The following is a 50,454-nucleotide window of genomic DNA, read 5'->3' as shown; positions in this document are numbered from 1 at the left end:
AAGACTCGCTACACTGTGCGATCTAAACACCTTAAATGATAGGTGTTGGCTCATTGAGCAGGCTTTTTTCGTTTTAGATCATAGGAAATAGGATCAGAACCAAGGTGGGGTTCGCCTGATGTTCAAAATAAGATCTTCACTGCCACATTGAAGAAAGCCGTAGCACTCTCGTAATAGAGGGGGCTACGGCTTTTTTGCATTTTGGTATATGCGTCATTCCCTAGAGTGACGAAGGAGCGAGTCGGGAATCTCTCGTTGTTCTAAACATCCCGTATAGAGAAAGGATTGACTCAATAAGCCAGCCGAAAATCTGTTTACTTCACATCACACGTGATGTTCTTGATTGGCGTCTCTGAAGTAACAAAGCAAACATACGCTTCAACAGGGTTATTTCGACCAATTCGAATGTAACCCGCCTGTATTTCATCTTCGTTAAACGTCACCGAGTGAGAGTTACTCGTTTGGCCATCGTAAAAGCTCGCTTCAAATTTTCTATTCATTTGGCTCGCGATACGGTTGCGTGTCGTCGATGTAATGAACGTAATATTGGCACAGCGCATCGGTGGCTTCTCAGTGATCAGAAACTGGCCGCTTTCTTTATCTAACACACCGCCTTTTGTATCCGGTTGAATGTCTATCGCCTGAAACTGTTCGATGGTACAAGTTTCTTTAGCCGTCACTACCGTAGGCGTGAGGATCGCTAGGGCTAAAGGTAAAGCAAAGAGTACTAGTTTCATGAGAACAACACCGTATATAAAAAGAGCGAAAGATAATAACACCGTTATGGTGCGATTAAGTGTAATGATTCAGTTATTAAGTAATGGTTATATTATGAGAAGGTCATGGTATCGAATTTAGTTAGTTGTCGTCACTAGTCTCAAATTGACACCGGGCCTGTTGGCTTTGTGATTGTTGAGTGACATTGAAACCTTTCTCTTCTAACAACTGCAATAAGTTACCTTCTCCTATTAGGTGCAAGGCGCCAACCACAATTAAGTAGCTCTCTTTCGAGTCAAGTTTCCAATTATTGGCGGATAGTTTGTTTGCCCAGTCTATATTGCGATCGGTTAAAAATGCTTTCTCTAGTTCAGGTGACATCTCAGACAGCTCTGCGAAAGCTTCTAGCTTCGCTAAATCACCCGCTTTCCAGCTTTCGATTAAGCAATGAACCACACGATCAGTTTGGTCAAACTCTTCAAGGCTACTGACTAACCACTCCTTACCGTCGTCCTTTTGTTTTGTCATCAGGTCTATTTGGAATTGAAGCGGCTCTAAGCTGATAACGGGAACATCTTGGATAGTCGCTTTGTAAGCTAGCGTCGCATCAACGCCGCCGGCGGAGCCATAACCGAGTTTTTTTAACTGCTGCATCTGTATAGAAAGAGATGTCGCCCAAGGCGGTGAGCTAAGCAGTTGTTGCGTCGGCATGTCCAATGATTTTGAGATGTCGGTTAATAATCGCAGCTGTTCTTCATTGAGTACATCGGCTGTAGTGAATTTGTTGCGGGGATATACAACGTCATCAGACTTTCTGATATCCGTTTCGATAACTAAGCCATCACTGTTTTTTAGCGCGTCGGTGATTGCCGAAGGAAGTGGGTACATACTCTCATCCCCAACGTGCACAGAACCTAAGATAGTAAGCGTCAGATCATCCTTTTTGGCTTGCCAATAAAGAGGCTCGGCCACAGCATGTTTGGCTGAAAATGCGAGAACGAATAAAGTTACGTACCAAAATGTGCGCAAGGAAAGCTCCTATTAAAAGATATGAACTCGTTAAAATTGATTTTGACGGCGTTTTTTAACGGTTTTTTTGAGAACAATGTCACGTTGTTTGTACGAAAAGTATAACAACACGAACAAACTCTTAAACCTTTCTCCCTATCAACAACACGATTTTATGAAATCCTTTAAAAAGATTGTGATTCAATTCTCAAATATTACGTCAAAATAAAACTGACGGAACTGTCGATGTTGGTAACTTTATGATTTAAAACAGGTTAATTTTATCAATATTTTTGAGATTTGAAGCTGATCACTTTATTAACTTGATTTAATTCACGGTAAAAAATAAGCCCATATAGTTTATCTAACTTTCGAAGCGCTCCACTTTGCTTCTGACTCAATTTTAAATTTATGGGTGAATACGATGTTGAAGAGAAACTTACTATCTGTAGCGGTACTGGCTGGTTTGACGGGTTGTGCTGTAACGCAAGCACCTGAGCAACAGGTGGTTAATGCACTGGCTGATAACCTTGATGTGCAATATGAAATTCTAACCAATCACGGTGCGAATGAAGGCATGGCTTGTCAGGACCTAGGTGCTGAGTGGGCGTCATGTAATAAAGTGAACATGACCCTGACCAATGACGGTGAAGCGATTGATTCGAAAGATTGGACTATCTACTTCCATAGTATTCGCCTTATTTTAGATGTTGATAACGAACAATTTAAAATCACTCGTGTAACGGGTGACCTACACAAACTAGAACCAACAGATAAGTTCGATGGTTTTGCCGCTGGTGAAGAAGTGATTCTTCCGTTAACGAGTGAGTACTGGCAACTGTTTGAAACTGACTTTATGCCGGGTGCATTCGTAACTGCGCCAAACGCAGAACCTAAGATGATTGCTTCATTGAATACTGAAGATGTCGCGTCGTTCGTAACAGGTTTGGAAGGAAACAACCTTAAGCGTACACCTGATGACAACAATGTCATGGCGACTGCTGTTACGCGTTTCGAAAAGAATGCGGATCTAGCAACGCAAGACGTTTCAACAACGCTTTTACCAACCCCAATGTCGGTAGAAGCGGGTGAAGGTTCAGTGAGCATTGCTGGTGGTATTGCATTACCGAAAGAGGCATTCGATGCTGAGCAGTTCGCTGCAATTGAAGAACGTGCAGATGTGGTAAACGTAGATGTGAGTGGCGACCTACCTGTTAGTGTTGCCGTTGTTCCTACTCAGTTTACGGGTGATTTAGCAAAATCTGGCGCTTATGAACTAAGCATCTCGGAAGAGGGGATTGCGATTAAAGCGTTTGATAAAACAGGTGCTTTCTACGCAGTTCAGTCTATTTTTGGCCTAATAGACAGTCAGAACGCTGAATCACTACCACAACTGTCGATCAAAGATGCACCACGCTTTGATTACCGTGGTGTGATGGTGGATGTTGCTCGAAACTTTCACTCAAAAGATGCCATCCTAGCGACGCTAGATCAAATGGCTGCATACAAGATGAATAAACTTCACCTTCACTTAACTGATGATGAAGGTTGGCGTTTAGAAATCCCAGGTTTACCAGAGCTAACGGATGTAGGGTCTAATCGTTGTTTTGATTTGGAAGAGCAAAGCTGTTTACTGCCTCAGCTAGGTTCAGGTCCAACAACAGACAACTTTGGCTCTGGTTTCTTTAGTAAAGCGGATTACGTCGAGATCTTAAGCTACGCAAAAGCGCGCAGCATCGAAGTAATTCCAGAAATTGATATGCCAGCACACGCTCGTTCTGCTGTGGTATCAATGGAAGCGCGTTACACTCGCCTAATGGCGGAAGGCAAAGAAGCTGAAGCAAGTGAATATCGCTTGATGGATCCACAAGATACTTCAAACGTGACGACTATTCAGTTCTACGATAAGCACAGCTTCATCAACCCATGTATGGAATCATCGACTCGCTTTGTTGATAAAGTGATTACTGAAATTGCAGCAATGCACAATGAAGCGGGTATGCCGCTAACGACTTGGCACTTTGGTGGTGATGAAGCGAAAAACATCAAGCTAGGCGCAGGCTTTCAAGATGTTGATGCTCAAGACAAAGTGGCATGGAAAGGTAACATTGAGCTAGACAAGCAAGACAAGCCATTCCAACAGTCTCCACAATGTCAGTCTTTGATTGCTGATGGTTCAGTGAGTGATTTTGGTCACCTGCCTGGCTACTTTGCAAAAGAAGTATCAAAAATTGTTGCAGACAAAGGCATTCCTCACTTCCAAGCTTGGCAAGATGGCTTGAAGTATGTGGAAGAGGGTGAATCTGGCTTCGCTACTGAAACTACTCGCGTTAACTTCTGGGACGTTCTTTACTGGGGCGGCACTTCATCAGTGTACGACTGGTCAGCGAAAGGTTATGACGTGATTGTCTCTAACCCAGATTACGTATACATGGATATGCCATACGAAGTTGACGCAGCAGAGCGCGGTTACTACTGGGCAATGGCTTCACTGGTAAAGGCGAGATTGAAGCAAAACCTTTCTACGGCTTGTCTGCACAGCTTTGGTCTGAAACAGTACGTACCGACGAGCAGTATGAATACATGGTGTTCCCTCGCGTACTTGCAGCAGCAGAGCGCGCATGGCACAGAGCTGATTGGGAAAACGACTACAAAGTGGGCGTTGAATACTCTCAAGATACCGACCTAGTAAATAAGCAGTCTTTAAACAACGACTTTAATCGCTTCGCGAATATTGTTGGTCAACGTGAACTGGCTAAGCTTGAGAAAGCGGGTATTGATTACCGACTACCAGTTCCGGGGGCAAAAGTTATTGATGGCAAGCTAGCGATGAACGTTCAATTCCCTGGCGTAGAGCTTCAATACTCAGCGGATGGTGAAAACTGGTTAACGTACGATGAGCAACAACGTCCTTCGGTTTCAGGCGAAACTTACATCCGCTCTATCTCTGAAAGTGGCGAGAAAGTAAGTCGAGTGACTTCGGTGAAATAATCGATAAGCAACATTAATAGATGAGCTCCCTAACTATTATCTTACTCAGATAAAAGTGGGAGCTTTTTTTTCGTCCAAACTAAGTTCGGTACATTCGTTAAACTGAAACATATAGAAATAACCTTTGTTTATAACGTCAACAATGCACATAAGGTGAGCTTCATCGCAAAAGTGACGCACTTCTCATTCTTCTCTTCAAAAAATAAGTCCGCCATAAAAAACTATAAATCAGGTGTGATTGAAACAACTGAATCTAATTTTATGCCGTGAAATAACGTGATCTTGATCCGTTTTGATTATTGGGTTTCTTTTTTTATCTATTTTTATGTTTTTAAGTTATTGATTTATTTAAGTTAAATAACTTTCCCTTTTTTGATGGTGAGAGAGATCACTCTGCTTGCCCTTTTATTTTGAAACGTAAATTAATTCGAGCAACATAGATTTCATGCCAGGGAGGCGACCAACTACTCAAGCGGTGAAGGTGAATGATGTACCGAAGATATGCCGCTGAAAAAATCAAACTAAGGCAGTTTACTATGAAAAAAATTATCGCTCTAAGTGCTCTTTCTCTTGCTTTCGCTTCTAGTGCTTTTGCTGGTTCTTCTTACGTAACAGGTAACATCCAAATTCACGATGACGGTCGTATCCACGGTTCTGATATGACTTCTACGCTAGAAGCCGGTCACACGTTTGACAACTCTTTAGGCGGCTTCACGGTTTACTCTGAGTTTGATGGCATCCAACTGGGTAAACTTGAATCTGAAAATGGCGGTGCAGGTAATACTACTCCTGGCATCACTGTCGGTGGTGAGCAATCTTTCAACATTACTGACAACCTATGGGTTGCTGCTGGTTACCAACACCTATTCTCTGCGGGTGAGAGCATTCAGTTCCGTCCACTAGTTAAGATTGGTTACAACTTCGATAACGGTATCTCTATTAGTAACCGTACTCGTGCACACATCGATGATACTTCTGCTGATGCTGACACAGACTACCGCATGGATAACCGCATTGCTTACACAGTGAATGCTGACCTAGCGCTTAGCTACAACAACGTATACATGATTGACGCTGAAGCGATGGACCACGAGTTACGTGCAACATGGACTCGTCAAGGCGTTCAACCTTACTTTGAGTTCCGTAGCCAAGCTAACGGTGTAGATTTCGCCAACGGTGACTCTAAGCAGAACAACGCATTCGTATTCGGTGCTTCTTACGGCTTCTAAGCTGATTCGCTTGGTTGCTTAGTCGATTAGATTATTAGCCGAGTGAACTTCTTTGTTAAATAGCTTTGTTGTTGAATAACTTCTTAGCTAAATTAGCGAAGGGAACATAGCGGTACTAACAACCCGGTTGGTGCCGCGACAAGATTTGCTTTACTGTCCAAAAGCAAAGAGCCTAGTAAGTAAACCACAGTCTTGGGTTTACTGAATGCTAGGCTCTATTTTTCGTTTTAGGCGCTGAAGTATTTAGTACTAACAAGCGTCAAATAACAAGATAGTTAGTTTCCTTTGTAGTGACGGTATTCAAACACCTGACCTTTATCATTAAACGCGTACACAGAGTACTCGTCTTTCTTATCGCCATACTCCATGCCCGGCGAGCCCATTGGCATGCCTGGAACCGCCAAGCCAATCGCATTGCGTGGTGGGTTTTCTAAAAAGGCTTTCACGTCCTCTGCTGGAATGTGTCCTTCAAATACGTAACCGTCGATCTCTGCGGTGTGGCAAGAAGCCAGCTCTTGTGTTACGCCTAACTTTTGCTTGATAGGGTTCATATCATCGTGGAGCTTCTCTGTTACATCGAACCCGGAATCACGCATATGCTCCGTCCATTCAGTGCAGCAGCCGCAATATGGAGATTTATGGTTTAGCACATCAGTAGCCAAAGCCTGTCCTGAGATTGCAGCGAGTGCAGTAAGAGTCATAATTTTACGAATCATGGTTAACCTCATGAATATGGTTTTTATTAATATTAGAATGAGTTGGTTTGAACAATCTCAGCCTGTTGGCATTGCTTACTACCGTAATTGACGACATCGCCATCGCTGCCCCTGCAACTACTGGACTAAGCAGAAATCCGAAAAATGGGTAAAGCACACCGGCTGCGATAGGAATACCAAGCGAGTTGTAGATGAAGGCACCAAATAGGTTTTGCTTCATATTTCTCACGGTCGCTTGAGATAGCTCGATCGCGTTGCTTACTGATAATGGCGATGAGTTGAGTAGTGTCATTTGCGCACTTTCAATCGCGACATCACTGCCACTGCCCATTGCGATTCCTATATCCGCTTGAGCAAGAGCGGGTGCATCGTTAATACCGTCTCCGACCATGGCAACACTCTTATATTGCTGTTGCAGCTGAACAATGTGTTGAGCTTTCTGCTCCGGAAGCACTTCTGAAATCACTTCGTCGATACCGACGTTTTTACCTATCGCTTGAGCCACAGAGTCGTTGTCGCCCGTTAATAGCACAGTGTGAATTCCGGCGGATTTTAGTTGAGCTATCGCCTGTTTGCTATCTATTTTTAACGCGTCTGAAATGCCTAATATTCCTTCCAGTTTTTGGTCAATCACAATGAAAATAGGCGTCCACGCTTGCGAGCGGCAAAGCTCGATGAAATCCGCGCCAATCTCTGTATTGATACCTAATTGGGTAAGGTACTTAAGCGAGCCAACTTGCACGTTTTTGCCGTTAATTGTTGCTTGAACCCCAAGCCCTCGTTGGTTTTCAAATTCGCTGTGTGGGAGTACTGAAACTTTCAAGCTCTCTGCATATTGGCAAACGGCTTTGGCAAGCGGGTGCTCAGATCCCACTTCTACTGAATAAGCGTAAGCCAGTAATTCTTGCTCCGTTAGATTAGCGTAAAAGGCCTGTTGAACGGTTGGTTTGCCTTGGGTCAATGTCCCGGTTTTGTCAAACACAACAGCATCGATCTTGCTGGCAGACTGTAATACATCCGCATCTTTAATAAGAACGCCAAACTCAGCCGCTTTACCTACGCCAACAGTAATCGAAAGCGGTGTCGCGAGACCTAATGCACATGGACAAGCGATGATCAGCACTGTGGTTGATACCACTAACATGTAACTGGCGCTTGGTTGTGGACCTACAAAAAACCAAATTAGGGCGGCGGCAGCTGCGATTGCGACCACAACCGGAACGAAAACGGCAGAGATAGAGTCGGCAAGCTTCGCAATCGCAGGCTTGCTGCTTTGTGCTTGGCGAACCATCTGAATGATTCTAGCCAACATGGTGCTTGAGCCAATCCCAGTCGCTTCAATAATTAAACTACCATCCCCATTAATAGTGCCCGCAGAAACGCCATCATTTATTGTTTTGACGTTGGGCAGTGGTTCACCGGTCAGCATCGACTCATCGATATAAGATTCACCTGAGACTACAACGCCATCAACTGGGACTTTCTCACCGGGTTTTACTCGTATTTGCATGCCTACCTGAATGGCTTCTACTGCGATGGCTTGTTCTTTGCCATCGACGATAACTACCGCTTTTTGAGGCTGTAAATTAATCAGAGCCTGCAAAGATTTAGTGGTACGCGCTTTGGCTTTGGCTTCAATGTAGTGCCCCAAAGAGATCAGGCCGACAATCATCGCACTGGCTTCGAAGTAGACATGGCGCGATGGTTCTGGGAACCATGATGGAATCAGCACAACCAGCATTGAATAGAACCATGCTGCGCCCGTACCTAGAGCGACTAAGGTATCCATGGTCGCACGCTTATGCATAAGCGACTGCCAAGCATTCGTGAAGAAGCTACGACCTGAGGTTGCAAGCAGTATCAAACAAACGACACCAACCAAGCCCCAAGCCAGTTGATCGTTAAATGTAGCAATGGTCATGCTGCCACCGAACACGCCCCATGCCATCAGCGGAGCACCGATCACCAATGCACTTACTGAGTTTCTAAGGAAGGCTTGTTGAGTACGAAGTTGCTGTTCTTGTTGTTTTTGCTGTTGAGTCGCTGCATCGTCGACAAACTCAGCGCCATAACCAGCAGCTTTCACCGATTCTATTAGAGCGTTTTCAATGATGTCTCTTGTTTGAGAGGTGAAAACCAAGGCTGTCTGTTCAGCGAGGTTGATCTGCGCTTGGTCGACAAACTCATTCTTTTTCAGTGCCTTCTCTACCGAAGAAACACAACTCGCACATGTCATACCTTCAAGAACAAGGTGATAGGTATATTGGCTAGCTGTGGTTTTATTTTCAGTATCTTCAATCTTTTTATCTGCTTGTTCGTTTTTTGAATCTGAACTAGATAAAAGGTTATTGGCTGCAGAGTAGGGAGCTGCGTGATAACCCACACTTTCAACCAGCTCAATAAGTTCTGATTCTTCAAGTAGAGTAACCAACGACAATTCATCTTTGGTGACTTCTAGATTTGAGGCTTGCTCGGTTTGTTGAAGCGCTTGAGTCAGTTTGTTCACGCACTTACCACAGCTGAGCCCTGATAATGAAAGATGCAGCGAATTACCCATGGAATAACCAAGAGTTGCTAACTGTTCGTTGAGTTCAACATAACTAAAAGGCGTCGAAATATCGATGTACGTCGGCGATATATCATTGATCGTCGTATTGTCGAGATCATCAAACAGTGTGCGAACTTTCTTCGCACACCCCATGCAATTTAGGCCGTTGAGCACAGCTGTGTAATGGTTCATATCGATACTCCAATTTTCATCTAGCCCTAACATAAACCTTCCCGTAAGGGTAAGGTCAAACATAAATTCAAGAATTTGATATTTGCTGGAATATTGAGTGATGGAATAGATGAGGTTTATCGCGAGCGTGGCGAGAATTTGTCGTTTTAGAGCATTTGACATGTGCTTGAGCTATTGGTTTTCTCCTTCTACGATAGCTTTCGTACAAGATCAGCGCATTAATCATTCACTACTGATTGTAGATTTAAGCGGTGGTGATAAAATAGCGCCCAAAATTTAGTGATATTTTTCTGTTGCAGGCTTTGTAATGGCAATCACTAAAAGAATCACCTACATAATCAAGGTATTTAAATGACGGTTAAAACTCGTTTTGCTCCTAGCCCAACTGGCTATCTTCACGTTGGTGGTGCACGTACTGCACTTTACTCTTGGCTATTCGCTAAGAACCAAGGTGGTGAATTCGTTCTACGTATCGAAGACACGGACCTTGAGCGTAACTCTCAAGAAGCGGTTGATGCAATTCTAGAAGGCATGCAATGGATGGGTATGGAATGGGATGAAGGTCCTTACTACCAATCTAAGCGTTTTGACCGTTACAACGAAATGGTTGATAAGCTACTTGCTGAAGACAAAGCTTTCAAATGCTATGCGTCTAAAGAGCTGCTTGACGAAATTCGTGCAGAGCAAGAAGAAAACAAAGAAATGGCTCGTTACGATGCGAACCACCCTAAAATTGTTGCAGCAAACGAAGCAGCAAAAGAAGGTGATGCATGCGTTATCCGTTTCCGTAACCCTAAAGAAGGCAGTGTAGTCTTTGATGACCAAATCCGTGGTCGCATCGAAATCTCTAACAGCCAACTTGATGACCTAATCATTCGTCGTACAGACGGTGCACCAACATACAACTTCGTTGTTGTAGTGGATGACTGGGACATGGGAATTACACACGTTGTACGTGGTGAAGACCACATCAACAACACACCTCGTCAAATCAACATCTATGAAGCACTAGGCGCGCCAGTTCCAACTTTCGCTCACTGTGCAATGATTCTTGGTGATGACGGTGCGAAACTTTCTAAGCGTCACGGTGCTGTTTCTGTAATGCAATACCGCGACGAAGGTTACCTACCAAATGCACTAAACAACTACCTAGTTCGTTTAGGTTGGTCTCACGGTGACCAAGAGATCTTCTCTCAAGAAGAGATGATTGAATTCTTCAGCCTGAACGCAATCAGCAAGTCTGCTTCTGCATTCAACACTGATAAGCTACTTTGGTTGAACAACCACTACATCAAGACTTCTGAGCCTGAGTACGTTGCTAAATACCTGCAATGGCACCTAGATGCACAAAAGATCGACACAACAAATGGCCCGGCTATCACTGAAGTGATCACGCTAGTTGGCGAGCGTTGTAATACGCTTATCGAACTTGCTGAACAGTCTCGTTACTTCTACGAAGATTTCTCTGAGTTTGAAGCTGGCGCAGCGAAGAAGCACCTACGTGGTGTTGCTAAAGGCCCATTAGAGCTTGCTCTTGCTAAGGTTGAAGCGCTTGAAGATTTCACTACTACAAACATCAAAGATGGTGTGATTGCAGCAGTATGTGAAGAGCTAGAGGTAGGCATGGGTAAAATCGGTATGCCACTTCGCGTAGCAGTAACAGGTGGCGGCCAGTCTCCTTCTGTTGATGCAGTGATGGAGCTTGTTGGTAAAGAGCGCGTAATCGCTCGCATCAAGATGGCTCTTGAGTTCATCGCTGAGCGTGAAGCTAACGCTTAATTGAGCTTTTGCTAGATTGAAAAAAGGGTCAGTAACTTGGTTACTGACCCTTTTTATTTGTTTTGAGTTTTATCTAGCTAAGCTCAGATTTTCTTGAAGATGATTGAAGTGTTGATTCCGCCAAAGGCAAAGTTATTACTCATTACATACTCAACATTCAATTCGCGACCAGAACCTGTGATGTAATCGAGTTTACCGCAGCGTTCGTCGATGTTTTCAAGGTTCAATGTTGGGCTGAACCAGCCAGAATGCATCATCTCTAGGCTCAACCAAGCTTCAATCGCACCACACGCACCAAGCGTATGGCCAAAGTAGCTTTTCAATGAGCTGATTGGCACTTCACCAAAAATGTTCGCGGTCGCATTACTTTCTGCAATATCGCCTTTATCTGTTGCCGTTCCGTGCGCCGAAACGTAACCAATTTTTTCAGCAGGAAGCTGTGCATCTTTCAGCGCTTTCTCCATACAGATTTGCATGGTTTCCATTTGAGGTTGGGTCACATGGGCGGCATCGCAGTTGCTGGCAAAACCGATGATTTCCGCGTAGATCTTTGCACCGCGAGCAACCGCATGTTCATACTCTTCAAGAACAAGCGTACCAGCACCTTCACCGATAACCAGGCCATCGCGCTCACTGTCGTAAGGGCTAGGGGATTTTTCTGGCGTGTCGTTTTTTAAACTGGTAGCAAAAAGGGTATCAAAAACGGCAGATTCGGTTGGGCATAGCTCTTCACCACCACCGGCAACCATCACGGTTTGGTAACCGTGTTTGATCGCTTCATAGGCGTAGCCAATCGCTTGGCTACCTGAAGTACAGGCACTGCTGGTGGGAATCACACGTCCACGTAAGCCAAAGAATAGCCCGACGTTGACCGCTGCGGTGTGTGGCATCATCTGAACGTAAGTCGTTGCGGTGATAGCTCGTGTCGATTTCTCGTTAAGCATCACGCCAAATGCACCAACAGCGTCAGTACTGCCGGTTGAAGAACCATAGGCAATGCCTGTTTCGCCATTAGTCAAAACGTCGTGGCCAATCAGCCCTGCTTGCTCTAACGCGTTTTCAGTAGCAACGGTTGCTAGGCGCGACACACGGCCCATACCACGTACTTGTTTACGCTTATAGTGCTTAGGTAGTTGGAAGTCATCGATTGGAGCTGCAAGCTTAGTGTTTAGACCATCATACTGCTCAAAGCTTGGCATATACTGGGTCGCATTTTCACACGCTTTTAGTTTTGGCTCGATGTGCTGCCAATCGTTGCCAAAAGCGGTAACGCCTGACATGCCAGTTACAACAACGCGGCGGGTCATACTAAGCCTCCATTAACTGAAATTACTTGGCGAGTTACGTAGCCGGCAATATCCGACATTAGGTAGCTGACTAGGCCTGCTACTTCTTCTGGTTCACCCATGCGGCGCAGTGGAACTTGAGGCAGCGCATGCTCTTTTACATGCTCATCAACCATGCCAGTATCGATTAAACCCGGAGCCACACAGTTTACTGTGATCTTGCGTTTTGCTAGTTCTAGAGCAAGTGACTTAGTAGCGCCAATCACGCCCGCTTTTGCTGCGGCATAGTTGGTTTGACCGCGGTTTCCCATGATGCCGGATACAGAAGCCAGAGTAACGATTCGACCGCCTTTACGCTTTTGAACCATTGGCATTACGCACGGGTGCAGTACATTGTAGAAACTGTCGAGGTTGGTGTGAATCACGCCATCCCACTCTTCTTCCGTCATGGCAGGGAAGGCTGTGTCGCGTGTAATGCCCGCATTGTTCACCACACCATAGTAAGCGCCATGCTCGGCAATATCTGACTCAAGCGTTTCGCGACATTCGCTGCGATTGCTGATATCAAATTGGATCAGACGTCCAGCGCCACCCAGTCCGGTGATCGACCTTAACGTGTCTTCAGCACCTTGCTTGTCACCCATGTAATGAACGGCGATTTCAAAACCGTCTTTCGCGAGTTGAATAGCGATCGCTTTACCAATGCCTTTACTGGCACCAGTGACTAAAACCTGACGGGTCATGATGGGCTCCTAGTTTTCATTTCTTGTAATTTTTGTTCGGTCGGCACGTAGACGTTGAGTTGGCATTGAGCCACTAACTCGCCTTGGTCTTCGACTCGGGCGGTAAACACGGCCATGCCACTGTCTTCCATGAGTTGTTCAGCATAGATATCAAGGATTTGACCTTGAGTAAATTCATCACACAGTGACTTGTAGCGACGAGAACCGAGTAAGAAGCCGATTGGAGGAGTGGTGCCGTTTTTCAGCGCATGGTATCCAGACCAAGCTGCAACAGACTGCGCCATAAACTCGATGCCAACATAAGCTGGGACCGTTTGAGATTCGACGTCAAAGAATAGGTTGTGCGCGCCAATATCGACCTGGCAGTGAATCGACAATGCCTCAACGTTGATAGCTCGATCGATTAATATCATCGGATCATCGTGTGGGAGAAGTTGGTCTACAGAAGGGATATCAGTCATTTACTACACCAAAAATCAGGCTAATGTTGTTGCCACCAAAAGCGAACGAGTTGCTTAAGATGTTCTTTACTTTAAGTTTCTGGGAACAGTTTACCAAATCAATCTCAATATCTTCAGCTTTATACTGACATTTTTGTAAGGGGAGTGGTAAGTCATATTTTAGAATATGCCACGCAATTGCAGCCTCTATCGCACTTGCCGCTCCAAGAGTATGTCCTGTTAGAGGCTTGGTTGAACTGACGGGAACCTTGTTTGCAAAAATACGATGGATGGCTTTGCTTTCCATTGAATCATTGAGTGGGGTTGCGGTGCCATGGGCATTAATATAACCGATGTCTTTTGCTCGTAACTGTGCAGAATCTAACGCCTTTCTCATTGCTTGTTCTGCACCGTTCCCTTCTGGATGGGGCGCGGAAATATGGTGTGCGTCGGAGCTGTCGCCATAGCCTAATAGGGCTATATTCGAAGTGCTTTGAGTTGTATTGGTAGCGGTTGGTTTTGTCTTGCTAAGCAACATAAATGCCGCAGCTTCTCCGATGTTGATGCCATCACGAGAGGCGCTAAAGGGCTTACAATGTGTGGTTGATAGCGCTTCAAGACCATGAAAGCCATTGAGCGTCAGTTTACATAGTGTATCGACACCTCCAACCAACACAGCATCAGCCATTCCTGAATCTAACAAACGTTGGGCAGTAACAAATACACGGCCACTTGATGAGCAAGCGGTCGATATCGCATAGCTTGGCCCGGTTAATGCACAATGTTGGCTAACAAACTCAGAGGTGTTGCTTAGCTCTTGTTTTGAATAGTGGAAATCTTCGGGGAAAGAGCCATGTTCTAGTTTGTGTTTAAACGCAGTTTCACCATCAGAAATTCCCGAGGTGCTTGTGCCGATAACTACAGCAATTCTATCGGCACCAAATTGTGATTTTGCTTGCTCGATAGAGTCTTTGATTTGATTAACAGCCGATAACGCCAGTTGATTGTTGCGAGTGGCGTATTCCGCTTGTTCTGATGGGATTTCTGGTAATTCGCCAGCCACCTTACCAACGACCGTCGGCTTACCGTCGTTTAGCATGTCGCTCACTTCAACCATGTTTGATTCATGCTCGCCTTTGAGGCAGCCATGAATGTCAGCAACGCTTGAGCCTAATGCGGAGTGGAAACCACAGTCTTGGATATAAATAGGCATAATGTTTAGCTCTTACTTGGGTTGTCGACAATCGTTGAGTTCAACGTTTGAATGGTGATGGTGTAGCCTTGAATCAAATGCTTGAAAACAATATTGCCTGCCGTTTTATGTGCTCCGGGCTCTGCTTGGTAATCAATTTCAATGATTGGCTGTTGGTTTTCATCAAAGACGGTGCGGCTGTTTTCTGTATCGACCAAATACCAACCGATGTCTTGTAAAGGTTGAGCCCATGCTTCAACTGGCCATAGAGTTAGCATTAAATTAAATAGTACTTGCTCGGGTTGCGGCAGGGTTGCGCCAAGACCAGATAGAACTTGAGTATCAATCGTTTGGTTTTGGTATTGCAGCGATAGAATGCGAGTACCCCAAGAGGAGAAACCCGCCAACACGACTTTGTCTGATGTGACTTCGACTTGAACCGGTAGTTGCTGCGTATCATTTTCCCACGTAGCGCTGATCAGCTGGCTCGCCGTAAATGAGTATCCCAGTTCAGCAGGCAGCGGCAAGGCGAGCTCTGTGTCTTTATCGATTGCGACACTTGCGCCTGTAGGCTGTTGAGACACCATCGAACAAGCGCTGAGTAGTAAGCCCAATCCAACGACGAGCGCTATCTTGATTGTTTTGTTCATCTAAAAGCCTCTCGAGAGTTTGATTTTTCCGCTGCTTGTTGGTTGTTGATTGCAAGTGGCGAAAGCAACCACGCGACGAAAATACCAGTTAGGACGGTAACACCGAAACTATGAATGGCATGAGTTTGACTCAACGATAATAAGCCAAACGAGAGTAACGTCGTGAGGCCTGACAAAGTAATCGCCAATAAGGTGCTTAGTGATTTCTTCTGCTCAGCAAAGAACAGGGTATAGTCGATACCAATCCCTAAAATTAGAATCAGTCCAAGCAGGTTAAACAGATTCAGTGTCGAGCCTAAAATGCCCGTGACCGCTAAACCAGCGACTCCGGCAATTAATGAAGGCAACAGCATTAATAGGCTTTGCTTCACACCGTAGCGCCAACCTAACACCATCCCAATAGCGGCCAAAGCTATCAATAATAGCTCGGTGATCTTGACTCTATATTCCGCAAAGAGAGCAGAGATTTCATCGGCTTTATTGAGGTATTTAACACCTTGCTGCTGAGCAAAGCTTGAATCAAGCCATTGAGAGAACAGTTCTGAATTTGTGACGTCTTTGATCAAAATGACTGACGCTGCTTGTCCGTCTATCGGCTTTAACCAAAGTGGTCGAACAGGTTCTGACACTGGTGATTCTAAAAATCCAGATACCGTGATTGCTTCGAACTTAGGTAATTTTGGAAAGCTAGGCCAACCAAGTGTGTTCTGTAAGATATGGCTTTGCTGGTCATAGAGTTGCTCAACCAATTGATAGTTATCATGCTGGTCTTGTTTACTTAACAATTGCTGATTGATGCTGCGATATCCTGAGATACCTTGGCTATCGACCAAAGAATCTAAGCTCGTAGTGATCTCAGCCAGTTTTTTTAGCAGTTTTTGATCGCTGTTGGCAGTCACCAGCAGCATATTTTGACCACTGCCTAATTCTGATATCTCAGTAATGGCTTGCTCTTGCTGTTTGAGTTGCTCTGGCATCGCCTGAAGTTGTCGAATATCGTCATCGTAGCGAATTTGACTGAGTGATATCAAACTAACGACAGTCACTATTAATGGTAAGCCAATTCTAAACTTTTGGTTGTTCCAGAGGCTTAACCAAGTATGCCAAAGCTTCGACAAGGGAAGACGGCGTTCTTGGCTTGGTTTTGCCGCTAAAACGGGGTACCAACACACCACGCTGGCGTAAGCGGCAATAAGTCCAATTGACGAGAACAGAGCAAGTTGCTGCAAGCCAGGGAAAGGTGCCACCAACAGACCTAGGTAGCCAATCAAGCTGGTGATCAGACCCAAGGTTATCGCAACGAGAATGTGCTTCAAGCCTTTTTCACTTTGCCATTTACTCCCAGCTGCTAAGCGGTCAGTCAGGTAGTGAAAGGAGTAATCGATGGATACGCCAATTAAGCTGGCACCGAACACCAAACTAAACAGGTGAACTTTACCGAAGATAGCGACGGTGCTTGCCAGTGCGACCAATAATCCGGTACTGATTGAAAGCAAAGACAAGGCAAGAGGTAGGGCACTACGAAACGTCAGCCACACCAATAAAATCACACCTGCCAATGAGCCTAAACCAATGGTACTGATTTCTGATTTCGCGCTTTCGGTACCGTAATTGGCGTAGAACACCACACCGGTATGCTGCACTTTGACACCAAACTGCTTTTCGATCTCGCGCTCAATTGAACCAAGAGCGGGAAGTTGCTCTTGAATCGACAAGCTATAAGGTGAGCCTGCCAGAGTCGCCGTCACCAAAATATGAGTTTGCTCATTAGATTGAGCGGTGAGGTAGCCCTCTTTCACAACAAAGTTACTTGATTGAACGCTAACAGCACTGATGTAGTCGCGAAATAACAAGAATGGGTCGAGAGATAGCTCTGCTGCGGTGACGCCTGAGAACGGATTGTACAAAGACTGAATGACATATTGAGCTCGCGAATCCGGCGAGTGTGTCAGCGTCTCTTTTTGTTGTTGAGTTAGAAGTTGAGCTCGGTGACGAAAATAGAAATCGCTCCATTGGCTTTGCGTGCTGGCGTTGATCTTGCCTTGAACTTGCTTAAACAGAGTTGGCTGATTTGAGAAAGATCTTTGGTTGAGGGCTTTTTCAAAAGCGTCAGTCGCTGTCATGGCTTGTTCGACGTCGGAGGCACTTATGATAAACACCACTTGCTCGCTCATCGAGCTGGATATTTGCTGAAAGGCTTGCTCTACCATGGGATCTTGCTGGTTTTCTGGCAGCAATTTCATGATGTTGCTTTCAATGGGTACCGACGAAGAAAAAGCGAATTGTTTGATCAACAATCCGCTAAACAGTATTACGACAACAAGCCAAGCAAGGGCTAGGCTAGAATTGGAATTGTTGCGCTTCAGCATCTGATAATACTTCCGGTAGATGGCTTAACTGGCTAAATTCGATCACAGTGCTGTCCCCACGAACTTCTCTAAGTTCGATACGTTCAATGTCACCTTTTCCTTGCAGTGTGATGGCTTCAAACACCGCGTTCATTGGCGCATTCTTTGGCTTTAGAGTGAGTGTCCATCGTGTGTCTTCTGAACTTGAGTTTGCACTTTCATCAGAATTTTTCTCAGTCGCTGGTTCAAATGACAGTGAGAATTGCTCTTGAAGTTTTTGCGTGTCCCCGTGAAACACCGACAGGAATATATGGCTGAAATAAAATGCCATTGGGTTTTCTGTATCGGTAATGATCTTAGCGGGTTGTTCGGCAAATCTTTGGCTCAGTTTGTTATCGGTTAGCACCAAGCTCACAGGAAAGGGGGTCGCTTGTGTCCAAAGCAAACCATTCGACTTGTCTAACAGGAAAGTACCTTGTGATGTTAGAGGTTGGGCGAACATTTCCATGTTACGTGTTTGAGTAAACTCACCACGAACGATACTATTTTCGCTTAACACGGTTTGTAGTTCTGTAATAGAGCCGACAGCATTCGTGTTCTCGCTAGCGCCAGCAAAGTGGCTCGCCATCATTGAAGCAAGCCCTAGCAGTGCGATACTGATTTGCTTACGCCCGTGTTTAAACAGACTCATGTTTCACCTGCTGCTGTGTGTTAGGTACTTGCGGTTGCTCTGATTGGTGATCGTTTGATTGCTGCTCAGTTGATTGGGGTAAGCAGCCAAATTGATGCCAGTGTTCGATTTTATCGGTAAACACTTTCGGCGAAGCAAAACACATCTCTTGCTCTTCAATGGTTACTGCAACCTGCATGGTGTGAGCGCGTGTCATACGAGCACCGGTGTTGGCATCGTGAATTTCGTAGTCAACACGCAAGCGGTTTTCCCATTCAGTTAACTTAGCGGATACCGTGATCTGATGATTAAACGGTATTGCTTTGATGTACTTTACGCGCGTGTCGATGATCGGCCACATGTAGCCCGAATCCTTCATCTCATGGTAGTTGTACTCAATCTTATCCATCATGATGCGCCTAACTTCTTCAAAAAATCGGAAGTAGTTGCCATGGTAGATCACGCCCATTGGGTCGGCATCTTGGAATGAGGTTACTAAAGTAACCTCTGATTTTAATGGATGAAGGATTTCAGACATAAATCGCTCTCAACAATATTGCGTAAAGGGTTAGCTACTCTAGGAGTAAAGTGACCAGTGTTGACTTTGAATACGAGCAATGAAGTGGCGTAGATCGCCTTCAAGTGGTCGATCTTCTACGATAAATTCAAACTCTTTAAGCACTTCGTCGCGAATGTGCTTTAGGTTTTCACTCATGTGGTGCTCATCAAGCTCATTATGGCGTTTACGAAGCTCAAGCGCTTGTGTCCCCGCCAGAAGTGATGCTGCCGCTACTTGTTCAGTCAGTTCAAGAACGCGTAAGCAGTCACGAGCCGCAATGGTGCCCATGCTGACTTTGTCTTGGTTGTGACACTCGGTTGAACGAGAGAACACGCTTGCTGGCATGGTGTGTTTCAATGCTTCTGCTGTCCAAGCTGAAACGCCAATCTGTACCGCTTTGAAACCGTGGTTGATTGGTTTACGTTCGCCTTCAGCACCCGTTAGGTTAAATGGTAAGCCGTTGTTGAACTTGTAATCCATCAACTGCGCCATTTGGCGATCAAGTAGATCTGCAAGGTTGGCTACTGCTGTTTTTAGCGTATCCATTGCCATTGCGATGTGGCCACCGTAGAAGTGTCCACCGTGCAGTACGCGCTCATTGTCGCCATCGATAATTGGGTTATCGTTAGCGCTGTTGAGCTCGTTCTCAATCATTTGGCGTAGCCAAGGCAGAGAGTCTTGAACCACACCAATCACATGTGGAGCACAACGCAGTGAGTAACGATCTTGTAGGCGATCACTGTTGCGTGGCGGACGATCCGCTTGTAAGTCATCACGTAGCCATGCAGCAACTTGCTGTTGACCCGGATGAGGCTTAACTGCAAACAGCGCTTCATCGAAATGGAAATCGTTGCCTTGCATACCTACAGACACCATTGCGGTGATCTTAGTCGATAGCTGAGCTAGGTATTCTGCACGTTTGTAGGCGATACAAGCCAAAGCCGTCATTACTGACGTGCCATTCATCAATGCCAAGCCTTCTTTTGGCTTAAGCTTGATAGGGTTAATCCCTAGCTCTTTGTAAACGTCACTAGTAGGGCGAACTTCACCTTTGTAGATGACATCGCGCTCACCAATCAGTGCAGCTGCCAGATAAGACAGCGGCGTTAAATCACCACTGGCACCAACCGATCCTTCTTGAGGAATGCGCGGCGAGATATCTTGGTTGATCAGAGTGACGATCTGGTTGAGCAAATCGTGAGTCACACCAGAGACACCTTGTGACAATGAACAAAGACGTGTCGCTAATACTGCACGAGATTGTTCGTGAGACAGTATTTCGCCTAAACCACAGCCATGAAAGCGCGTTAGATGCAGTGGTAATTCATCAACAAGGTTTGGCGGAATTGCAACGGTACATGAGTCACCGTAGCCCGTTGTCACACCATAGATCACCCCTTCTTCTTTCAATAGGCGTTCTAAAAAAGCGACACCGCGGTCGATCTTTGATGTGAACTCATTGCTTGAGTTCATCGAGGCTTTTGCGCCTTGTGAAATAGCGACAACATCCTCAATCGTGAGGCGTTCGGCACCAAAGGTGATGCTATTTGGATTTGTTTTCGTCATGGTGCTTGCTCAATGTCCAAAAGTTAAAAAAGTTGTACCACTGAAGCGGTGCTTTCAGTGTGTAGTGCTGAAGTCGGTCTGCGTATTTCTGCACGACTTGCTGTAAAGATTGTTCGCGAGTCTTCCTTGGTAGCTCTATCTTGTCGCTGAAATGCTCAAAATAGACATTAAAATGCGGTTTGGTTTGTGAGTCATCTCGTAGGCCAAACAATAAGAATACTGGCGCTTTGAGAACAGAGGCTAACATAAATGGCCCTTGAGGGAAGGGAGCTTCTTTACCCAAGAACTCTGCCCATACTGAGCGACTCTCTTTGCTGGTGGAGGTTCTATCGCCAACGATCACAATCCATTCACCTTGCTCCAATTTTTGTTGCAACAAGATGGCGGTATCAGGGCCCATCGATGTCACCTGAATCAGGTTTAAATCAGACTGTGGGTTTACCGCTTTCATCACCGAATTAAAGCGTTCGGCGTGTTCCGTGAAGACCAGCGCATTGATTTTGATGTGTGAGTGTCGACGTCCCAAAGCGCGGCACAACTCGATATTACCAAGGTGAGACCCCAGGATTAGCACACCTTGCTGGTTTTCCACCATACTTTCGAATTGCTCTTGACCATGAATGGTCAGGTTATCGACTGAAAAATCACCTTTCCATGCGGCTAATTTGTCTAGCATGGTGTGACCAAACGAAAGCAGGTGGTTATAACTGGTTAATTCAGCGGGTAAATCAATATTCTGTTGCTCTGCGTATGTCTTAAGCTGGAATAGGTATTGCTCAGAAGCGTTTCGCGCGCGCTTTCCTGTCAAATGGTAGTAACGCATTACACCGCGCAAAATTAGGTTGAATACACCTCGGCCTAATAGTGAGTAAACAGCTAACAACAGTTTGATACCGAGTACTGTGCCGCGCTCTTGAGTTCTGGACCAATGAGGCTGTTCAGTGCTATTTGGTGCCTGCTGCGCCTGATTGCTTTCTGAAAATTGTGTAGAACTTGTTAGGTGATCTTCAGAATCTGATTTGAAGTGACGAGCAATCAGCTTAGGGGCTCTTGGCAGCATGCCGAAGAACAGTCGAGTATGCATCCAACTGATTTTTACGTTGTCCCACAGCGCATCGAAATGAGAGACACCATTTTCAGGGTAGATGACTCGCGTCTCAATGAAGTCAATGTCGCAGCCTTCCCAGTATAAGCGAACCAGAATCTCGATATCGAAGTCCATTCTCGAACCGACATCGTATTTATTCAGTACTGTTTGTGCCTTATCGATTGGATACGCTCTAAAGCCACACATGCTGTCTTTAATCGAGAGAGATAGAGTTTCTATCCACACCCAAATATGTGTCGCGTAGCGCCCGTAGAGCCTTGCCTTCGGTACGCTATCGTCATAGACAGGCTGACCTGAGATCAGGCGCTGGGGCTTAGCTTGTGACGCTTCGATTAATGCGGGTAGGGCGTCTAGGTCATGTTGACCGTCAGCATCAATCTGAATGGCATGACTAAAGCCGAGCTCCTGTGCTCGCTTGATGCCAGCCTTTACGGCACCGCCTTTGCCTTGGTTCTGCTCAAGCGTAACCAAGGCTACGTTTGAATTCTCTACTAAGGGAGCCAGAAACTGTTTCGTGGTGAGTTCACTGCCATCGTCAACGATGATGATCGTCAACTCAAAATGATGGAGTGACGACACCACTGCAGGCATGGTTTCACCGTGGTTAAAGCACGGGATTAGGAAGCAAGCTTTGTAGTTGCTTTCTTTTGTTACGTGTTGAGAAGCAGCCTCAGCAGGAGCGCTATTCACTTTTCTCTCCCAGCTTCATTTTTCCTGAAGAGTGGGTCTGTTCACCGCTGTTTGAGGTGTAGCTGAAGCTCAGCTTGTCTTTGTCAGCATCCCATTTGAGTGATAGCTGGATTGTGGCGTCAGGAAGGATAGGCTCTTGGAATTTGATGACCTCCATACCTTTAAAGTAACCAGGGACATTTAACTCTTGGACAGCATAGTGAAGTGCCCAGTCAATTTGTGTCACACCGGGAAGAATAGGGAAGCTCTTAAAGTGCCCCTTAAAATCGGTGATGTCTCCGGTAACATGGAGTGTCAGGGTCGATTCTTTCTCTACAGTGTCAACAGCAATGACGTTTGGTTTTCTCTTATCCATAGCGTGTGCTTAGAATCCTTGGGCTAAAATGGGTCTTCTGACAAAAATATAAAAGATAATCTCAGTATAAAATGCGACCAGTGATTTTTATGATTTGACGAGCTGCTCTATGTGAGAGGTTAGTCGCTTGCCTTGGCTGTTGAGGGGGATCTCATCAACAACACGATACTTTCTTGGAATAGCGATTGGCTCTAACCATTTTCTGAGTTCTGAACGTAACATTAACCAGAATTTACCTTTACTCATGGTTGCGAGAGTCGCTTGGCCTTCCTCTGATAATACCAAAACCGATGCTAAAATTAAGCGTTCAGGCTCTTCAAAGGGAATGACCACACACTCGCTTATCCAAGGCAGTTGCTCAAGTCGCTTTTCGACTTCAACCAGTGATACTCGTTTTTCTTCTATCTTGATCACTCGGTCGGTTCGGCCTTTCAATATGAATTGATTCTCTGAGACCATTTCGCATTCATCGGCGGTTTGATACCAGTTGTTTTTGTCGATGTACGGCGACAATAACTTAATGCAATTCTCACTATTAAGACTAGCCTTAATACAGTCAAAAAGCTGCCAAGGTGTTTGAACGCTCTGTTGCTGACGAAACGCGATGCCGCCGGTTTCTGTGCTGCCAAACACCTCGATAGGTAAATGCCCAAGCAGACCTCGTGATTGATGAGCCGACTCGGTAGGTAAAGGGCCACCAGAAGAGAATACCCCCGCTAGATGCGTAGACTTTGTCTCGTGTTTTAATCGTTTGAGTAGCGCAGGGCTGCTGATCAGCACGCTCTGCTTGTTAGCGTGAGACAGGATCTGTTCCGGGTATTCGAGATTGTTTCGAGAAAATGGAACGCCAGAACAAAGCGGCCATAAGATTCGAAACAACAGACCATAGATATGTTGGTGTGAGACGGTGCTGTGGACTTGGTTGTCTTTAAGCAAGGCGCCCCAATTTTTATCTAGCTGAGCGATTTCAATATCTAGGTGTTCTAAGGTCTTACGGATTGCCTTCGGCGTACCGCTTGAACCTGAAGTAAACAGGGTCAATTGGATTGCTACTAACTCAATGGCGGGAAGATTATCGGTTAGAGGTTCTCGTATTTCGGTGTCTAATAAGGTTTGGATATTGCGAACTTCATTTATTTCCACTGCACCAATCGCATCATCGACCAACAGACAGTCAAAATGCTCACTCAGCTCGGCAAGCGCACACGGTTGATAGTTACCTGGCAAGATGATGTGTTTGTTGCTGGCTGCGCACGCTAAAAAGGCCACTGAAAATAGGTAGCTGTCTTGGGTGCAAATCGCAACTCGTTGAAAAGGGGATGAAGATAAAAGCTGTACGAGTTGAGATAAGTCGTCGTTAAATGTTTGCCACGAAATCTCGCTATTGTCGTCAAAGCAGACAATAGAATCAGGCGATCTGTTCTGACTAAGAAGTTCAGACAAGGAAGTGTAAGAGATGGTTTGTGTCATAACAATTTAACTCTGACGAATGCGCTGTCTTACTACCCACTCTCCTGCAAAGAGCAACCCCGCAAATACATAGCTGAGTAAGCCATTGTATAGGGTCCATATTTCAAGAGGTTGGAAGCAGGTGTAAAGGGCGATAGAGCCATTGATAACAAAGAACAGACACCAAACTTTGGTGACTGTTCGTGTGTAATCAACGCCACTTTGTGGAAGTTCTGGCTCTTGGAGGCGAGCAAGCCGCTCGATAATCGTTTGCGGTTGCCATAGGCTCGAGGCGAACACAACCAGCATACAAACATTAACGATGACGGGGTAATAAGTTAGCCAGCCGTGCTGTTTGAAGGTTAACCCTAATGCCAGCAGAATAATTCCGGCACTTCCGCTAATCCAAGCTAGGTGTTTTAGCTCTTTGATTTTAGCCTGACCACCGGTGAAAATGCGGACAGCAAAAATAGCGGCTAAGACGATACCAACGGTTTGTAGGCCAAACTTGTTGAGTCCAAAGTAAACCGCTATTGGATAAGTGAAAAGTATGATTGCCGACAGTAAAGTCAGCAGAGGACGCATTATGCGTCCTTCAATAGTTCAACCACAGACTCGACAACGTCATTAACGGTGCGTACTGCTTTGAACTCTTCAGGCTTGATCTTCTTACCTGTAACGTTCTGTAAGTGAACGACCAAATCAACGGCATCAATGCTGTCGAGATCGAGGTCGAGATAAAGGTGTGCTTCTGGAGTGATATCTTCAGCATCAAGCTCAAACAGCTCGATAAGCGCATCTTTAACCTGGTTGAATACTTCTTGTTGGTTAGCTTGTGTCATAAAGATCTGTCTAGTTGTTTGTTTTAGATGAAATGTAGTTAGCTAGGTTTTCAACCGATGCAAAATGCTGGCGAGTGTTTGAATCGTCGGCATCGATAACAATGTTGTACTTTTTCTTGATAGCAAGGCCGAGCTCAAGGGCATCGATAGAATCTAATCCAAGTCCATCACCAAACAGTGGTGCTTCCGTTTCAATTTCATCAATGCTCATATCTTCAAGATTCAGTGCGTCGATAATCAGTTGTTTTAGTTCGTTGTGTAATGTTTCCACTTAGGCCTACTTAGTACTTTATCTAAATGCTACTTCAAGGGGGGCGATTCTACATTATGTGATGTATTTTCGAAACGCTGATATCACCAGTTGTTTTATTGATGAGCTAAATATTCTCTTCGGAAGGAAAAATAGTCTGTGCAAGGTGTTGATTGAGGCGCCTTGCTGCCGAAGTTAAGTTGTTTGAATTCTCAATAAAGGGTGCGACGTCTATTTTACCTTTCACTGCGATATGAAAAAAGGGTTTAGTGGCAGGAACTTGATACCATTTTTTCTCTTTTGTTAAGAATGTCGGAGAAACTGTAATATGAATCACGCGTAAATCGGTTTGTGTTCGAGTGGCAATTTGTGCCGCACCACGTTGTAAGGATGGTTCAATTCCTGGCGTTGTGCGAGTTCCTTCAGGGAAAACTAACAATACATTTCCACGCGAAAAGCGTTCTTCACAGCGTTCTAAAAGATCGTCAGGGGTTTGGTTGGGTATGTATCCCGCTGCTTTGACAATCCTCTTCATAAACGGGTTTTCCCATATTGCCGCTTTAACAAGACAATCACATTGAGGAAGTTGAGAGGCGATTAGTACATAGTCAATCAAGCTAGGGTGATTGGCGACAATGATGCAGTTGCGATCTTCGCGGAGCAGTTCGGCGCCATCAATTTGGTAATCAATCGCGCCTGTGAACTTCATTATTTGGCAGAATGCATTGAATGAGAAACGGATTAATCGTTGTGCTTTGAGCTCTCTTTCTATGACGTTGCGAGTCGTTAGGGCGATCGAAGGTAAGATTAAGAAGCTTAAGACTAAGCCTCCCAAACCAAAGATGGTAAAGCAGAGCCCCGTCGCGAATACTCGCCAACATTGGCCTACTTTGCTCATTTCTGTGCACCTGCTTGGGCGTTATTGACCCAGGACCAGTTTTGGTGCTTACCAGCAATAGTCCAATGCTGTGTTCCCAATAGGATATGTTGTAGCGTTTGTAGGCCTTGTGGTAAATCAGCGGCTGAGCTGTCTCTAACTTTGGGGGGGCTAGCGATTGGTTTACTTGTTACTGCTCTCGAAACTGAGTAGTCACTGCCTGCAGTGACTACTAAACCTAGAGCGTAGTCAGCATAGTGCTGATTTTCGTATTCTCGATATACATCAGGCAGAGGTTGGTCGAAGTCAATGACGAGTACACGATGTGACGGATACTGATGTAGGTAAAGATAAGCTTCAATCAGGGCGTTGTGAAAGGTATCTTGCCCAGCAGCGATAGAGGTCAGTGGAATCGGTGCTTTTGCAGCAATCGTTGTTAGACCTGCAGCGGTGTTGTGTACCGATTGGGAAAACGCCATTGGAGAGGCATCGTCACCTTCTAATATTGATTGAATTAAAGTGGCTGTTCGGTGGAGCTCACCATGCCGACTGGCAAAAACCAGATAATCAATCGAGGTATCTTTTAATAGAGTTAATGCGGTTTGGACGGCCAGTTTGCTTTGCAGGCTCATTCGGCGGCGCATCATAGGAGGGATGGCTTTAAATTCGGTTGAGCCATTTTGTGGCCAATCTAAATGAGTGCTCCACGTTTGCCACTCGGCAACGGAATAGAGGCCTGGCGAATTTGCTGACCATTTTTCAATATTAAACGACATTAATTGGGATTGATTTGACATAGAGTATTGATTTACTTTGGGTCTAACTAATACTATGCATGCTTATAAATAAACACGGGTAAGGAGTTTAAATGAAATTACTAAAAATAGCCGTTTCAATGTTATTTATACTCGTTCTTGCAGGCTGTGGACGTGTCCAACCTGTAATGAATGTTGAGGATACTCCAGTTGTTTTGAATCTTCAAAGTAAACAGGTGAAATCAGCGATTTATGAGTCTGCTGAGAACCGAGGTTGGTTGGTTTCAGAAATTAAGCCAGGCCTAATCCGTGCTGAACTGTATGTCCGTTCACATCATGCTGTGGTTGATATTCCATATAATGATAAGTTTTACTCTATTCTTTACGTCGAATCAGAGAATTTGAAGTACGACGATGGTGAAATACACCGTAATTACAACCGTTGGGTTAATAACTTGAACGTTGATATTAAACGCAAGCTTGCACAAATGGCTGCTATGTAGCTCTCTATTATTTTAAAGTTAGGTTTTTCGTGTCGGAATATAAATTAGATCCATTTAACGCATTAGAAGCAAAAACAGAAGCGCAAAAATTGTCTTTTGCTCCTATTGTTTTTCATACCGCTCGTACACTTCGTGATTTAGGTATTTTGAAAGCGTTAGATGACGCGGGCAATGATGGTTTACCCGCTGAAACTATTTCTCAAGCAACGGGTGTATCCGAATACGGTATCAAAGTTCTGCTTGATATGGCGTTGAGTGCTCACATCGTTACTTGGGATAAGCCTCATTATAAAATGGCTAACCTAGGTTTTTATCTATTGCATGATGGCATGACCAACGCAAATATGGATTTCACGGCTGATGTTTGTTATGCCGCGATGATGCATTTAACCGAAGCCATAGAAGAAGGTACACCTGCAGGCCTGAAAGAGCTGGGTGATTGGGAAACGATTTATCAAGGTTTGTCTCAATTACCAGAAAAAGCAAAAGAGAGCTGGTTTAAGTTTGATCATTTCTACTCAGATCGTTCGTTCCCTGTGTTGCTTGAGAAAGTTTTCAGTAAGAAGCTTAAATCGCTGGTGGATATTGGCGGTAATACAGGTAAGTGGGCAATGCAATGTTGTAACTACGACTCTGATGTCGAGGTGACGATTGTCGATTTGCCGCAGCAATTAGAAATGGCAATGGCAAACGCAACACAGCACGGTCATCAAGATCGAGTGACTCCATTCCCCGCTAACATGCTTGATAAACAGCAAGCGCTGCCGACAGGTACGGATGTATGGTGGATGAGTCAGTTCCTTGATTGTTTCTCGCCAATGGAAATTCTTAGCATATTAAAGCGTGTTCGCTCTCATATGTCAGAAGACGCGACTGTTTATATCCTTGAACTGTTTTGGGATGCACAGAAATACGATGCGGCTTCTTATAGCTTAAATGCGACGTCTCTCTACTTCACTTGCTTGGCCAACGGCAACAGCCGCTTTTACCGCAGTGAAGATTTCCTAGAGATAGTGGAAGAGGCTGGCTTTGATGTGGTGACTCGTACCGACGATATCGGTCTTGGGCATACGCTTCTGGAGCTGAAAGCTAGCGCGAAATAATCATGGTAAACATGGCTTAAATTAATGAAAAAACTGTCAACTCAAGTAGTGATCATCGGAGCAGGCCCATCAGGGTCTATTGCGGCGTCTTTGCTTCATAAAAAAGGCATCGATGTTCGAGTGATTGAAAAAAGCCTTTTCCCCCGTTTTTCTATTGGTGAAAGCCTGTTACCAGCGTGCATGGAAGTGATCGAACAAGCGGGCATGAGCGAAGCTGTGGCTAATGCTAACTTCCAATTTAAAGATGGCGCGGCTTTTCGTAAAAATGGCGTTTATACGGCGTTTAATTTTGAAGATAAGTTCTCTTCTGGGCCGGGAACGACGTTTCAGGTTCAACGAGGTACTTTTGATAAGGTAATGGCAGACTGTGCTGAAGCGCAGGGTGTTACCATTGATTACCAACATGAACTGATAGGCATTAACTTCGCTGAAGACCGTACTATATTAGATGTACAAATACAGGGTGGAGAGCGTTATCAGCTAGAGGCTCAATACGTCCTTGATGGTAGTGGTTTTGGTCGAGTGTTACCCAAGATGCTCGATTTAGAAGAGCCATCACGACTTCCTCCGCGCAAAGCTATCTTCACACATATTAATGATCATATCTCAGCAACGGATACTGATCTTGAATACGATCGCAGTAAAATTTTGGTCTCGGTACATCCAACCAATCCTGATGTTTGGTATTGGTTGATTCCCTTCAGTAACGGAGTCTCTTCATTCGGTGTGGTAGGGGAACCTAAATTCTTTGAATCATACCCAGAAGACAAGATTTCGGCGATTAAGCAGCTGGCAACAGAAGAGTCGGGCTTGGCCGAGATTTTGGCAAATGCGGAGTATCCAAATCCCGCAGGCGAAATTGGTGGCTATTCTGTCAACGTTAAACATCTTGCAACCGATAAGTATGCATTACTGGGTAATGCAGGGGAATTTCTTGACCCTGTATTTTCATCGGGAGTGACTATTGCGATGAAGTCGGCTCAGTTTGTGGTTGAGTGTGTGGAAAAACAACTCAATGGCGAGAAAGTCGACTGGGATCGTGAATACGCTGAACCATTGATGATTGGGGTAAATACTTTCAGAACGTATGTTGAAGGGTGGTACTCGGGGGATCTTCAGGATGTGATTTTCTATCAAGAACCAAACCAGAAGATAAAGCAAATGGTATGTTCGATTTTGGCGGGCTACGCATGGGATCAAAGCAACCCCTATGTAAACGAGTCAAAACGTCGATTGAAGACGCTGGCAGAGATATGCCGAAGCTAGATGGTCTATTTAGTATGTAATACCAATCGTAGTAAATAACTGGTCATCCTAGCTGGTTAAAACGCTCAATAACTACGTTAGAAATTTTGATTGTAGAATAACTACTTATCGAAAATTTCTGCCTTGTTCTTAAGCCTTTTTCCTGCGCTATTTATGATCACTTACTTACTGTGATTGGTATAACAGCATGCTAAATGGTCACTATGGTTAGCCATAAATCAAAACAGCCGCAATGCGCGGCTGTTTTTGTATCTGATAATCAGCCTCTCAGCTCGAGTACCAACTCCAGTACGTCAGAATCCAAAGTTTCTAACGAAGTTATCGAGGTTGATACTACTTCAGATCAATGCTGTTCAATCGTCCCATAAAGATAAGCAGCTCAATCACATCTTTGTGAGCTTCAAGCAGTGCTCGTTTGGTTTGGCTGTAGGCTGCGAGTCGACCGTGTTTCCGTATAGAACATACTTTCGTTCTGTATTTGTAATCACCATTCTCAGAGAAAACACGCCATTTCGCTATGTAGCACTCGTCGCGATGTTCAGGGTCACTCTGCGTTGGATTAGGCTTAAATACAATTTTAGGCTCTAAACTATGAGGCAGACGTGTCATGAGATAGGGCTCTTTGAGGACCTTTGGCCAAAACTTGCCCCAAAGCTGTCTACCTAGCTCATCTCTTAATTTGATGGTTTTCTTGAGTGCTTTGTCTTCCCCCATACGAACAAAGCCAACTGAACGATGTAATACCGTATCGTCGGGTGTATGAATATGGATCTTAAAAGCGGTCTTACCTTTCGAGATAAAGCGGTAACCGGTAGCACCAATTAGATTATTCTGGCTCATAGTTTGCTAAATGATGATTATGTTATTAATAAGATTACGACAAATACCGCGAAACCGAAACTAATCCTCATGAAAAAAATAAAGCCTTAGTACTTTTGCTAAGGCTTTATTAGAAAACATGAGTTGATGGTGCTGCTAACTACATGATTTTCTGCATTACATCACCAATTTGAATACTTCCCGCAAGGCTTGGTTGATCAATGGTGAGTTCAGCTTCGTTTTCATAAACGCGAGAAACCGTCAGGGTGATATCACTTTGAGAGACCTTATTGCGTGGCAAGCCTCTTTGGTCGATAAATGAACCTGTGTGCCAAAGCTGAAGTTTGTCACCTTGTTCTACACCGTGCATTCGGCCTAAATCAATGGTCACCATATTCCCAAACACAGCAGCAACTTCAGGAAGCGTGATTTTACAAGATACTTCCGATTCTAAATCCAACATAATATTACGACTGACACGAAGCATCATGCTGCCATAGGTTGATGCCCAGAAACGAGCACTGCGGGTGTCGATTTCACTGGTCTTCGCAAATGGCCATTTTGCTACTTCGCGATAGCTTCGGTTGTAAACCTGATGACCTGTTTTACCATCGAATACCTGCATTTCTAACGCAAATTGGCGATTGATAATGTCGTCTTTCAAAAGCTTCGATTCAATGGTTGCGGTTAAGTCGGTGATGTCACCACCTATGATGTACTGTGCCCCCGTATCTTGTGCGATCATTTTGATCACTTCCGCTCGACGCTTGTCTATGTCGTAATTTGTTGTGCCAACAGAGACAAAACTGCGAGATTCTTGCGCCAGTTGTCGGTTAACGACATGGCCAAAATCATCACCAATGTTATAGATTCGGCCCATCACAGCTTGTTGTGGAGAGCTTACATCAATATTACCGACCAAAAACGTCTTCTTATATTGGCTTTCATGGCAAGCACTTGCCGAAGGGTAGATGTCTATCCTTGCAGTGACCATTATATTGCCACCGCGTTTCTTCTCTTTTTCTACTAAGATGTAGCGCACTTCATGATTGGTAAATTGAAATTCTTTCTTTTTTGCATCTAAGTAGGGGGTGAGGTTTGCAATACTGCCGATGTCAGCGCCAGAGAACTGTATGGCTTTGTAAACGGCATCCTCTAGGGCATGAACCCTTGCCGCATCCTCTGACGATACGATGGTTGCAGTACCGGTAACTTCATACCAAGAGGCATGAGTACTGAAGCTGATGGTTGTCAGTAAACTTATTGAAAATAAGTAATAAATTATTTTTTTCATCTATTCGTTACCAGTTGGGTATAAATATTGCTTAACAAATATCTATAAGCTTAAAGCTGACTCAAGTGCGTTTTTCATAATCTGAACCATTAATGAAAAGCAAAGATTGTTCCAACATTGTAATCCATTGAAAAGAGTCATGGCGAGAACATATTGGAACAGCAAGCACTAAATATATCTGGAGATAAGAGAATGAAAAAATGGCTCGTAGTAATGAGTGTCATGTTAATGACATCATGCGCTTATTCGCCAATCTATAACGGTAAATCTGAGTATTCAGGCAGTCCGTTTATGTTGATGGACAGCCCGCGTCATACCATGGATTTTTTCGTGGAAAGCATGACCGAAGATTTGATCTTGTCGAATACGAGTATTTCAGCCAGAACACCCATTGCCATTACCTCGTTTGTCGATCTGCAACACATGGACACAACCAGTTGGTTAGGAAACTCGGTATCAGAAGGTTTCATTCATCAGTTTCAGCGTCGAGGTTTTAAAGTGGTTGATTTTAAAACCACAGGCTCTATCCAAGTGACCCACCAGGGGGATTTTGCTATTAGCCGCGATTGGAAAGACTTAGCCCAAGAGCAAGACGTCCAGTATGTTTTGACTGGAACTATGCTTCGTCAAGAAGGCGGTGTTCTAGTAAATGCTCGTGTGGTCGGAATGCAAACTCGCATCGTTGTTGCTTCCGCACAAGGCTTTTTACCTGCAGACCGTATTGGTCGTGACTTAGATACTCTGAACAGTATTCGAACTCAAGATGGGGTTATTATTCGTTCTGATCCAACGATCAGTCAGCCTCATACTGTTATTCTTCGCCCTTAGGAGTTCGTGATGAAGAAGTTAATATTTGTTGTTGCCGCTTTATTGCTTGTCGGCTGCCAACCATTACAAAGCATGAGACCTAATGACTTTTTGGTTGCGGTTGGCTACGCGAGTGTCAGCGAGCAGAAAGGTCGTAATGACGAAGAGAAACGTATTCGAGCAATGAGAGCCTCTAAAATTGATGCGTATCGTGAACTTGCCGAGCAAGTGTATGGTATGCGCGTGAGTGGTCGAGCTGAGCTTGAAGATCAGCGTCTTGGTACTGAGAGAACTTCAGGCGCGGTTGATGGTGTTATCCGTGGTGCCGAAGTGGTGCGCAGTTACCCTGTTGGCGACAGCTATGTGACTGAACTACGGTTAGATATCCGAAAAATGGAACAACTGCGTAATTATGGCGAAGTTCAACCAGTGCCTGAGAAGAGACAACAAACGTTGTTCTAGTTTAAGGATGTTTCTCCTGTTATATTGGCTGCTATTCGCTTTCCAGATGGCGTAACGGCAACCAGTAACGGCTATGAATAAGAAAGCGGCAAGTATTAAAGTACTTGCCGCTTTTTTGTTTATTGGCTTGGGGAGTACATTCACTGGCTTAATAGGCGTTTTGATAGGTGTAACGAGAAGGGTAGGCTGAGATACAGATACAGATACAGATACAGATACAGATACAGATATGAGAGGGCGGTGGTTTACCTAACTAAGCTTTAACGTTGGTTCCTAGCGTAGAAATTGTATGCGTTTGGCCTCCGGCATTGTAGGTCATGCCAATTTTGCCGTGACTTTGCTGCATCATATTGCTGAGTTTTTTGAAGCTAAGGTGTGCTCGATTCAAGGCTTCGCCATTTACTAGGTTCGCTTGATGGCAGTCGTGCACTATGGACTTGATGGTTGCGACTAACTGAGCAAGTTCAGGGTTCTCGGTTAGTTCAGATATATTAGTATGGGCAGCGATTCGTTGATCGGTTGATCTTAGTTGTTCAACAAGAACCACTTTCTCTTTGGCTATTCGCTCAATATCGCTCGATTGTCGGCTTGTAATAGCGATTTTCTCTGAACTCAATAATTCAGATAAGGCTTTGGCATTTTGAAGTTGGAAATTAACTAAATCTGCTAGTGCCGCCATAATGTAACCTACTAATAACCTCGTGTACTTTAAGATAATAACTTTATTTAAAAGCTAACGTTTGCTTAAAGACCTTTTAATTCGTTTTCAAATTTCATCATGTTGTCGGCCAACTTTTCTGGATCAACAGTGTATGAGCCATTTGCGATCGCTTCTTTTATTGCCGCGACTTTCACTGAATCGAAACTTGGTTGTGCTGCCATCTCTTGATGGAGTTGACCAATCGCCTTGCCTTGTTGGCTTAGTGAAACCGCATCTTTGCTTGCGGGTGATTTAGATGACACATCAGCTCTTGATGCCTCAGACTTAGAATCAGAGCGCACTGCTGAGCGGTTAGTGCTCGCTAGGGTTTGCCCTGAACGAATATTATCAATACCTGCCATAGTTAAGCCTTTTTCTTCAAAATGGGAACCTGTACAGTCAATATCGACCATGGGTGAGAATACTTTAGCAATTTTTAGCTCAATAGTCGAAAACGAACCAAACACCTCAACCGTTATAATTGGATGTTAGAGTTGAGAATAAAAGCGCTAACGATACCGACACTTTAAAGTGAAGTGTTAAAAGTAAACCGTGACTTCAGACATGCTGGTAACAATACCTTCGATTATACGCTGTGATTTGTCATTTTTCACCCTAACTTGATCACCCATTGAGCCATCGGTAAGTGCAGTACCTTTGGTGGTAATGGTCATGCCACCTTTTACTGCCTGTATGATAACCTTCTCATTTCGGCATACGACACAAATATCGCCTCTTTCGACAACATCACCGGGTCTTAGGTTCTTTTTTACCTTAGCACCGATGACTTGTTGTGGAGTGGTAAAGCCTTGGCGACGAAATTTGTTGAGAGAGATCATCGCAGTTGTGACGTCGTATTGACCGACAATTTCGCCTCTCGCCAGTGAACGAGTCGTTGTGACAAGTGGTACTGACATTGAAAGGCGCACTGGCACGTAAACACGCCATTCATCAGGAACACAACGAACTAAAACAGTAATGCTGCTGCGAGTGTTGGTTGTTGTAGAGGCACTTGTCTCAAGGGGGATAGGACAATTTGTTGCTTTGATTCTAGAGTCTACATTAGCGGAATTAACAAAAAGTTCACCGCCTCGCGGTTGCTCCACCGAGTCAAGGATGTGTTGCTCAGCCGCTGATTGGATCATGTCAATTTGTTCCGGCGTTGCCGCGTGTGTAAAAAAACTAAACAATATTGTTAGAATGCCGATAAACTTAGCGACAGTTTTAAAAATAGTTCTACACATAGCTATGGAAAAAAGATATATGTTTGCTTTATGATATGTCATTTTATTTCTCTAGTGGTTCGTAGCCTGCAGTAGACTAACACTTTCTATCCAAAAAGTTTGATATGGAGATGAGCTCATGACGGGTATTCTTGATTCAGTGAATCAGCGTACGCAACTCGTCGGTCAAAACCGATTAGAATTACTAACCTTTCGCCTAATGGGGCGTCAGCGTTACGGTATTAATGTATTTAAAGTGAAAGAGGTTTTACAATGCCCTCGTCTGACTTTAATGCCAAATTTACATCATCTCGTAAAAGGTGTGGCTCATATTCGTGGTCAGACAGTTTCTGTCATTGATTTGAGCCTAGCGGTAGGCGGACGTCCTACATCTGATATCGATAAGTGCTTTGTGGTGATTGCTGAATTTAACCGTACTATCCAAGCATTCCTCGTAAGCTCTGTAGATAGAATTGTTAATATGCACTGGGAAGCTATTCTTCCACCACCAGATGGTTCAGGTAAAGATAATTACCTAACAGCGGTAACCAACATCGATAATGAATTGGTTGAAATTCTGGATGTTGAAAAGATTCTTGCTGAGATCTCACCTGTTGATGAAACCATGGATAGCAGAATCGCAGAGGAAATTGCAGAAGTTGAACAAGAGAAAGAATTGGTTCGCCGAATCTTGATTGCTGATGACTCGACGGTTGCTCGTAAGCAGGTTCAACGTGCTATAGAATCTATTGGTTTTGAGGTCATTGCTGTCAAAGATGGTAAAGAAGCCTATGAGACTCTGATGAAAATGGCATCGGAAGGCAGTATTTACGATCAAATTTCATTGGTGATTTCAGATATTGAAATGCCTGAAATGGATGGATACACGCTGACTGCTGAGATTCGTCGTCACGCAGAACTAAAAGATTTATACGTAATTTTGCACTCATCATTGAGTGGTGTATTTAACCAAGCCATGGTTGAGCGTGTAGGGGCTAACTCCTTCATCGCGAAATTCAATCCTGATGAGCTTGGTGGCGCGGTTAAAGCTGCGTTAACTAACTAAAAGAGACATTAATGACTGCTATAACAATAAGTGATCAAGAGTATCGCGATTTCAGCCGTTTCTTAGAATCTCAATGTGGCATTGTATTAGGTGACAGTAAGCAGTATTTAGTGCGCAGTCGTTTAAGCCCATTAGTAACGAAGTTTAATGTTGCTTCATTGTCTGATTTGCTAAGAGATGTAGTGACAGGTCGAAACCGTGAGTTGAGAGTGGCGGCAGTGGATGCTATGACGACTAACGAGACACTTTGGTTCCGAGATACTTATCCGTTTGCTGTACTAGCGGATAAACTTCTACCGGAAATAGCGGCAAATAAACGTCCTATCAAGATTTGGTCTGCGGCAAGCTCTTCAGGTCAAGAACCATACTCAATGGCTATGACGATACTTGAGACCCAAGCACGTAAGCCGGGTATGTTGCCAAATGTATCGATTACCGCTACTGATATTTCAGCAAGTATGTTAGATATGTGCCGCACTGGCGCTTATGACAACCTTGCCTTGGGCCGAGGACTTTCTCCTGAGCGCCGTCGCACTTTCTTTGAAGATGCTGGCGATGGTCGTATGAAAGTGAAAGACAACGTTAAGCGAATGGTAAACTTCCGTCCTCAGAACTTGATGGAGAGCTATGCACTGTTAGGCAAATTCGACATTATCTTTTGTCGTAACGTGTTGATTTATTTCTCTCCGGATATGAAGTCAAAAGTACTTAACCAGATGGCAAATAGCCTGAACCCTGGTGGTTACCTGTTATTGGGTGCGTCTGAATCGTTAACCGGCTTAACGGATCGTTTTGAAATGGTTCGCTGTAATCCAGGCATCATCTACAAATTAAAGTAATTAGTGTCACCACTTTAAGGTGCAATATTACTGTCCAAATTTAAAACCCAGCCAAGTGCTGGGTTTTCTTTTTCTCATTTAATCTATATCTTTAAGTCAGAGTGACATTCCAATTTACTCTATTTGTTGGCTTGTATATTGCAAGTTTACCCACGAGTAACCTGTAAAAGTAATGGTCGGCCACTTTATTTTTAAAGTTGGTATATATATTGCTTGGGTTATTTCATGACAGTCAGTTCTTGAGTTGAGGTTTACATGGCTATTTCTTTTGACAATGCTTTAGGCATTCACCAGCACACAGTTGGTGTACGTGAGCGTAACGCTGAGGTGCTTTCCACCAATATCGCGCAAGCTAACACGCCTGGGTATAAAGCAAAGGGATTAGACTTTAATAAATCACTGCAGGCGGCAAGTTCTGGGGCAAGCATTGGTCTTAGCCGAACAGACGGTCGGCATATTTCTGCCTCAACAACGGTGAATGGGGAAACGAAGTATCGAATTCCTACGCAACCTGATACTGGAGATGGCAATACGGTTGATTTGGATTTGGAACGAAATCTTTTCATGCAAAACCAAATTAGGCATCAAGCCTCTCTCGACTTCTTAGGAAGTAAGTTCAAGAATTTAACTAAAGCGATAAAAGGGGAATAACTAGATGAGCTTATTTAATGTATTCAATGTGACTGGTTCTGCGATGAGTGCTGAATCTGTTCGTCTAAATACTACCTCAAGTAACCTTGCTAACGCAGACAGTGTAAGTAGCTCTGCTAAAGACACTTACAAGGCTCGTCACGCAGTGTTTGGCGCTGAGTTAAATCAGGCACGTAATAGTGGTCACACTGTGCCAGTAAAAGTATTAGGTATCGTAGAAAGCGATAAACCGCTGAATGCGGAGTACAACCCAGATCACCCGTTAGCGAACAACGAAGGCTACATCTATAAGCCTAACGTGAACGTTATGGAAGAAATGGCAAACATGATTTCAGCATCACGTGCGTATCAAACAAACGTACAGGTTGCTGACTCGAGTAAACAAATGCTGCTGCGTACGCTGCAGATGGGTCAATAAGGATAAGGAGGTAGCAAATGGCTGGAATCAACAATGTTGGTCAAAGCGGCTTGTCCTATGTTGACCAGCTGAAGAGTCTTCAAGATGGTGCTAAGAAGCCCGATGAAACGACAGGTAAGCAAGATCTTAAACAAGATGACTTCTTATCGTTGTTGACTAAGCAACTTGCACAACAAGACCCTTTTAAGCCGGTTAGCAATGACCAGATGATTGCGCAAATGGCTTCATTTGCGACCGTAGATGGCATTGGCAAAATGAATACACAGTTTGAAAGCTTGAATTCATCAATGACCTCTAACCAAGCACTGCAGGCATCTTCTTTGGTTGGCCGCGATGTATTGGTTCCTGGAGCGGCAGGTGTGAAACAAGGTGATGGCGGTATGGCGTCAATGGTTAAGCTTCCTCAGGCAATGGACAATGTAATGGTCCGTGTTGAGAATGAAGTTGGCCAATTGGTTCGCACTTTTGATATCGGCTCAAAACCATCTGGTGACACGCGTGTTGAGTGGGACGGAAAAGACGAAGACGGTAATCCATTGCCGGCCGGTAAATACAACGTGAAAGCGTCGGGTTTATTGGAAGGTGAGAACACAGAGTTCCAAGTGTCGAGTTATGCGAACGTGAACAGTGTGCTTCTTGGTAAAGGCGATGGCAACGTACTACTCAATCTGGCTGGTTTTACATCGCCAGTACGACTTGCTGAAGTACTAGAAGTTGGTAAAGCGTAGCTCTTTTTAGAGTGATTATGCTAGCTAGATTAGGAGAATATTGGAATGTCATATGTATCTTTAAGCGGTCTATCCGCTGCACAGTTAGACCTGAATACAACCAGTAACAACATTGCGAACGCAAACACATTTGGCTTTAAAGAGTCTCGTGCGGAGTTCGGGGATGTTTACTCAAGCTCGTTGTTCACTAACGCAAAAACGACGCCAGGAGGCGGTGCGCAAGCTAGCCAAGTGGCACAACAGTTCCATGAAGGTTCAAGTATCTATACGAATAACCCAATGGACTTGCGTGTAAGTGGTACAGGTTTCTTTGCAGTATCGAAAGACCGTATGGTGCCAGAGATCAATGAACTAACGCGTAATGGTGCATTTCACCTAAACAAAGACAACTACATGGTTACGGCCAATGATGAGTTTCTTTTAGGTTATGATGTCGATCCAAACTCGGGTGAAGTTCTTTCTTATGCACCAAAGCCTCTCGACATTCCAGCTGAGTTTGGTAAGCCTAAACAGACAGAAAACATTGAAGTAGGGGTTAACCTTCCTGCGAACGGTGATCTTAAAGACCCGGCAACATTTGATTTCAAAGATCCAGATACCTATAACCGTGCAACGTCTTCGACGGTCTACGATTCTATGGGACAGTCTTACAAGTTAACGACTTACTACCTAAAAGATCAGACTCAACCGAATACTTGGCAAACGTACTACACCATGTCAGATGAAACGGGCGAGAAGCCGGTAAACATTACTGGTGGCGACGCGACGAATTCAGCAGGTCATGTTGGTCACACCATGAAATTCAACAATGACGGTACCTTAGCAAGCCTTAACAGTGGTCAGCCAATTCTATCTGATCCAATCGGCGCTGGTGAGAACGCAGTTGATTTGAACGGCGCAGATCCGACACAGGTACTTAACTTTGGTCTGGATTCTTCAACTCAGTTTGCCGCTCCATTCGAACTGTCTAGGTTTGATGAAGATGGCGCGACAACTGGTTTCTTAACCAAAATCGATTTCGATGAGTACGGCAGTGTTCTAGGCAGTTACTCAAACGGTGAAAATGTGATACTAGGCCGCGTAGGTTTAGTTCGTGTACCTAATGAACATGGTCTAGATAAGAAAGGCGGCACTCAATGGGATTCTACTAAGGCTTCAGGTGATAAAATCTGGGGTGAATCAAATAAAGGTTCATTTGGTAGTATCAACAATGGCTCACTAGAGCAGTCGAATATCGATATGACTCAAGAATTGGTTGATTTGATTTCTGCTCAACGTAACTTCCAAGCGAACTCTCGTTCTCTAGAAGTACACAACCAACTACAACAGAATATTCTTCAGATTCGTTAATCGTTTCGAGCGTTTGAATCATCTGCGAATACCCAATTCAATGTTATTGAATTGGGTATTGTTGGTGAATTACGTATGGCTGCTTGCTTGTCTATTTGCCGCCCCTATTGCCGCCCGGTAATGCCTCTGGCAACAATTCTTCCTCAATGATCCTTTGCGATCAGTCTTTTTTGTTGTTTTTTCATTTAAGTTTTTGATAAATAACAGTTAAAAATGTTGGCATAGTGTTTGCTTTATTAGTTCCAGAAAATGATTTTTTGGAGCAAAATTATGGATCGCGCACTGTTTCTTGCCATGAGTGGCGCTAAGCAAAATATGCAGGCTTTGCAGCTGCGTTCAAACAACCTCGCCAACGTAAGTACAACGGGTTTCCGTGCTGATTTAGCACAGGCACGTTCAATGCAAGCGTATGGCGAAGGCATGCCTACTCGTGTTTTCAGCATGACAGAGCGTCCGGGTCATAATTTCGCTCAGGGTAGTGTGGTTACTACTGGCCGAGATCTCGATGTCACCATTCAAGGTGATGGTTGGATTTCAGTAATGGACAATACTGGCCGTGAAGGTTTAACCCGTAACGGTAACCTAAGGGTTGACCAAAACGGTTTGCTTACCAACGCAAGTGGCCATTTAGTGCTTGGTGAAAACGACGCACCAATCACGCTCCCAATCCCAATCAGTAAAGTAGAAATTGGTACAGATGGTACGATTTCGGTGATTCCTCAAGGCGCTCCAGCTGAAGAATTAGCCGTAGTTGATCGTATCAAGCTTGTGCGTCCAGATAACCAAAGCTTGTTTAAAGATACGAATGGCCTCTTCCGTTCGAAAAACCCAGATCAGGCATACGAAGCAGATGCAGCGGTAACGTTGCTTAAAGGTGCTATCGAAGGCAGTAACGTAAATGCCGTAGGTGAAATGACCAGCTTAATTGACTTACAACGTCAGTTTGAAATGCAGGTCAAGATGATGAGCACAGCAGAGGAAATGGACAAGTCGTCTGATTCACTGCTTCGTATGAGCTAATAGAATTTTAAGGAAATTGCTATGCATCCAGCATTATGGGTAAGTAAAACCGGTTTAGACGCCCAACAAACCAATATTTCAACAATTTCAAACAACCTTGCCAACGCCTCAACCATTGGTTTTAAAAAGAGCCGTGCGGTGTTTGAAGATTTGTTCTATCAGAATATTAACCAACCAGGTGGCCAATCGTCTCAGAATACTGAGTTGCCAAGTGGTTTGATGTTGGGTGCTGGTTCTAAGGTAGTTGCAACTCAAAAGGTGCACACTCACGGTAACGCACAAACAACGTCGAATAGTCTAGATATGATGATTGAAGGCGACGGTTTCTTCCAAGTTGAGATGCCAGACGGTGAAACAGGTTACAGCCGTAATGGTCAGTTCACATTGAACGGTGACGGTGCGATCGTAACATCGGGTCAAGGTTATGCCCTACAACCCGAAATCGTTATTCCTGAAGACGCGATCTCGGTAACGGTTGGTAACGATGGTGAGGTGTCGGTTCGTCTACGTGGTCAGCAAGACAACGTCGTGGTTGGTCAAATCACCATTACTGATTTCGTAAACCCAGGTGGTTTAGAGCCCATTGGCCAAAACCTTTACTTGCCTACAGGTGCAAGTGGTGACCCGCAAGAGGGCGTTCCGGGGTTGAATGGCTTAGGTAATGTTCGTCAGTCTATGCTTGAAGCATCTAATGTAAACGTAACTGAAGAGTTGGTTAACATGATCGAAGCTCAACGTGTATACGAAATGAACTCAAAAGTTATCTCGGCGGTAGATAAGATGATGAGCTTCGTTAACCAACAGCTGTAGCTGGTTAATTCGCTGTTTACTTATTTCTTTTAATCGTTCTGTTTACTATTGTCTGCTGAGAGTACATCGCCATGAAACGTATTGTTTGTTTAGCTCTGTTTTTATCTATGACGGGTTGTACCACACTGGAGCCAATTGAAACTCCGGCGCAAGAGAACGCAACGACTGTGGTTGATGCTGTAGAAGGCGACAAGGCTGCCCAGGAAAGCTCTGGTATTATCGACACACTTCGAGATAGAACGGACCCTATTGCTGGTGATCCTGCATGGGCGCCAATTAACCCGAAGAAAAAACAAGAGCATTATGCGGCAGCAACAGGCTCACTGTTCAATGCTAACCACATTGGTAGCATGTATGACGACTCAAAACCTCGCGGTATTGGTGACATTATTACAGTTGCGTTAGATGAGAATACGCGAGCGACTAAAAAAGCTAATGCAGATATGTCTAAATCGAACGATGCATCGATGGAACCGTTAGCTGTAGGTGGTGAAAATCTAGAACTTGGTAAATACAACTTTTCTTACGATCTGAGTAACACCAACACCTTTGCTGGAGATGCATCAGCTAACCAAAGTAACAGCATTAGCGGTTACATTACCGTTGAAGTTATTGAAGTATTAGCTAATGGCAACCTAGTGGTTCGCGGTGAAAAGTGGATGACGTTGAATACGGGTGATGAGTACATTCGCTTAAGTGGCACCATCCGCCCTGACGATATCGACTTTGAGAATACCATTGCTTCGAACCGTGTTTCGAATGCACGAATTCAGTACTCAGGTACGGGTGTGCAGAAAGATATGCAAGAACCTGGGTTCTTGGCACGATTCTTTAATGTATCTTTGTAGAGCTTGAGACTGTGTCGACATACTGGCACTTTAAGAATTATCTAATTTCAAGCTAACTCATTATAAATTAAAGCAATACAGACAGGTTACTCAATGAAAAAACTGACACTCGTACTCTTCGGCATGCTATTTCTTGCCACCAGTGCTCATGCCGCGCGTATAAAAGACGTGGCAAAAGTAGCGGGTGTTCGTAGTAACCAACTTGTCGGTTATGGTTTGGTCACAGGTTTGCCGGGCACCGGTGAGACAACTCCCTTTACCGATCAAACGTTTAACGCAATGCTGCAAAATTTTGGCATTCAATTGCCGCCTGGCACCAAGCCAAAAACCAAAAACGTTGCGGCGGTAATCGTTACCGCTGAACTTCCGGCATTCTCTAAGCAAGGTCAGGAAGTAGACGTAACGGTGTCGTCTATTGGTTCAGCAAAAAGCCTTCGTGGTGGTACTTTGCTGCAGACTTTTCTTAAAGGTCTAGACGGTCAAGTGTACGCTGTGGCACAAGGTAATTTGGTTGTGAGTGGTTTTAGTGCTCAAGGCAACGATGGTTCTAAGCTCGTTGGTAATAACCCTAACGTCGGTATCATCTCTAGCGGTGCGACGGTAGAGCAAGAAATCCCAACCCCATTTGGTCGTGGTGACTACATCACTTTCAACTTAATCCAATCTGATTTTACTACGGCTCAGCGTTTAGCTGATGCGGTTAATAATTTCCTAGGCCCTCAAATGGCGTCTGCGGTCGATGCGACTTCTGTAAAAGTTCGTGCGCCACGTGAAATCAGCCAACGTGTGGCTTTCTTGTCTGCCATCGAAAACATCGAATTTGACCCTGCAGAGGGCTCTGCAAAAATCATTGTTAACTCTCGTACCGGTACTATTGTTGTTGGTAAGCATGTGCGCTTAAAAGCAGCAGCAGTAACACACGGCGGCATGACAGTCGCAATCAAAGAAAATCTAAACGTGAGTCAACCTAACGCATTCTCTGGTGGTCAAACGGTAGTCGTTCCTGATTCGGACATCGAAGTAACCGAAGCCGATGGTAAAATGTTCAAGTTCGAACCCGGTTTAACGCTTGATGATTTGGTACGCGCTGTCAATGAAGTCGGCGCCGCACCTTCTGATTTAATGGCAATCCTTCAAGCACTGAAACAAGCGGGTGCAATTGAAGGTCAGTTGATCATTATTTAAGGGGTAAAGCATGATTAAAAATAACAATGACATCGGCTTTATCCACGATATTGGTAGCCTAGACCGTCTTCGTCAACAAGCGGTAAGCGGTGAAGAAGGCAGTGAAAAAGAAGCGCTAACCGCTGCAGCAAAACAGTTTGAATCTATTTTTACCTCGATGTTGTTTAAGTCGATGCGCGATGCGAACTCGAGCTTTAAGTCAGATATGTTGAACAGCCAGAATGAACAGTTTTATCGTCAGATGCAAGATGACCAGATGGCGAGTGAACTCAGTGCATCTGGTTCGCTCGGTCTTGCGGACATGATCGTAGCTCAGTTAAGTGCTGGCCAAGCAAATGATGCAACTGAAGATAAGGTTCGCAATGAAGGCTTTGATACTTCACTGCAAAGACCGCAGTACTCTGGTCGTTCACAAGATAGATCACCTGAAGTTCAATCTGCGCAAGCTATGTCAGCAACAGACGTGTCAGCAGCAAAACAACCAGTTTCCTTTGATTCTCCAGAATCGTTTGTTGCCTCAATGAAGCCTTACGCTGAAAAAGCGGCGAGCGCACTCGGTGTTGATTCATCACTGCTATTGGCACAAGCGGCACTTGAAACAGGTTGGGGTTCTATGATGATTAAGAACTCTTTGGGCAACAGCAACAACCTATTCAACATCAAAGCTGATAGAAGTTGGAAGGGCGATAAGGTTGCTACTCAAACTCTAGAGTTCCATGGTAAAACAGCCGTTAAAGAGTCTGCTTCTTTCCGTTCTTACTCTAATTTCGAAGATAGCTTTAATGATTACGTGAAGTTCTTGAACGAAAACCCAAGATACGAAACGGCATTGCAGCATCAAGGTAACTCTGAGAATTTCATCAAAGGCATTCACCAGGCGGGTTACGCAACCGACCCTAACTATGCCGACAAAGTTTTACGAGTTAAAGCTAAGATTGATGAGATGAAATAGCGTTATTGAATGCACTCGAGAGCTTGCCACCGGCAGGCTCTTTTCTTATCCGCCCCTTCAGTCTTACGCGCCATCCATAGTTTTCTCCTTACACTTCAATAAATTATTGTCTTTTAACTCTCCGTTGTTTCTGTTGGCACATATATTGCTAAATATCTTAATAATAAGCTGTAGTAGTTAATCAGTTCATGCTGATTTTGTTAAGTTTTTTGGGGGCATTATGGCGTCGGATCTTCTGAATGTAGGAGCACAAAGTGTTCTTACTGCTCAGAGACAGCTAAACACCACAGGTCATAACATTTCTAACGCCAACACAGAAGGCTATAGCCGCCAGTCTGTGGTTCAAGGTGTGAATGACCCGCGCCAGTACGGTGGTCAAACCTACGGTATGGGTGTGCATGTGGAAAATGTTCGCCGCTCGTGGGACCAGTTTGCCGTCAAGGAACTTAACTTATCAACAACCAATGCCGCTAACAAAGCGGATACCGAAGCTAACCTGGATATGCTGTCAAGCATGTTGTCATCGGTTGTTTCGAAGAAGATCCCAGAGAACCTTAATGAGTGGTTTGATTCTGTTAAGACGCTCGCTGATACCCCGAATGATGTGGGTACACGAAAAGTCGTCATAGAAAAAGCTGGGTTATTAAGTAAAACGTTAAATGAATTTCATGAAACCGTTCGTCAACAGTCTGATTCTGCGAATAAGAAATTAGACATGGGTATCGAGAGAGTTAACCAAATTGCATACGAGATCCGTGATCTTCAGCGACTAATGGTACGAACTCCCGGACCTCATAATGATCTACAAGATCAACACGAACAGCTAGTTAATGAGCTTTCTGGTTACACTAAAGTGACGGTGACACCACGAGCTAATAATGAAGGGTTTAATGTCCATGTCGGTAATGGTCATACCTTAGTTTCTGGTACAGAAGCGAGCCAACTGAAAATGATCGATGGCGTACCAGATGCACATCAGCGTCGTCTTGCTATCGTTGAAGGAAAGTCATTAAAGGCGATTACTAACCGCGATATTGATGGACAAATCGGCGCGATGTTAGACATGCGTGATGAACATATTCCTGCAGTTATGGATGAGCTTGGTCGTTTGGCGACCGCGTTTTCATACGAGGTCAATGCACTGCAATCGCAAGGTTTGGATCTCAATGGCAATGTAGGTAAAAACCTGTTTACCGATGTGAACTCTGAGTTAGTGGCTAAGTCTCGTGTTACTGCTCATGGACAGTCTAAAGCGGATGTCGCGGTTTATATTGATGATACTTCTGCTCTGAAAGGCGGCGAGTATGGTCTGAAATACGATGGCAGCGATTATGTGGTGATTAAGCCAGATGGTGAAACGGTAAAAGTTAGCACTAATTCAACCGGCAATGCCTTTTATTTAGATGGCATGCGAGTGGAAATTCGAAATCCGCCTGAACTGGGTGAGAAGCTTTTACTACGCCCAACTCGCAACTTTGCCGCGCAGATTCAGATGGAAACCAAAGACCCTAAAGATATTGCGGCGCAAAGCTATGAGGCATCAACTACCTTTGCCAAAGGCACTGCAGGTTTCAAAATTTTGGCGGCAGGTCAATTACGAGAATTTGAAGTGATAGTGTCACCAAAGGGCGAACAGTTTGCAGTTACCGATCCTAAGGGCAACATACTTATGCAGCCTCAACCGTATCCACCACAAGGCCCTGTGACAATTAATGGCACAACGTTTGAACTTACACCGGGCGCGGTGGCAAACGATAAATTTACGGCAAACCTTGTCCCATCAGAAGGTGACAATGGCAACTTGCGTAAATTGCAAGATCTCCAAACAGACAAAGTCTTGGATGATGGTGAGTCTACTATTTTAGATCTTTACCACAACTTGAATACCAATACGGGCTTGAAATCTTCAACGGCAAATCGCTTGAGTGATATTGCTAGGCTAGAAAAAGAGTCAGCTCAAGAACGTATTGCTTCAGTCTCTGGGGTGAACCTAGATGAAGAAGCAGCAAATATGATGAAATTTCAGCAAGCGTACATGGCTTCTTCACGCATCATGCAAGCCGCCAATGATACGTTTAATACTATTTTGGCTTTGAGGTAGGAGATATAAATGTTGACTCGTATTTCTAGCTTTCATAATTATCAGTCAGTACAAAATGACTTTCGCCGCCAAGAAAACAAGGTGCATCATAATCAAGCACAACTGGCTTCCGGTAAGAAATTACAGTCGGCGAGTGATGATCCTTTGGCGACGCATTATTTACAAAACATCGGCCAGCAATCTGAGCAACTTAAACAGTATGTCGATGCGATCACTCTAATTAGAAACCGCCTTGAACATCATGAAGTCATGGTCGCCAACTCGGAAGGGTTCGCGGATGAAGCAAAACGAACCGTGATGGAAATGATTAACGGTGCACTTTCTCCGGAAGACCGCTTAGCGAAGAAACGTGAAATTCAAGAGTTATCGAATAATCTTCTACATTTAGCGAATACTCAAGATGAGTCAGGTAACTACACATTTTCAGGAACCAAGCCCAAGAGCCAGCCATTTTTTCAAGATAATGAAGGGAATGTTTCTTATCAAGGTGATGACTATCAAAGAAAGATGCGAGTAGCAACGAGCTTTGAAATGGCAATGAACGATCCGGGCAGTAAGTTGTTTATGGAAATAGATAACCCGTTCGGTGATTACGAACCTCAGTATGACCTTGAACCAGCCTCTGAGTTATTGCTAGGGCGTGCAACTAATACAGCTGACGATAGTGCAACTTATAAAGTCACTTTTGTTGATATGCAGACGGGCAAGTTCGCTTATCAGCTTGAAAAAGACGGTGCAGTGGTTGCTGCAGAAGATTTTGACCCTTCGAAGGGAGTTGTTTATGAAGGTTTGAATATCCAATTCAAAGGACAGATCACGAAAGGTGACTCGATCACTTTAGAGCCGAGAGAGACATTCTCTATCTTTGATACGTTCAAAGAGACCGCCGAACAGGCAGAAAATCCTGTATCAGATGCATCGGCAACGGCAAAGTTGCACCAAATGACCGAAGAATTTCATGCCGCGTTTATTCATTTGACTAAGGCGAGAACGGATGTCGGTGCTCGTTTGAGTACATTGGATATTCAAGAGCAGCAACATGAAGATTTTAAGTTGTCTTTAGCGAAAGCAAAAAGCAATTTTGAAGACTTGGACTATTCGAAAGCCATCATTGAATTCAATGAAAACTCTCGAGCGCTACAAGCTTCACAACAAGCGTTTGGCAAGACGAAAGACCTGACCTTGTTTAATTATATTTAGCTATGAACAGCCGTTAATCTGGGGTTAATTCTCTGCCGTATGTGCTATGCCATATGTGCGAATAATTCTATGGATTGCCACTTTTTTGTTCAGTGTGGCATGTTTGAAAAATAGCGGCAAAAAACGGCAACGAGAGATATCAATATCTTATTTTCTCGACTTGATATAATTAGCTCTTATGGGAGGGGGGGGTAAGTGTTTGTTTTTTATGTTTATTTTAGGTTTATTGGAATTAAAATAAAAGTTGGCACACAACATGCTTTTATAATTTTCATAAATGATTAATACAGATCTTAAACCTTATCTAGGGTTTATCGCGTAATACACGGTCAGTGCTTATCCATATGAGAGTAAAGCTGGCCGCTTCGCAGTGACTTTGCGAACTCATAAGGAGAGCAATATGGCTATTAATGTAAGCACTAACGTATCTGCTATGACAGCACAGCGATACTTGAATAAATCGTCTAATGACTTAGCGACTTCTATGGAGCGTTTGTCATCAGGTCATAAAATCAATAGCGCAAAAGATGATGCGGCAGGCCTGCAAATCTCGAACCGCTTAACCGCGCAATCACGTGGTCTGGATGTAGCAATGCGTAATGCTAATGATGGTATTTCGATTGCTCAGACAGCAGAAGGTGCGATGAATGAATCAACGAACGTATTACAACGCATGCGTGACTTGGCGATTCAATCATCAAACGGCACCAACTCTCCGGCAGAGCGTCAAGCGCTAAACGAAGAGACAATGGCACTTCAAGATGAGCTTAACCGTATCGCAGAGACCACTGCTTTCGGTGGCCGTCGTCTATTGAATGGTTCATTCGGTGAAGCTTCATTCCAGATTGGTTCAAACTCTGGTGAAGCTATGATCATGGCGTTAACCAGTATTCGTGCTGATGACTTCCGCATGGGAGGAACGACGTTCGACTCTGAACACGCTAAAGACAATAGTTGGGAAGTTCCACCAACAGCAAAAGACCTTAAGTTTGAATTTAAAACTAAAGCGGGTGAAGCCATTGTTCTCGATATAAGCGCCAAAGTGGGTGAAGATATCGAAGAACTAGCAACTTACATTAACGGCCAATCTGATCTAGTGAATGCGTCTGTGACGGATGAAGGTCGCATGCAAATATTTGTTGCGGAACCTGATTTAGAAGGCGCGATGTCGATCTCGGGCAGTTTAGCCTCTGAGCTAGGCCTTAAAAGTGAAGGTCGAACTTCATTGGTTCAGGATATCGACTTGAATACCGTTGCTGGTTCACAAAACGCAATCGGTGTAATTGATTCTGCGATGCAGTATGTCGATTCACAGCGTGCTGATTTGGGTGCGAAGCAGAACCGTTTAAGCCACAGTATTAATAACTTGGCAAATGTTCAAGAGAACGTAGACGCTTCAAACAGCCGAATCAAAGATACAGACTTTGCGAAAGAGACAACGCAAATGACCAAAGCTCAAATTCTGCAACAGGCAGGTACATCAATACTTGCTCAAGCAAAACAGTTGCCTAACTCTGCAATATCACTATTGCAATAGTTATTGGTTGAACTTGCTACTCGTGTTCAGACGTGAACTGCGTAGCAAGGGAAACTGGCAAGCATACTTACTATCGGGTGTTTAGCTCTCTCATCTCTCACCTGCTATCCATTTTTACGGTAAGAATGCAACGGCGCGTCGGAAATGTGTTCATTTCTCGATGATCTCCGCACAGGCTCTGACACGCCAACTAGCCCCGTTTCCTTAACAGGGAAAGGGGCTTTTTCCTTTCTATTTCTACACTTTTATTTTCTTTTAGATCGTCTAGTTTACCTTTCAAATCCGCAAAACCTCGATCTCACTTATTTGTTTCACGACAAACAACTCAACTCTTTGTATAAGAAGCATACCAATCTGAGCTCTTTGGCGACTATTCATTTCTCTATATAGGATAACTCAAACAGTGATTAGTGTGTTTTTTGAACACTTTTAAATGCATTCTCAATTGAAGGCTGCCACTGTTATAAAAAATGTGAAATTTTAAGTGTCTGATAAATTTGATTTTAATATTTAATTTGTGGTTTTTTGAAAGTTTTTCTAAAGCTTCTGAATTTTGAGCCGTTATTAAAAGTAACTTAGAGATAACTACTTGGTTTTCCGAGACGTCGGAAG

The 50,454-nt window shown here is 44.3% G+C and carries 48 protein-coding genes and 1 pseudogene; 23 read left to right on the top strand and 26 right to left on the bottom strand.

Annotated elements, in window-relative coordinates; translation table 11 throughout:
• Positions 1-314: 314 nt before the first annotated feature.
• Positions 315-737, bottom strand: a complete 423-nt coding sequence (locus tag ACED53_RS13655) for a hypothetical protein (protein ID WP_017099139.1) — start codon at positions 735-737, stop codon at positions 315-317.
• A 121-nt stretch (positions 738-858) separates the two neighbouring features.
• Positions 859-1,746, bottom strand: a complete 888-nt coding sequence (locus ACED53_RS13650) for a TraB/GumN family protein (protein WP_017099630.1) — start codon at positions 1,744-1,746, stop codon at positions 859-861.
• A gap of 403 nt (positions 1,747-2,149) precedes the next feature.
• On the opposite strand from ACED53_RS13650, the pseudogene ACED53_RS13645 reads away from it, so the two are divergent.
• From ACED53_RS13645 to ACED53_RS13635, 3 genes and pseudogenes are all read left to right on the top strand, one after another.
• Positions 2,150-4,327: pseudogene (locus tag ACED53_RS13645) on the top strand (family 20 glycosylhydrolase); the annotation flags it as partial.
• Positions 4,255-4,716, top strand: a complete 462-nt coding sequence (locus ACED53_RS13640; protein WP_241816756.1) for a chitobiase/beta-hexosaminidase C-terminal domain-containing protein — start codon at positions 4,255-4,257, stop codon at positions 4,714-4,716. The pseudogene ACED53_RS13645 and the gene ACED53_RS13640, both read left to right, overlap by 73 nt.
• A 536-nt stretch (positions 4,717-5,252) precedes the next feature.
• A complete protein-coding gene (locus tag ACED53_RS13635; RefSeq protein WP_010439198.1) occupies positions 5,253-5,945 on the top strand; it encodes an oligogalacturonate-specific porin KdgM family protein in 693 nt (230 codons plus the stop codon).
• Between the two features lie 275 nt (positions 5,946-6,220).
• Here ACED53_RS13635 and ACED53_RS13630 read toward each other — a convergent pair whose 3' ends face one another.
• Both ACED53_RS13630 and ACED53_RS13625 read right to left on the bottom strand, forming a co-directional pair.
• Positions 6,221-6,661 carry a DUF411 domain-containing protein gene (locus ACED53_RS13630; protein ID WP_029225323.1) on the bottom strand — a complete coding sequence of 147 codons (441 nt, stop codon included), beginning with the start codon at positions 6,659-6,661 and terminating at the stop codon, positions 6,221-6,223.
• Positions 6,651-9,464 carry a heavy metal translocating P-type ATPase gene (locus ACED53_RS13625; RefSeq protein WP_029225324.1) on the bottom strand — a complete coding sequence of 938 codons (2,814 nt, stop codon included), beginning with the start codon at positions 9,462-9,464 and terminating at the stop codon, positions 6,651-6,653. Before ACED53_RS13625 ends, ACED53_RS13630 begins: the two co-directional genes overlap by 11 nt.
• 288 nt (positions 9,465-9,752) lie before the next feature.
• Here ACED53_RS13625 and gltX point away from each other — a divergent pair, with 288 nt between their 5' ends.
• On the top strand, positions 9,753-11,180 hold the full coding sequence (gene gltX / locus ACED53_RS13620; protein WP_017099633.1) for a glutamate--tRNA ligase: 1,428 nt from the start codon (positions 9,753-9,755) through the stop codon (positions 11,178-11,180).
• An 83-nt stretch (positions 11,181-11,263) separates the two neighbouring features.
• On the opposite strand, the gene ACED53_RS13615 is transcribed toward gltX, so the two are convergent.
• The 17 genes from ACED53_RS13615 to ACED53_RS13535 all read right to left on the bottom strand — a co-directional run bounded on the left by ACED53_RS13615 (position 11,264) and on the right by ACED53_RS13535 (position 27,002).
• Positions 11,264-12,487 (bottom strand): beta-ketoacyl-ACP synthase, encoded by a 1,224-nt coding sequence (locus tag ACED53_RS13615; RefSeq protein ID WP_009848604.1) that lies wholly within the window; start codon positions 12,485-12,487, stop codon positions 11,264-11,266.
• The gene (locus ACED53_RS13610) at positions 12,484-13,209 is read right to left on the bottom strand and encodes a 3-ketoacyl-ACP reductase FabG2 (RefSeq protein ID WP_009848603.1); all 726 of its coding nucleotides are present in this window, start codon (positions 13,207-13,209) and stop codon (positions 12,484-12,486) included. Before ACED53_RS13610 ends, ACED53_RS13615 begins: the two co-directional genes overlap by 4 nt.
• Positions 13,206-13,670, bottom strand: coding sequence for a hotdog family protein (locus tag ACED53_RS13605; RefSeq protein ID WP_009848602.1), 465 nt, complete (start codon positions 13,668-13,670; stop codon positions 13,206-13,208). The genes ACED53_RS13610 and ACED53_RS13605 overlap by 4 nt, the downstream gene beginning before the upstream one ends.
• On the bottom strand, positions 13,663-14,862 hold the full coding sequence (locus tag ACED53_RS13600; protein ID WP_009848601.1) for a beta-ketoacyl-[acyl-carrier-protein] synthase family protein: 1,200 nt from the start codon (positions 14,860-14,862) through the stop codon (positions 13,663-13,665). Before ACED53_RS13600 ends, ACED53_RS13605 begins: the two co-directional genes overlap by 8 nt.
• Before the next feature lie 5 nt (positions 14,863-14,867).
• A complete protein-coding gene (locus tag ACED53_RS13595; protein ID WP_009848600.1) occupies positions 14,868-15,491 on the bottom strand; it encodes a DUF3261 domain-containing protein in 624 nt (207 codons plus the stop codon).
• Positions 15,488-17,860, bottom strand: coding sequence for an MMPL family transporter (locus tag ACED53_RS13590; protein ID WP_017099634.1), 2,373 nt, complete (start codon positions 17,858-17,860; stop codon positions 15,488-15,490). Before ACED53_RS13590 ends, ACED53_RS13595 begins: the two co-directional genes overlap by 4 nt.
• Positions 17,832-18,530 carry an outer membrane lipoprotein carrier protein LolA gene (locus ACED53_RS13585; RefSeq protein ID WP_102579884.1) on the bottom strand — a complete coding sequence of 233 codons (699 nt, stop codon included), beginning with the start codon at positions 18,528-18,530 and terminating at the stop codon, positions 17,832-17,834. The genes ACED53_RS13590 and ACED53_RS13585 overlap by 29 nt, the downstream gene beginning before the upstream one ends.
• Positions 18,517-19,047: a thioesterase family protein gene (locus ACED53_RS13580; RefSeq protein WP_012603411.1), complete on the bottom strand. Its 531-nt coding sequence runs from the start codon at positions 19,045-19,047 to the stop codon at positions 18,517-18,519. The genes ACED53_RS13585 and ACED53_RS13580 overlap by 14 nt, the downstream gene beginning before the upstream one ends.
• A gap of 39 nt (positions 19,048-19,086) precedes the next feature.
• Entirely contained in the window at positions 19,087-20,634 is a 1,548-nt protein-coding gene (gene hutH / locus ACED53_RS13575) for a histidine ammonia-lyase (RefSeq protein ID WP_017099153.1), read from the bottom strand.
• Positions 20,612-22,432: a glycosyltransferase gene (locus ACED53_RS13570; protein WP_017099636.1), complete on the bottom strand. Its 1,821-nt coding sequence runs from the start codon at positions 22,430-22,432 to the stop codon at positions 20,612-20,614. Before ACED53_RS13570 ends, hutH begins: the two co-directional genes overlap by 23 nt.
• Entirely contained in the window at positions 22,425-22,787 is a 363-nt protein-coding gene (locus ACED53_RS13565) for a 3-hydroxyacyl-ACP dehydratase (RefSeq protein ID WP_009848594.1), read from the bottom strand. Before ACED53_RS13565 ends, ACED53_RS13570 begins: the two co-directional genes overlap by 8 nt.
• Before the next feature lie 87 nt (positions 22,788-22,874).
• A complete protein-coding gene (locus tag ACED53_RS13560) occupies positions 22,875-24,257 on the bottom strand; it encodes an AMP-binding protein (protein WP_017099637.1) in 1,383 nt (460 codons plus the stop codon).
• A gap of 6 nt (positions 24,258-24,263) precedes the next feature.
• Positions 24,264-24,821 carry a septation protein IspZ gene (locus ACED53_RS13555; RefSeq protein WP_017099638.1) on the bottom strand — a complete coding sequence of 186 codons (558 nt, stop codon included), beginning with the start codon at positions 24,819-24,821 and terminating at the stop codon, positions 24,264-24,266.
• The gene (locus ACED53_RS13550; protein ID WP_009848591.1) at positions 24,821-25,078 is read right to left on the bottom strand and encodes an acyl carrier protein; all 258 of its coding nucleotides are present in this window, start codon (positions 25,076-25,078) and stop codon (positions 24,821-24,823) included. Before ACED53_RS13550 ends, ACED53_RS13555 begins: the two co-directional genes overlap by 1 nt.
• A gap of 10 nt (positions 25,079-25,088) precedes the next feature.
• Positions 25,089-25,349 carry a phosphopantetheine-binding protein gene (locus ACED53_RS13545; protein WP_009848590.1) on the bottom strand — a complete coding sequence of 87 codons (261 nt, stop codon included), beginning with the start codon at positions 25,347-25,349 and terminating at the stop codon, positions 25,089-25,091.
• A 106-nt stretch (positions 25,350-25,455) separates the two neighbouring features.
• The gene (locus tag ACED53_RS13540; RefSeq protein WP_012603417.1) at positions 25,456-26,226 is read right to left on the bottom strand and encodes a 1-acyl-sn-glycerol-3-phosphate acyltransferase; all 771 of its coding nucleotides are present in this window, start codon (positions 26,224-26,226) and stop codon (positions 25,456-25,458) included.
• Complete coding sequence (locus ACED53_RS13535; protein WP_017099157.1) at positions 26,223-27,002, bottom strand: beta-ketoacyl synthase chain length factor; 780 nt, start codon at positions 27,000-27,002, stop codon at positions 26,223-26,225. The genes ACED53_RS13540 and ACED53_RS13535 overlap by 4 nt, the downstream gene beginning before the upstream one ends.
• A gap of 71 nt (positions 27,003-27,073) precedes the next feature.
• On the opposite strand from ACED53_RS13535, the gene ACED53_RS13530 reads away from it, so the two are divergent.
• From ACED53_RS13530 to ACED53_RS13520, 3 genes are read left to right on the top strand one after another with little or no spacing between them, the layout of a single operon-like run.
• Complete coding sequence (locus ACED53_RS13530; RefSeq protein ID WP_017099158.1) at positions 27,074-27,463, top strand: hypothetical protein; 390 nt, start codon at positions 27,074-27,076, stop codon at positions 27,461-27,463.
• 29 nt (positions 27,464-27,492) lie between these two features.
• The gene (locus tag ACED53_RS13525) at positions 27,493-28,566 is read left to right on the top strand and encodes a methyltransferase (protein WP_017099639.1); all 1,074 of its coding nucleotides are present in this window, start codon (positions 27,493-27,495) and stop codon (positions 28,564-28,566) included.
• A gap of 24 nt (positions 28,567-28,590) precedes the next feature.
• The gene (locus tag ACED53_RS13520; RefSeq protein WP_017099640.1) at positions 28,591-29,832 is read left to right on the top strand and encodes an NAD(P)/FAD-dependent oxidoreductase; all 1,242 of its coding nucleotides are present in this window, start codon (positions 28,591-28,593) and stop codon (positions 29,830-29,832) included.
• A gap of 333 nt (positions 29,833-30,165) precedes the next feature.
• On the opposite strand, the gene ACED53_RS13515 is transcribed toward ACED53_RS13520, so the two are convergent.
• Together ACED53_RS13515 and ACED53_RS13510 are read right to left on the bottom strand one after the other, a co-directional pair.
• Positions 30,166-30,672 (bottom strand): hypothetical protein, encoded by a 507-nt coding sequence (locus ACED53_RS13515; RefSeq protein ID WP_009848584.1) that lies wholly within the window; start codon positions 30,670-30,672, stop codon positions 30,166-30,168.
• Between the two features lie 139 nt (positions 30,673-30,811).
• The gene (locus ACED53_RS13510) at positions 30,812-31,945 is read right to left on the bottom strand and encodes a flagellar assembly protein FlgT (RefSeq protein ID WP_017099641.1); all 1,134 of its coding nucleotides are present in this window, start codon (positions 31,943-31,945) and stop codon (positions 30,812-30,814) included.
• A 192-nt stretch (positions 31,946-32,137) separates the two neighbouring features.
• Here ACED53_RS13510 and ACED53_RS13505 point away from each other — a divergent pair, with 192 nt between their 5' ends.
• Together ACED53_RS13505 and flgP are read left to right on the top strand one after the other, a co-directional pair.
• Positions 32,138-32,773, top strand: coding sequence for a FlgO family outer membrane protein (locus ACED53_RS13505; RefSeq protein WP_012603422.1), 636 nt, complete (start codon positions 32,138-32,140; stop codon positions 32,771-32,773).
• 9 nt (positions 32,774-32,782) lie between these two features.
• Positions 32,783-33,214: a flagellar assembly lipoprotein FlgP gene (flgP, locus tag ACED53_RS13500; protein WP_017099642.1), complete on the top strand. Its 432-nt coding sequence runs from the start codon at positions 32,783-32,785 to the stop codon at positions 33,212-33,214.
• Positions 33,215-33,467: 253 nt separating this feature from the next.
• Here flgP and ACED53_RS13495 read toward each other — a convergent pair whose 3' ends face one another.
• The 3 genes from ACED53_RS13495 to flgA form a co-directional block, all read right to left on the bottom strand.
• Positions 33,468-33,893, bottom strand: coding sequence for a flagella synthesis protein FlgN (locus ACED53_RS13495; RefSeq protein WP_009848580.1), 426 nt, complete (start codon positions 33,891-33,893; stop codon positions 33,468-33,470).
• 65 nt (positions 33,894-33,958) lie between these two features.
• Positions 33,959-34,276 carry a flagellar biosynthesis anti-sigma factor FlgM gene (gene flgM, locus ACED53_RS13490; RefSeq protein ID WP_029225445.1) on the bottom strand — a complete coding sequence of 106 codons (318 nt, stop codon included), beginning with the start codon at positions 34,274-34,276 and terminating at the stop codon, positions 33,959-33,961.
• A gap of 177 nt (positions 34,277-34,453) precedes the next feature.
• On the bottom strand, positions 34,454-35,200 hold the full coding sequence (flgA, locus tag ACED53_RS13485; RefSeq protein WP_012603426.1) for a flagellar basal body P-ring formation chaperone FlgA: 747 nt from the start codon (positions 35,198-35,200) through the stop codon (positions 34,454-34,456).
• 76 nt (positions 35,201-35,276) lie between these two features.
• Here flgA and ACED53_RS13480 point away from each other — a divergent pair, with 76 nt between their 5' ends.
• The 14 genes from ACED53_RS13480 (at position 35,277) to ACED53_RS13415 (ending at position 49,842) form a co-directional block, all read left to right on the top strand.
• Positions 35,277-36,203, top strand: a complete 927-nt coding sequence (locus ACED53_RS13480) for a chemotaxis protein CheV (RefSeq protein WP_009848577.1) — start codon at positions 35,277-35,279, stop codon at positions 36,201-36,203.
• Between the two features lie 11 nt (positions 36,204-36,214).
• Complete coding sequence (locus tag ACED53_RS13475; protein ID WP_009848576.1) at positions 36,215-37,042, top strand: protein-glutamate O-methyltransferase; 828 nt, start codon at positions 36,215-36,217, stop codon at positions 37,040-37,042.
• Positions 37,043-37,297: 255 nt separating this feature from the next.
• Entirely contained in the window at positions 37,298-37,693 is a 396-nt protein-coding gene (gene flgB / locus ACED53_RS13470; RefSeq protein WP_009848575.1) for a flagellar basal body rod protein FlgB, read from the top strand.
• A gap of 4 nt (positions 37,694-37,697) precedes the next feature.
• Positions 37,698-38,111, top strand: coding sequence for a flagellar basal body rod protein FlgC (gene flgC / locus ACED53_RS13465; protein WP_009848574.1), 414 nt, complete (start codon positions 37,698-37,700; stop codon positions 38,109-38,111).
• 17 nt (positions 38,112-38,128) lie between these two features.
• A complete protein-coding gene (gene flgD / locus ACED53_RS13460; RefSeq protein ID WP_009848573.1) occupies positions 38,129-38,839 on the top strand; it encodes a flagellar hook assembly protein FlgD in 711 nt (236 codons plus the stop codon).
• A gap of 45 nt (positions 38,840-38,884) precedes the next feature.
• Positions 38,885-40,189 carry a flagellar hook protein FlgE gene (gene flgE, locus ACED53_RS13455; RefSeq protein ID WP_017100669.1) on the top strand — a complete coding sequence of 435 codons (1,305 nt, stop codon included), beginning with the start codon at positions 38,885-38,887 and terminating at the stop codon, positions 40,187-40,189.
• A gap of 270 nt (positions 40,190-40,459) precedes the next feature.
• The gene (flgF, locus tag ACED53_RS13450) at positions 40,460-41,209 is read left to right on the top strand and encodes a flagellar basal-body rod protein FlgF (protein WP_009848571.1); all 750 of its coding nucleotides are present in this window, start codon (positions 40,460-40,462) and stop codon (positions 41,207-41,209) included.
• Between the two features lie 21 nt (positions 41,210-41,230).
• Complete coding sequence (flgG, locus tag ACED53_RS13445) at positions 41,231-42,019, top strand: flagellar basal-body rod protein FlgG (protein ID WP_009848570.1); 789 nt, start codon at positions 41,231-41,233, stop codon at positions 42,017-42,019.
• A gap of 71 nt (positions 42,020-42,090) precedes the next feature.
• A complete protein-coding gene (gene flgH, locus ACED53_RS13440; RefSeq protein WP_012603427.1) occupies positions 42,091-42,867 on the top strand; it encodes a flagellar basal body L-ring protein FlgH in 777 nt (258 codons plus the stop codon).
• Between the two features lie 93 nt (positions 42,868-42,960).
• Positions 42,961-44,052, top strand: coding sequence for a flagellar basal body P-ring protein FlgI (locus ACED53_RS13435; protein ID WP_017056857.1), 1,092 nt, complete (start codon positions 42,961-42,963; stop codon positions 44,050-44,052).
• Between the two features lie 10 nt (positions 44,053-44,062).
• On the top strand, positions 44,063-45,004 hold the full coding sequence (flgJ, locus tag ACED53_RS13430; protein ID WP_017100668.1) for a flagellar assembly peptidoglycan hydrolase FlgJ: 942 nt from the start codon (positions 44,063-44,065) through the stop codon (positions 45,002-45,004).
• A gap of 220 nt (positions 45,005-45,224) precedes the next feature.
• The gene (gene flgK, locus ACED53_RS13425; protein WP_017100667.1) at positions 45,225-47,105 is read left to right on the top strand and encodes a flagellar hook-associated protein FlgK; all 1,881 of its coding nucleotides are present in this window, start codon (positions 45,225-45,227) and stop codon (positions 47,103-47,105) included.
• 9 nt (positions 47,106-47,114) lie between these two features.
• Positions 47,115-48,305 (top strand): flagellar hook-associated protein FlgL, encoded by a 1,191-nt coding sequence (flgL, locus tag ACED53_RS13420; RefSeq protein WP_017100666.1) that lies wholly within the window; start codon positions 47,115-47,117, stop codon positions 48,303-48,305.
• 400 nt (positions 48,306-48,705) lie between these two features.
• On the top strand, positions 48,706-49,842 hold the full coding sequence (locus tag ACED53_RS13415; protein WP_017100665.1) for a flagellin: 1,137 nt from the start codon (positions 48,706-48,708) through the stop codon (positions 49,840-49,842).
• Positions 49,843-50,454 lie beyond the last annotated feature (612 nt).

It is taken from the genome of Vibrio sp. 1F169 (assembly GCF_041439605.1).
GTDB classification, from domain to species: domain Bacteria; phylum Pseudomonadota; class Gammaproteobacteria; order Enterobacterales; family Vibrionaceae; genus Vibrio; species Vibrio tasmaniensis_A.
Note: the sequence above shows the minus strand (reverse complement) of the source record. Positions and strands in the feature narration are given on the sequence as shown.

Bases quoted from the DNA above. Each gene is read 5' to 3' on its own strand.
- ACED53_RS13510 (WP_017099641.1), bottom strand. From the start codon at position 31,945: ATGAAAAAAATAATTTATTACTTATTTTCAATAAGTTTACTGACAACC.
- ACED53_RS13615 (WP_009848604.1), bottom strand. From the start codon at position 12,487: ATGACCCGCCGCGTTGTTGTAACTGGCATGTCAGGCGTTACCGCTTTT.
- ACED53_RS13585 (WP_102579884.1), bottom strand. From the start codon at position 18,530: ATGAGTCTGTTTAAACACGGGCGTAAGCAAATCAGTATCGCACTGCTA.
- flgL (WP_017100666.1), top strand. From the start codon at position 47,115: ATGTTGACTCGTATTTCTAGCTTTCATAATTATCAGTCAGTACAAAAT.
- ACED53_RS13415 (WP_017100665.1), top strand. From the start codon at position 48,706: ATGGCTATTAATGTAAGCACTAACGTATCTGCTATGACAGCACAGCGA.
- ACED53_RS13435 (WP_017056857.1), top strand. From the start codon at position 42,961: ATGAAAAAACTGACACTCGTACTCTTCGGCATGCTATTTCTTGCCACC.
- flgG (WP_009848570.1), top strand. From the start codon at position 41,231: ATGCATCCAGCATTATGGGTAAGTAAAACCGGTTTAGACGCCCAACAA.
- ACED53_RS13530 (WP_017099158.1), top strand. From the start codon at position 27,074: ATGAAATTACTAAAAATAGCCGTTTCAATGTTATTTATACTCGTTCTT.
- flgK (WP_017100667.1), top strand. From the start codon at position 45,225: ATGGCGTCGGATCTTCTGAATGTAGGAGCACAAAGTGTTCTTACTGCT.
- ACED53_RS13565 (WP_009848594.1), bottom strand. From the start codon at position 22,787: ATGGATAAGAGAAAACCAAACGTCATTGCTGTTGACACTGTAGAGAAA.
- ACED53_RS13630 (WP_029225323.1), bottom strand. From the start codon at position 6,661: ATGATTCGTAAAATTATGACTCTTACTGCACTCGCTGCAATCTCAGGA.
- flgJ (WP_017100668.1), top strand. From the start codon at position 44,063: ATGATTAAAAATAACAATGACATCGGCTTTATCCACGATATTGGTAGC.
- ACED53_RS13655 (WP_017099139.1), bottom strand. From the start codon at position 737: ATGAAACTAGTACTCTTTGCTTTACCTTTAGCCCTAGCGATCCTCACG.
- hutH (WP_017099153.1), bottom strand. From the start codon at position 20,634: ATGACGAAAACAAATCCAAATAGCATCACCTTTGGTGCCGAACGCCTC.
- flgB (WP_009848575.1), top strand. From the start codon at position 37,298: ATGGCTATTTCTTTTGACAATGCTTTAGGCATTCACCAGCACACAGTT.
- ACED53_RS13475 (WP_009848576.1), top strand. From the start codon at position 36,215: ATGACTGCTATAACAATAAGTGATCAAGAGTATCGCGATTTCAGCCGT.
- ACED53_RS13480 (WP_009848577.1), top strand. From the start codon at position 35,277: ATGACGGGTATTCTTGATTCAGTGAATCAGCGTACGCAACTCGTCGGT.
- ACED53_RS13605 (WP_009848602.1), bottom strand. From the start codon at position 13,670: ATGACTGATATCCCTTCTGTAGACCAACTTCTCCCACACGATGATCCG.
- ACED53_RS13600 (WP_009848601.1), bottom strand. From the start codon at position 14,862: ATGCCTATTTATATCCAAGACTGTGGTTTCCACTCCGCATTAGGCTCA.
- ACED53_RS13590 (WP_017099634.1), bottom strand. From the start codon at position 17,860: ATGCTGAAGCGCAACAATTCCAATTCTAGCCTAGCCCTTGCTTGGCTT.
- flgH (WP_012603427.1), top strand. From the start codon at position 42,091: ATGAAACGTATTGTTTGTTTAGCTCTGTTTTTATCTATGACGGGTTGT.
- ACED53_RS13550 (WP_009848591.1), bottom strand. From the start codon at position 25,078: ATGACACAAGCTAACCAACAAGAAGTATTCAACCAGGTTAAAGATGCG.
- ACED53_RS13515 (WP_009848584.1), bottom strand. From the start codon at position 30,672: ATGAGCCAGAATAATCTAATTGGTGCTACCGGTTACCGCTTTATCTCG.
- ACED53_RS13595 (WP_009848600.1), bottom strand. From the start codon at position 15,491: ATGAACAAAACAATCAAGATAGCGCTCGTCGTTGGATTGGGCTTACTA.
- ACED53_RS13555 (WP_017099638.1), bottom strand. From the start codon at position 24,821: ATGCGTCCTCTGCTGACTTTACTGTCGGCAATCATACTTTTCACTTAT.
- flgC (WP_009848574.1), top strand. From the start codon at position 37,698: ATGAGCTTATTTAATGTATTCAATGTGACTGGTTCTGCGATGAGTGCT.
- flgF (WP_009848571.1), top strand. From the start codon at position 40,460: ATGGATCGCGCACTGTTTCTTGCCATGAGTGGCGCTAAGCAAAATATG.
- ACED53_RS13560 (WP_017099637.1), bottom strand. From the start codon at position 24,257: ATGACACAAACCATCTCTTACACTTCCTTGTCTGAACTTCTTAGTCAG.
- ACED53_RS13580 (WP_012603411.1), bottom strand. From the start codon at position 19,047: ATGTCTGAAATCCTTCATCCATTAAAATCAGAGGTTACTTTAGTAACC.
- flgE (WP_017100669.1), top strand. From the start codon at position 38,885: ATGTCATATGTATCTTTAAGCGGTCTATCCGCTGCACAGTTAGACCTG.
- ACED53_RS13495 (WP_009848580.1), bottom strand. From the start codon at position 33,893: ATGGCGGCACTAGCAGATTTAGTTAATTTCCAACTTCAAAATGCCAAA.
- flgM (WP_029225445.1), bottom strand. From the start codon at position 34,276: ATGGCAGGTATTGATAATATTCGTTCAGGGCAAACCCTAGCGAGCACT.
- ACED53_RS13610 (WP_009848603.1), bottom strand. From the start codon at position 13,209: ATGACCCGTCAGGTTTTAGTCACTGGTGCCAGTAAAGGCATTGGTAAA.
- ACED53_RS13635 (WP_010439198.1), top strand. From the start codon at position 5,253: ATGAAAAAAATTATCGCTCTAAGTGCTCTTTCTCTTGCTTTCGCTTCT.
- ACED53_RS13535 (WP_017099157.1), bottom strand. From the start codon at position 27,002: ATGTCAAATCAATCCCAATTAATGTCGTTTAATATTGAAAAATGGTCA.
- ACED53_RS13625 (WP_029225324.1), bottom strand. From the start codon at position 9,464: ATGTTTGACCTTACCCTTACGGGAAGGTTTATGTTAGGGCTAGATGAA.
- ACED53_RS13505 (WP_012603422.1), top strand. From the start codon at position 32,138: ATGAAAAAATGGCTCGTAGTAATGAGTGTCATGTTAATGACATCATGC.
- ACED53_RS13540 (WP_012603417.1), bottom strand. From the start codon at position 26,226: ATGAGCAAAGTAGGCCAATGTTGGCGAGTATTCGCGACGGGGCTCTGC.
- flgD (WP_009848573.1), top strand. From the start codon at position 38,129: ATGGCTGGAATCAACAATGTTGGTCAAAGCGGCTTGTCCTATGTTGAC.
- flgP (WP_017099642.1), top strand. From the start codon at position 32,783: ATGAAGAAGTTAATATTTGTTGTTGCCGCTTTATTGCTTGTCGGCTGC.
- gltX (WP_017099633.1), top strand. From the start codon at position 9,753: ATGACGGTTAAAACTCGTTTTGCTCCTAGCCCAACTGGCTATCTTCAC.
- ACED53_RS13520 (WP_017099640.1), top strand. From the start codon at position 28,591: ATGAAAAAACTGTCAACTCAAGTAGTGATCATCGGAGCAGGCCCATCA.
- flgA (WP_012603426.1), bottom strand. From the start codon at position 35,200: ATGACATATCATAAAGCAAACATATATCTTTTTTCCATAGCTATGTGT.